General features: G+C 61.0%; 46 protein-coding genes and 1 pseudogene. 27 read left to right on the forward strand and 20 right to left on the reverse strand.

Annotated features, from left to right (window positions below; all coding sequences use genetic code 11):
* Window positions 1–488 precede the first annotated feature (488 nt).
* From lhpI to AC1D1Z_RS14135, 4 genes are all read left to right on the forward strand, one after another.
* The gene (gene lhpI / locus AC1D1Z_RS14120) at window positions 489–1,436 is read left to right on the forward strand and encodes a bifunctional Delta(1)-pyrroline-2-carboxylate/Delta(1)-piperideine-2-carboxylate reductase (RefSeq protein ID WP_028734071.1); all 948 of its coding nucleotides are present in this window, start codon (window positions 489–491) and stop codon (window positions 1,434–1,436) included.
* Window positions 1,433–3,898, forward strand: a complete 2,466-nt coding sequence (hrpB, locus tag AC1D1Z_RS14125; RefSeq protein WP_477850899.1) for an ATP-dependent helicase HrpB — start codon at window positions 1,433–1,435, stop codon at window positions 3,896–3,898. The genes lhpI and hrpB overlap by 4 nt, the downstream gene beginning before the upstream one ends.
* Before the next feature lie 23 nt (window positions 3,899–3,921).
* Window positions 3,922–5,250, forward strand: a complete 1,329-nt coding sequence (locus tag AC1D1Z_RS14130; protein WP_018448440.1) for an ActS/PrrB/RegB family redox-sensitive histidine kinase — start codon at window positions 3,922–3,924, stop codon at window positions 5,248–5,250.
* 67 nt (window positions 5,251–5,317) lie between these two features.
* Window positions 5,318–5,896 (forward strand): ActR/PrrA/RegA family redox response regulator transcription factor, encoded by a 579-nt coding sequence (locus AC1D1Z_RS14135; RefSeq protein WP_025396545.1) that lies wholly within the window; start codon window positions 5,318–5,320, stop codon window positions 5,894–5,896.
* 23 nt (window positions 5,897–5,919) lie between these two features.
* On the opposite strand, the gene AC1D1Z_RS14140 is transcribed toward AC1D1Z_RS14135, so the two are convergent.
* Window positions 5,920–6,414 (reverse strand): MmcB family DNA repair protein, encoded by a 495-nt coding sequence (locus tag AC1D1Z_RS14140; protein WP_131605763.1) that lies wholly within the window; start codon window positions 6,412–6,414, stop codon window positions 5,920–5,922.
* Window positions 6,415–6,593: 179 nt separating this feature from the next.
* Between AC1D1Z_RS14140 and AC1D1Z_RS14145 the strand changes: the two genes are divergently transcribed.
* The gene (locus AC1D1Z_RS14145; protein WP_018244199.1) at window positions 6,594–7,277 is read left to right on the forward strand and encodes a L,D-transpeptidase; all 684 of its coding nucleotides are present in this window, start codon (window positions 6,594–6,596) and stop codon (window positions 7,275–7,277) included.
* A gap of 77 nt (window positions 7,278–7,354) precedes the next feature.
* Here the strand turns inward: AC1D1Z_RS14145 and AC1D1Z_RS14150 are convergent, their stop codons facing one another.
* From AC1D1Z_RS14150 to hslV, 6 genes and pseudogenes are all read right to left on the reverse strand, one after another.
* The gene (locus tag AC1D1Z_RS14150) at window positions 7,355–9,526 is read right to left on the reverse strand and encodes a malate synthase G (protein WP_477850903.1); all 2,172 of its coding nucleotides are present in this window, start codon (window positions 9,524–9,526) and stop codon (window positions 7,355–7,357) included.
* An 85-nt stretch (window positions 9,527–9,611) separates the two neighbouring features.
* On the reverse strand, window positions 9,612–11,024 hold the full coding sequence (locus AC1D1Z_RS14155; RefSeq protein ID WP_112905611.1) for a cytochrome P450: 1,413 nt from the start codon (window positions 11,022–11,024) through the stop codon (window positions 9,612–9,614).
* Window positions 11,025–11,071: 47 nt separating this feature from the next.
* The gene (locus AC1D1Z_RS14160; RefSeq protein WP_131605761.1) at window positions 11,072–12,019 is read right to left on the reverse strand and encodes a DUF1402 family protein; all 948 of its coding nucleotides are present in this window, start codon (window positions 12,017–12,019) and stop codon (window positions 11,072–11,074) included.
* A 189-nt stretch (window positions 12,020–12,208) separates the two neighbouring features.
* Window positions 12,209–13,516, reverse strand: coding sequence for an ATP-dependent protease ATPase subunit HslU (gene hslU, locus AC1D1Z_RS14165; RefSeq protein WP_011649875.1), 1,308 nt, complete (start codon window positions 13,514–13,516; stop codon window positions 12,209–12,211).
* A pseudogene (locus tag AC1D1Z_RS14170) lies at window positions 13,513–13,605 on the reverse strand (GNAT family N-acetyltransferase); the annotation flags it as partial. The pseudogene AC1D1Z_RS14170 and the gene hslU, both read right to left, overlap by 4 nt.
* Before the next feature lie 30 nt (window positions 13,606–13,635).
* Window positions 13,636–14,163, reverse strand: coding sequence for an ATP-dependent protease subunit HslV (gene hslV / locus AC1D1Z_RS14175; protein WP_018244195.1), 528 nt, complete (start codon window positions 14,161–14,163; stop codon window positions 13,636–13,638).
* Between the two features lie 290 nt (window positions 14,164–14,453).
* Between hslV and hisB the strand changes: the two genes are divergently transcribed.
* The 9 genes from hisB (at window position 14,454) to coaA (ending at window position 19,954) form a co-directional block, all read left to right on the forward strand.
* On the forward strand, window positions 14,454–15,062 hold the full coding sequence (gene hisB / locus AC1D1Z_RS14180; protein ID WP_018448434.1) for an imidazoleglycerol-phosphate dehydratase HisB: 609 nt from the start codon (window positions 14,454–14,456) through the stop codon (window positions 15,060–15,062).
* Window positions 15,063–15,084: 22 nt separating this feature from the next.
* On the forward strand, window positions 15,085–15,570 hold the full coding sequence (locus AC1D1Z_RS14185; RefSeq protein ID WP_131605760.1) for a DUF2628 domain-containing protein: 486 nt from the start codon (window positions 15,085–15,087) through the stop codon (window positions 15,568–15,570).
* A gap of 2 nt (window positions 15,571–15,572) precedes the next feature.
* Complete coding sequence (hisH, locus tag AC1D1Z_RS14190) at window positions 15,573–16,223, forward strand: imidazole glycerol phosphate synthase subunit HisH (RefSeq protein ID WP_477850908.1); 651 nt, start codon at window positions 15,573–15,575, stop codon at window positions 16,221–16,223.
* A 120-nt stretch (window positions 16,224–16,343) separates the two neighbouring features.
* The gene (locus AC1D1Z_RS14195) at window positions 16,344–16,526 is read left to right on the forward strand and encodes a hypothetical protein (protein WP_018244192.1); all 183 of its coding nucleotides are present in this window, start codon (window positions 16,344–16,346) and stop codon (window positions 16,524–16,526) included.
* The gene (locus AC1D1Z_RS14200; RefSeq protein ID WP_018244191.1) at window positions 16,523–17,080 is read left to right on the forward strand and encodes a hypothetical protein; all 558 of its coding nucleotides are present in this window, start codon (window positions 16,523–16,525) and stop codon (window positions 17,078–17,080) included. Before AC1D1Z_RS14195 ends, AC1D1Z_RS14200 begins: the two co-directional genes overlap by 4 nt.
* A 6-nt stretch (window positions 17,081–17,086) precedes the next feature.
* On the forward strand, window positions 17,087–17,833 hold the full coding sequence (hisA, locus tag AC1D1Z_RS14205) for a 1-(5-phosphoribosyl)-5-[(5-phosphoribosylamino)methylideneamino]imidazole-4-carboxamide isomerase (RefSeq protein WP_131605759.1): 747 nt from the start codon (window positions 17,087–17,089) through the stop codon (window positions 17,831–17,833).
* Entirely contained in the window at window positions 17,833–18,621 is a 789-nt protein-coding gene (gene hisF, locus AC1D1Z_RS14210; RefSeq protein ID WP_011649867.1) for an imidazole glycerol phosphate synthase subunit HisF, read from the forward strand. Before hisA ends, hisF begins: the two co-directional genes overlap by 1 nt.
* 17 nt (window positions 18,622–18,638) lie before the next feature.
* Window positions 18,639–18,962 carry a phosphoribosyl-ATP diphosphatase gene (locus AC1D1Z_RS14215; RefSeq protein WP_017995608.1) on the forward strand — a complete coding sequence of 108 codons (324 nt, stop codon included), beginning with the start codon at window positions 18,639–18,641 and terminating at the stop codon, window positions 18,960–18,962.
* Window positions 18,959–19,954, forward strand: coding sequence for a type I pantothenate kinase (coaA, locus tag AC1D1Z_RS14220; protein ID WP_018244189.1), 996 nt, complete (start codon window positions 18,959–18,961; stop codon window positions 19,952–19,954). The genes AC1D1Z_RS14215 and coaA overlap by 4 nt, the downstream gene beginning before the upstream one ends.
* Before the next feature lie 13 nt (window positions 19,955–19,967).
* Here coaA and AC1D1Z_RS14225 read toward each other — a convergent pair whose 3' ends face one another.
* The 3 genes from AC1D1Z_RS14225 to AC1D1Z_RS14235 form a co-directional block, all read right to left on the reverse strand.
* A complete protein-coding gene (locus AC1D1Z_RS14225; RefSeq protein WP_130653345.1) occupies window positions 19,968–20,579 on the reverse strand; it encodes an alpha-ketoglutarate-dependent dioxygenase AlkB in 612 nt (203 codons plus the stop codon).
* Between the two features lies 1 nt (window position 20,580).
* Window positions 20,581–21,018 carry an alternative ribosome rescue aminoacyl-tRNA hydrolase ArfB gene (gene arfB / locus AC1D1Z_RS14230; RefSeq protein ID WP_018244187.1) on the reverse strand — a complete coding sequence of 146 codons (438 nt, stop codon included), beginning with the start codon at window positions 21,016–21,018 and terminating at the stop codon, window positions 20,581–20,583.
* A 207-nt stretch (window positions 21,019–21,225) separates the two neighbouring features.
* Window positions 21,226–22,836, reverse strand: a complete 1,611-nt coding sequence (locus tag AC1D1Z_RS14235; RefSeq protein ID WP_018244186.1) for a phosphoenolpyruvate carboxykinase — start codon at window positions 22,834–22,836, stop codon at window positions 21,226–21,228.
* Window positions 22,837–23,176: 340 nt separating this feature from the next.
* Between AC1D1Z_RS14235 and AC1D1Z_RS14240 the strand changes: the two genes are divergently transcribed.
* The 12 genes from AC1D1Z_RS14240 to trxA all read left to right on the forward strand — a co-directional run bounded on the left by AC1D1Z_RS14240 (window position 23,177) and on the right by trxA (window position 40,858).
* Window positions 23,177–23,911 (forward strand): response regulator transcription factor, encoded by a 735-nt coding sequence (locus AC1D1Z_RS14240; RefSeq protein ID WP_003544146.1) that lies wholly within the window; start codon window positions 23,177–23,179, stop codon window positions 23,909–23,911.
* A gap of 131 nt (window positions 23,912–24,042) precedes the next feature.
* Window positions 24,043–25,833, forward strand: coding sequence for a sensor histidine kinase (locus AC1D1Z_RS14245; protein WP_018244185.1), 1,791 nt, complete (start codon window positions 24,043–24,045; stop codon window positions 25,831–25,833).
* Window positions 25,830–26,282, forward strand: coding sequence for an HPr kinase/phosphorylase (locus AC1D1Z_RS14250; protein WP_018448427.1), 453 nt, complete (start codon window positions 25,830–25,832; stop codon window positions 26,280–26,282). The genes AC1D1Z_RS14245 and AC1D1Z_RS14250 overlap by 4 nt, the downstream gene beginning before the upstream one ends.
* Window positions 26,283–26,432: 150 nt before the next feature.
* A complete protein-coding gene (locus AC1D1Z_RS14255; protein WP_003544139.1) occupies window positions 26,433–26,834 on the forward strand; it encodes a PTS sugar transporter subunit IIA in 402 nt (133 codons plus the stop codon).
* Between the two features lie 9 nt (window positions 26,835–26,843).
* The gene (locus tag AC1D1Z_RS14260) at window positions 26,844–27,119 is read left to right on the forward strand and encodes an HPr family phosphocarrier protein (protein ID WP_003544133.1); all 276 of its coding nucleotides are present in this window, start codon (window positions 26,844–26,846) and stop codon (window positions 27,117–27,119) included.
* Between the two features lie 155 nt (window positions 27,120–27,274).
* Complete coding sequence (gene ahcY / locus AC1D1Z_RS14265) at window positions 27,275–28,675, forward strand: adenosylhomocysteinase (protein ID WP_011649859.1); 1,401 nt, start codon at window positions 27,275–27,277, stop codon at window positions 28,673–28,675.
* A gap of 203 nt (window positions 28,676–28,878) precedes the next feature.
* Window positions 28,879–31,464 carry a sensor histidine kinase gene (locus AC1D1Z_RS14270; protein WP_477850917.1) on the forward strand — a complete coding sequence of 862 codons (2,586 nt, stop codon included), beginning with the start codon at window positions 28,879–28,881 and terminating at the stop codon, window positions 31,462–31,464.
* Window positions 31,461–32,978, forward strand: a complete 1,518-nt coding sequence (gene tsaE, locus AC1D1Z_RS14275; RefSeq protein ID WP_130769226.1) for a tRNA (adenosine(37)-N6)-threonylcarbamoyltransferase complex ATPase subunit type 1 TsaE — start codon at window positions 31,461–31,463, stop codon at window positions 32,976–32,978. Before AC1D1Z_RS14270 ends, tsaE begins: the two co-directional genes overlap by 4 nt.
* 13 nt (window positions 32,979–32,991) lie before the next feature.
* Entirely contained in the window at window positions 32,992–33,723 is a 732-nt protein-coding gene (locus tag AC1D1Z_RS14280) for a nucleotidyltransferase family protein (RefSeq protein ID WP_018448424.1), read from the forward strand.
* A gap of 3 nt (window positions 33,724–33,726) precedes the next feature.
* Window positions 33,727–36,918: a double-strand break repair protein AddB gene (addB, locus tag AC1D1Z_RS14285; protein ID WP_477850920.1), complete on the forward strand. Its 3,192-nt coding sequence runs from the start codon at window positions 33,727–33,729 to the stop codon at window positions 36,916–36,918.
* Complete coding sequence (addA, locus tag AC1D1Z_RS14290) at window positions 36,911–40,462, forward strand: double-strand break repair helicase AddA (RefSeq protein WP_477850922.1); 3,552 nt, start codon at window positions 36,911–36,913, stop codon at window positions 40,460–40,462. Before addB ends, addA begins: the two co-directional genes overlap by 8 nt.
* 75 nt (window positions 40,463–40,537) lie before the next feature.
* Window positions 40,538–40,858, forward strand: a complete 321-nt coding sequence (gene trxA / locus AC1D1Z_RS14295) for a thioredoxin (protein WP_008528748.1) — start codon at window positions 40,538–40,540, stop codon at window positions 40,856–40,858.
* 70 nt (window positions 40,859–40,928) lie between these two features.
* On the opposite strand, the gene AC1D1Z_RS14300 is transcribed toward trxA, so the two are convergent.
* From AC1D1Z_RS14300 to AC1D1Z_RS14345, 10 genes are all read right to left on the reverse strand, one after another.
* A complete protein-coding gene (locus tag AC1D1Z_RS14300; RefSeq protein WP_205921836.1) occupies window positions 40,929–42,281 on the reverse strand; it encodes a bifunctional folylpolyglutamate synthase/dihydrofolate synthase in 1,353 nt (450 codons plus the stop codon).
* Window positions 42,282–42,308: 27 nt separating this feature from the next.
* Window positions 42,309–43,214, reverse strand: a complete 906-nt coding sequence (gene accD / locus AC1D1Z_RS14305) for an acetyl-CoA carboxylase, carboxyltransferase subunit beta (RefSeq protein WP_018068910.1) — start codon at window positions 43,212–43,214, stop codon at window positions 42,309–42,311.
* Window positions 43,215–43,358: 144 nt separating this feature from the next.
* A complete protein-coding gene (gene trpA / locus AC1D1Z_RS14310; protein WP_018244177.1) occupies window positions 43,359–44,198 on the reverse strand; it encodes a tryptophan synthase subunit alpha in 840 nt (279 codons plus the stop codon).
* A gap of 3 nt (window positions 44,199–44,201) precedes the next feature.
* Entirely contained in the window at window positions 44,202–45,422 is a 1,221-nt protein-coding gene (trpB, locus tag AC1D1Z_RS14315) for a tryptophan synthase subunit beta (RefSeq protein ID WP_477850926.1), read from the reverse strand.
* A 2-nt stretch (window positions 45,423–45,424) separates the two neighbouring features.
* Window positions 45,425–46,093, reverse strand: a complete 669-nt coding sequence (locus AC1D1Z_RS14320; RefSeq protein ID WP_477850928.1) for a phosphoribosylanthranilate isomerase — start codon at window positions 46,091–46,093, stop codon at window positions 45,425–45,427.
* Window positions 46,094–46,270: 177 nt separating this feature from the next.
* On the reverse strand, window positions 46,271–47,029 hold the full coding sequence (locus AC1D1Z_RS14325) for a M48 family metallopeptidase (RefSeq protein ID WP_131605754.1): 759 nt from the start codon (window positions 47,027–47,029) through the stop codon (window positions 46,271–46,273).
* Between the two features lie 107 nt (window positions 47,030–47,136).
* Window positions 47,137–47,571, reverse strand: coding sequence for a DUF2852 domain-containing protein (locus AC1D1Z_RS14330; RefSeq protein ID WP_017962639.1), 435 nt, complete (start codon window positions 47,569–47,571; stop codon window positions 47,137–47,139).
* 145 nt (window positions 47,572–47,716) lie between these two features.
* Window positions 47,717–48,994 carry a polyhydroxyalkanoate depolymerase gene (locus AC1D1Z_RS14335; RefSeq protein WP_018244173.1) on the reverse strand — a complete coding sequence of 426 codons (1,278 nt, stop codon included), beginning with the start codon at window positions 48,992–48,994 and terminating at the stop codon, window positions 47,717–47,719.
* Between the two features lie 204 nt (window positions 48,995–49,198).
* The gene (locus tag AC1D1Z_RS14340) at window positions 49,199–50,041 is read right to left on the reverse strand and encodes a fumarylacetoacetate hydrolase family protein (RefSeq protein ID WP_018448418.1); all 843 of its coding nucleotides are present in this window, start codon (window positions 50,039–50,041) and stop codon (window positions 49,199–49,201) included.
* A 143-nt stretch (window positions 50,042–50,184) separates the two neighbouring features.
* Window positions 50,185–51,144 (reverse strand): glutathione S-transferase family protein, encoded by a 960-nt coding sequence (locus AC1D1Z_RS14345; RefSeq protein ID WP_131605753.1) that lies wholly within the window; start codon window positions 51,142–51,144, stop codon window positions 50,185–50,187.
* Between the two features lie 275 nt (window positions 51,145–51,419).
* Between AC1D1Z_RS14345 and AC1D1Z_RS14350 the strand changes: the two genes are divergently transcribed.
* Window positions 51,420–51,704, forward strand: a complete 285-nt coding sequence (locus tag AC1D1Z_RS14350; RefSeq protein WP_018448416.1) for a DUF2218 domain-containing protein — start codon at window positions 51,420–51,422, stop codon at window positions 51,702–51,704.
* The last annotated feature ends 8 nt before the right edge of the window (window positions 51,705–51,712 follow it).

Below are 51,712 nucleotides of genomic sequence, written 5' to 3' on the forward strand. Positions count from 1 at the left end.
TTCTCTTTCTTCACAATATTCAATTTCTCTTTCTTCACAATATTCAATTGTCAAATAACAGACAGCCTCAAAAGCCGTCGACAAAACCCGTTCCAAACTCGCGCCCAGAACACAAACCAGCTTACCGCTAATCCGCTTGAGTTTCTTTAGAACGAAAGACTTCGTCGCCAGCAGCGCCGCCGCCCTCGTTCAGTGAGTGGGCTTATAGAACTAACCCTCCCAAACAGTCAACACACCAAACAAAAGTTTTTTGACATTTTTGTAACAGGTTGAAAATGAAGGGCTTTTAGCTCTCATCTCCAAAAACGACCAAATTCACCGCCCGAATGGGTGGCTTTTGAGATTCGTTTTCGCCGAATCCCGAAAAAYGGCTTCGGCGAGGGAGACAAGGCTTATATGGGGCGCTTGGCAGGGAATTCCAGGGTGCTTGCCTATGCCACGCCTCACTCGCTAGTTTGGCGATGAAGAATGATACGGCGGAGTGAAGAATGCTTGTCCTTGATGAAGAACAGACGCGGGCGGCCCTGCCCTGGCCGGAATTGATCGAGGCGATCGCCCGCATGTTCCAGAGCGAATGCGTGATGCCGGTGCGCCATCACCATGAAATGGATGTGCCGGATGAGGAAAGCGCCACACTGCTGCTAATGCCGGCCTGGGTTCCCGGACGCTATGCCGGGGTGAAAACGGTCTCGGTCTTTCCAGGCAATGTGCGGCGGGGCCTGCCGGCGATCTTCGGAACCTATCTTCTTTCCTCCGGCACTACCGGCGAAATGCTTGCTGCAATCGACGGCGGCGAGTTGACCGCGCGGCGGACGGCGGCGGCATCGGCGCTGGCGGCCCGTCATCTCGCCCGCCCCGACGCGGAAGAGTTGCTCGTCTGCGGAACCGGGCGGCTGTCGCTCAACCTGATGCTGGCCCACGGCACGACCCGGCCGATCAAGAGGTACCGGGTCTGGGGCCGCAACGGCCAAGCGGCGAAAAAGATCGCAGCCGAAGCACGGGCGCTCGGGCTGAATGCCGAAGCGGTCGCGGATGCTGAAGCCGCAGCGCGGACAGCGGACATCATTTCCTGCGCCACGCTTTCCAACGAGCCGTTGATATCAGGCGAATGGCTGAAGCCCGGCGCCCATCTCGATCTCGTCGGCGCCTTCAAGCCGAGCATGCGCGAAAGCGACGACGAGGCCATCCGTCGTGCTTCGGTCTATGTCGATACCCGCGCCGGCGCCATCAGCGAGGCAGGCGACATCGTCCAGCCGCTGAAAAGTGGCGTGCTGAAGGAAGGCGACATCAGGGCTGAGCTTGCGGAACTCGTCAGCGGTGTCCATGGCGGACGAAGCCATGACGCGGAGATCACGCTGTTCAAGTCGGTCGGCGCGGCTTTGGAGGATCTCGCCGGCGCCATTCTTGCCTATGAGACAGTGACGGGCCGAAAGTGACAATCAGTGCATCCTTGCCGGAACTTCCGGTTTCACATGTCCTGCCGGCCGTCGCTGCTGCGCTGGAAGAGCAAATGCGCGCCGTTCTTTCCGCCCCGCCCGGCGCCGGCAAGACGACGCTGGTGCCGCTCCACCTGCTTGGTCAGGCCTGGCGCGGCGACGGCAAGATCATCCTGCTGGAGCCACGTCGGCTGGCGGCGCGGGCGGCGGCAGGCCGGATGGCATCGCTGATCGGCGAACAGGTCGGCGAGACGGTCGGCTACCGCATGCGCCTCGACAACAGGATATCGGCAGCGACACGGATCGAGGTGGTGACCGAAGGGGTTTTTGCCCGGATGATCCTCGACGATCCGGAACTGACCGGTGTCTCGGTTGTCATCTTCGACGAGTTCCACGAGCGTTCGCTGGACGCAGACTTCGGACTCGCACTGGCGCTCGACGTCCAGTCGGCGCTGCGCGACGATCTGCGTATCCTCGTGATGTCGGCGACCCTCGACGTCGAACGCGTGGCTGCCCTGCTCGACCACCCACCGGTGATCGAAAGCCTCGGGCGCAGCTTTCCGATCGATGTCCGTTACCAGGATCGGCCGGGCGGCGAGCGCATCGAGGATGCGGTCACGCGGGCAATACTCGATGCGCATGCCAATGAGGCCGGCTCGATCCTTGCCTTCCTGCCCGGCCAGGCGGAAATCACGCGAACCGTAGAACGCCTGCAGGGACGATTCGGAGCCGAGACGCTGATTGCGCCGCTCTACGGCAATCTCAGCCAGAAGGAGCAGGATGCGGCGATCCGGCCGGCATCCCAGGGGACACGCAAGATCGTGCTTGCAACGTCTATCGCCGAAACATCGATCACCATCGACGGCGTCAGGATCGTGATCGACAGCGGCTCGCAGCGTCTGCCGGTGTTCGAGGCGTCGACCGGAATCACGCGGCTGGAGACGGTGCGCGTGTCGCGGGCTTCCGCCGATCAGCGGGCGGGTCGTGCCGGACGAACGGAGCCTGGCATCGCGGTCAGGCTGTGGCACCAGGGACAGACGGCGGCATTGCCGGCCTTCACACCGCCGCAGATCCTTTCCAGCGATCTCTCGGGGCTGGTGCTCGACCTCGCGCATTGGGGCGTCCAAGATCCTGCATCGCTTGCCTTCGTCGATCAGCCGCCGGAAACGACGCTGAGGGAGGCGCGGGTTCTGCTTGGCCAGCTCGGAGCGCTCGACAAGGACGGAGCGCTGACAGCGCGGGGCAAGGTCATGCGCGATCTGGCTTTGCCGCCGCGGCTTGCCGCCATGGTCGTCTCGGCCGGAGAAGCGGGACACGCACGGGATGCGGCGATGATCGCCGTGCTTCTCACCGAGCAGGGGCTTGGCGGAACGAGTATCGATATCGAGGAGCGGCTGCGACGCTTCAAGGCCGAGCGGGGCGAGAGAGCGGAGGCTTCAAGGCGGCTGGCAGGACGGCTGGCAAGCGGTCTCGACAGCGTTGCCTCAACGGCGCCGGCGCTTGCAGGCCAGCTGCTGCTGCATGCGTTCCCAGATCGAATCGCACTTCAGCGCGGCGGGCGCGGCCGATTCGTAATGGCGAACGGGCGTGGAGCGGAGCTACCGGAAACCGAGAGGCTGGCCGGCAGCCAGATGCTGGTGATTGCCGACCTGACCGGACGGGCAGCCCAGGCGCGGATTCTGGCAGCTGCCGAGGTGACACGCGGCGACATTGAAGCAGAGTTGCCCGGCGAAATCAAAACCGGAGACCAGATATTCTTCGACCGACAGAGCCGGCAAGTCAGAGCGCGGCGGGCAACCCGACTCGGCGCGATCGTCTTCGAAGAGACGCCGTTGCCACGACCTTCCGGGGCAGCAGTCACCCAGRCACTGGTGGAGGGAGTGCGCGAGCTGGGGCTCGATCAGCTTGCCTTCTCGAAAGAGGCCGTGCAGCTTCGCGAGCGGATCGGATTCCTTCATCGGACGATCGGCGAGCCCTGGCCCGATGTCAGCGACGGCGCCCTGCTTTCCCGGCTGGACGAGTGGTTCGCACCCTTTCAGACCGAGGCCCGCGGCCTTTCCGAGATTTCCGCAGCCGGCCTTTCGAACGGGCTGATAGCGCTGGTACCGCACGAATTGCAGCGCGACCTTAGCCGGCTTGCGCCAACGCATTTCGAAGCGCCGACCGGCCAAAGGCATCCGATCCAGTATGAGGGTGAGGAGCCGGTGCTGACGATCCGCGTACAGGAGCTGTTTGGACTGAAGCAGCATCCAGCCATTGCCGGTGGCCGCCTGCCGCTGCTGCTCGAGCTCACCTCGCCGGCGCACCGGCCGATCCAGACGACACGCGACCTGCCGGGCTTCTGGGCCGGCTCGTGGAAGGATGTGCGGGCTGATATGCGCGGCCGCTATCCCCGGCATCCCTGGCCGGAGCGGCCGGAGGATGCGTTGCCGACGACACGGGCAAAACCGCGTGGTACATGAGGGCCATTCAAGGAGCCCCCGGCATGATCGACAAGCCTAGCATGATCGACAACACGGAAGGCTATACGCTGGAGGACCGGCACAACAGCCGCAGGCTGCGTCTGCAGACATTGGTGCGGCTGCGCTGGCTTGCCGTCGGCGGACAGGCGCTGACGGTTTTCATCGTTGCCTTCTGGCTGAAATTTCCTCTGCCGCTGATTGCCAGCTCTTCGTTGATCGCCGCCCTTGCCTGGGTGAATTTCTACCTGACGATCCGCTATCCACCGACCCATCGGCTGGAACCTCCAGCCGCCTTTGCGCTGCTCGGCTTCGATCTCTTGCAGCTCTGCGCTCTGCTCTTCATCACCGGTGGCCTTGCCAATCCTTTCGCGGCACTCGTCTGCGTGCCCGTCATCATCTCCTTTGCTTCGCAGCCGATCCGATACAGCACCGCGCTGATCGGCTTTGCGATGGTCTGCATCACGGTGCTTGCCTTTTCGCCCTTTCCCCTGCCCTGGTTCGACGGGGTCGAGATCAACGTGCACAACGTCATGCAGTTCGGTGTCTGGTGCTCGATCGCCTCGACGATGGCATTCGCCGCCTTCTATGCCTATCGGGTCTCGATGGAAGCGAGCCAGCTTGCCGATGCGCTGGCTGCGACCGAACTGGTGCTGCAGCGGGAAAAGCATCTGTCGCAGCTCGACGGCCTGGCGGCTGCGGCCGCCCATGAGCTCGGTACGCCGCTTGCAACGATCAGCGTCGTCGCCAAGGAAATGGAGCGCGAACTCAAGGATGACGATCGTTTCCGCGAGGACGTGATGCTGCTGCGCAGCCAGAGCGAACGCTGCCGTGACATCCTGCGGCGGCTGACGACGCTTTCCTCCGAAGGCGAGGCGCATATGCGCCGCCTGCCGCTTTCGTCGATGATCGAGGAGATCGTCGCCCCGCACCGGGAATTCGGTATCGCTCTCGAGCTCATCGAAAAGAGCCCGCGCAAGGGTGAGCCGGTCACCGACCGCAATGCCGGCATCATGTACGGGCTCGGCAACCTGATCGAAAACGCCGTCGATTATGCGCGGGAGAAAGTGATCGTTACTGTCGAGCACGATCACGACAAAGTGCTGATCGTCATCGAGGACGATGGCAACGGTTATGCGCCTGACATTCTGACGCGGATCGGCGAACCCTATGTGACCAAGCGGCAGAAGGAGGATACGGCGGGCGGCCTCGGGCTTGGACTTTTCATCGCCAAGACGCTGCTGGAGCGCTCCGGCGCATCGCTGGTTTTCGAGAACCGCGATCCGGAAAGTGCGGGCGCGCGTATCCGAATCGAATGGCCGCGCATGCTGATTGACGCAAATTCGACAAAATGACTTTGTCGGCATAAACAGGATATAGCGGTTGACGCAGATCGGGCGCTCAACCGCCGGGACCGAGACGATGACAGAACAGAATCATGACAATTTCGCCGCGTCGGACGAGGATCATATCGGTCCCGACGCCAGCCTGCTGATCGTCGACGACGACGGGCCGTTCCTGCGCCGCCTGGCACGGGCGATGGAGACGCGCGGCTTCCAGGTGGAGACGGCCGAATCAGTGGCGGAGGGCGTTGCGAAATCGAAAGGCAGGCCGCCGAAATATGCGGTGGTCGACCTTCGGCTCGGCGACGGCAATGGGCTCGACGTCATCGAGGCGATCCGTCAGCGGCGCGACGACACCAGGATCATCGTGCTGACCGGCTACGGCAATATCGCAACGGCGGTAACGGCCGTGAAGCTCGGCGCCGTCGATTATCTTGCAAAGCCTGCAGATGCCGACGACGTGTTTTCGGCGCTGACACAGCGGCCGGGCGAAAAGGCTGAGCTTCCCGAAAATCCGATGTCGGCCGACCGCGTGCGCTGGGAACACATCCAGCGGGTCTATGAAATGTGCGAGCGCAATGTTTCCGAAACGGCGCGCCGGCTCAACATGCACCGGCGGACGCTGCAGCGTATCCTTGCCAAACGCGCGCCGAAATAGACGAACACCTCGCGCGCTTATAATCAGACGTCGTCCACAGTGAACGGTTTTCCGCTCGCCCATTCGGCCATCATCAGCCTTTGGGCGGCGGCACGCGAGAAGTTGAGCGTGACGGATTTGCGCGTGGCCGGCGCCATGCGGTGTTCCGGCGCCTCGCGAATCATATGGGCGCCATAACCATCCGACAGGAACAGTCCGCATTCCTCGGGAAAGATCTCCAGCGGCACATCCTTGTGAGTCGCAAAGAATAGACGGTCGCAATGCAGCCTATATTCCGGCCATTTGCGATCCACCCTGAAATCCTCGATCGACGTCTTGATTTCGATGATCCAGACCTCGCCCTTGTCCGAAAGAGTGATCAGATCGGCGCGGCGGCCGCTGGCTAGCGGCAGTTCGGGCAGCACGGCGTGGCGCATTTCATGCAGCAACATCTGCGTTCCGCGCCGTACCATCATGGCCCTGTCCGATTGCCGGCCATCGATTAACGGATTGTTATTGTAAACGCTCAAAATCGTCATGGATAACCATCAGAGGGGCTGGCGTGTTGTTGCAAAAAAACCATGCGCTTCTAATTTGCGCGGCAGACGGATTTGTCGCGCTGCAGTAGCCTTGCAAAGCGCAAGTTAATCGAAAATAAACCATAATCAACGATGGTCGAAAGACCGTTCTCCTTGCCCCAAAACTTCAAGAGTCATCCATGCGCATCTGCAATGCATTCCCTGTATTTGGCCTGCTGGCGACGCTCGCTCTGGCCGGTTGCTCCACGACATCAGACAGCGCATCCGTCGACGACAAGGGCGCAGGCCCAACGGTGCAGACAGCACAGATCTTCAATGACGCCTACGGCGTGACGAAGGATGCCGGATACTCCCTGCCGGCGATCCCGATTGATAGGGTCAAGCCGCAGTTCCGCCGCCAGGTCGTCAGCTACGAGACCACCGAGCGCCCCGGTACGATTATTGTCAACACGCGCGAGCGCTTCCTCTATTACATCCTGGCCAACGGCAAGGCGATGCGCTACGGCATCGGCGTCGGCAAGCAGGGCTTCGCATGGGCCGGCACCGCCTACGTCGCCTGGAAGCAGGAATGGCCGAACTGGCACCCGCCAAAGGAGATGGCCGTCCGCCGGCCTGATCTCGCCAAGTACGTCGAAGACGGCATGGGCCCGGGCCTCACCAATCCTCTCGGCGCACGCGCCATGTATCTCTTCAACGAAGACGGCAAGGACACGCTCTTCCGCCTGCACGGCACGCCGGAATGGGCCTCGATTGGCACCGCCGCTTCCTCGGGCTGCATTCGCCTGATGAACCAGGATGTCATCGACCTGTACAGCCGCGTCCGTCCCGGCAAGGGCACGTCCAAGGTCGTCGTCATCCAGTAAGCTAATTGCCGAATTCGGTATAAAAAAGGCCGCCGGACTGTCGTACCGGCGGCCTTTTCGCATCCTCCCTCACGCCATCAGGCGGCCTGTTTCGCCTTGAGCTCGAGGCGACGGCGGTGAAGCACCGGCTCGGTGTAACCGTTCGGCTGTTCCCTACCCTTCAGGACGAGATCGAGGGCGGCCTGGAAGGCAATCGAATCGTCGAAATTGCCGGCCATCGGCTGATAGGCGATATCCGACGCATTCTGCCCGTCGACGACGGCGGCCATGCGTTTCATGGTCTCGACGATCTGAGCTTCGGTGACGACCTTGTGATGCAACCAGTTCGCCATGTGTTGGGCCGAAATGCGCAGCGTCGCGCGATCTTCCATCAGGCCGACATTGCTGATGTCGGGCACCTTCGAGCAGCCGACACCCTGATCGACCCAGCGCACGACGTAGCCAAGGATGCCTTGGGCATTGTTATCGAGCTCGCGCTGGATTTCCTCCGGCGTCCAGTTCGGCCGCACCGCAACCGGCACGGAGAGAATGTCGGAGAGCTTGGCGCGAGCGCGGTCCTTCAGTCCCTGTTGAACACGGGCGACATTGACCCGGTGATAATGGGTGGCATGCAGGGTTGCGGCCGTCGGCGACGGCACCCAGGCGGTGTTGGCGCCAGCCTTCGGGTGGGCGATCTTCTGTTCGAGCATCGCTGCCATCAGATCGGGCATCGCCCACATACCCTTGCCGATCTGGGCGTGGCCGGAAAGACCGCATTCGAGGCCGATGTCGACGTTCCAGTTCTCATAAGCGGAAATCCAGGCCGCCTGACGCATGTCGCCCTTGCGAATCATCGGACCGGCTTCCATCGAGGTGTGGATCTCGTCACCGGTCCGATCGAGGAAGCCGGTATTGATGAAGACGACGCGCTCGCGGGCAGAGCGGATGCATTCCTTGAGGTTGACGGTCGTGCGGCGTTCCTCATCCATGATGCCCATCTTGATGGCATTGCGCGGCAGGCCAAGCGCATCTTCGACCCGCGAGAAGATTTCGACGGCGAAGGCGACCTCTTCGGGCCCATGCATCTTCGGCTTGACCACATACATGGAGCCGGTGCGGGAATTCTTCGTCCGGCCGGCCGGGCCAATATCATAAAGCGCGATCAAGCCGGTGATCACAGCATCCATGATGCCTTCAGGCACTTCGTTGCCGTAGCGGTCGAGGATCGCCGGATTGGTCATGAGGTGGCCGACATTGCGCACCAGCATCAGCGAGCGGCGATGCACCTCGAAGGAGGTGCCGTCCGGACCGGCATATTGCAGATCCGGGTTGAGCTTGCGGATGAAGCTTGTTCCGCCCTTTGCCACCTCTTCCTGCAGGTCGCCTTTCATCAGACCGAGCCAGTTGCGATAGACGACGACCTTGTCCTCGGCATCGACAGCGGCGATCGAATCCTCGCAGTCCATGATTGTCGTGATTGCCGACTCCAGCCAGACATCGGAAATATCGGCCGGATCGGCTTTTCCGATCGTCGTCGTCGCATCGATGACGATTTCGATGTGAATACCATTGTTCTTCAGAAGAATATGCGTGGGAGCGGCGGCGTCACCACGATAGCCGGCAAAATGTTTGTCGTCCGTCAGCATTGCCTGCTCGCCATCGATCGATCTGACGGCCAACGCTCCATCCTTGACGGCGAAGCTTCCTACATCCTTCCAGCGGCAGTCCTGCAACGGCACTGATGTATCGAGGAAATCGCGCACCCAGGCGATGACCTTCTCGCCGCGTTTCGGATTGTAGATCTTGCCCTTCTCGGCGCCGTCGCTCTCGGGAATCGCGTCCGTGCCGTAGAGCGCATCGTAGAGCGAGCCCCAGCGGGCATTGGCGGCGTTCAGAGCATAGCGGGCGTTCATGACGGGAACGACGAGCTGCGGGCCGGCGATCGAGGCGATCTCCGGATCGACATTTTGGGTCGAAACCTGGAAGTCCGTGCCTTCCGGCAGGAGATAGCCGATTTCGCGGAGGAAGGACTGGTAGTCGTCCATATCCGCCGGGGCGCCATGCCGGCGATACCACTCGTCGATCTTCACCTGCAGGTCGTCGCGTTTTGCCAGCAGCGCACGATTTTTCGGGGCGAGATCGTGGACGATCGCCGAAAAATCGGCAAAGAACTTGTCTGCATCGACCGCCAGACTCTGCAGCACCTCCTTGACGAGGAAATCATGAAGGACGGTTTCGATGGCAAGACCGTTCTTATCAACGCGGCTCATGCGACATTCTCCCTGGCAACGACTTTGAATGCTGCCACTTTGCCCGGCTTTCATTCACAGTCAATTCTGCAATAATTCGAAAGATTTATGCCTTCGTGGAAATTATGCGCGGTGTCACGCGCATCGGCAGGCCATTCTGCGGCTGCGTCGTCAGCTTCTGCACCGGCCAGGGGTTGGTCTGATCGGTGGAATCGAAACGATAGCGATGCATCAGGACGGCAAGGGCGATCACCGCCTCCTGAAGTGCAAATGTTGCACCGATGCAGACACGCGGACCGGCGCCGAAAGGCAGGAACTGGAAACGGCCGATCGAGCCGCGATTTTCCGGCAGGAAGCGTTCGGGCATATAGGCACGTGGCCTGTCCCAATGAAGTTCGTGGCGATGCAACGTCCAGGGCATGATCAGCACCGTGACACCGGCCTCGATCTCGACCCGCTCGCCCTTGGGGCTTGTCCAGGAATCATTCGATATGGCGGCGCGATTGATGGATGGCGCCGGCGGATAGAGGCGCAAAGCCTCCTCAAAGGCGGCGCGCGTCTGCGGCATCATATCCAGCCATTCCACGGGTTCAGCCCCGGTGGCGAGCACCGCGTCGATTTCTTCTTCCATCGCTTCGCGGATATGCGGGCTGTTTGATACGCAATACAGCGTCCAGGCCAATGCCCGGGCTGTGGTCTCATGCCCGGCGCCGATGAAGGTCAGAATATTGTCTTCGATCTCCTCCTTCGTCAGCCCCTCAGGGCCGGCCTGTTCCAGGAGCAGGGTCAGGAAATCCTCGGGCGCGGTGCTGCGATTCGCCTTCATCTTTGCGAGCCGCATATCCATCGTGTTGCGCACGATGGCGCGGAATTTCTCCAGCACTTTCTGACCGCCGATGCGTGTCACACGTGGAACCCAAGACGGAGCGCGCATCAGATCCATCGGATCGACGCGGCCCATGCGATGCAGGAGTTCATTGACATCGTCGGCGAAATGGCCGCTCGAGGTGACGATTTCACCGGAGAACAACGTATCGGCGAGAATCGCGAAGGTCAGCTCGGTCATGTCGGTGCTGATATCGAAAATTGCGCCTGCCTCGTCTGCACTCTCATATTTACGGACATAGTCTTCGGACTGGCGCAGCATCTGCCCGGCGAAGCCTTGGGCGTGGCGAGGCGTGAAGACAGGCGCCACCGCCTTGCGCGATCTTTTCCAGACCGAACCTTCGGCGGTCAGAAGGCCGTCGCGGAGGATCGGACGCAGGACGAGTTGGCGCACATCCGACATGCGGTAATTATTGGCATTGTCGACCAGCACATGTTTGATAAGGCCGGGATCGTTGACGATCAGCGTCCGCTGCCCGAAGAAATTGGTACGGATCCAGGGAAGCGTGTAGGACGGCTCGCCCCAGAGTTCGAGCGGATTGCGCAGGATGATGCGAATGATTTCCAGCCGGCTCGGCGGCACGGTACGCGGCAGCGGTGCTGGCGGAACGAAGGGGTCCGGACGCATGTCCATCGTAAAAGCCTTTCGGGGAAGATCTAAGCTTCCCGGCAAGCTTGAAGCTAGGGCAGGCCCTTAAGTTCGTCCAGCTTGTCGTTGATCAGCCAGCCGTAATAATTCTCTTCCGGCCAGACGGTCGTACCGGCGCCCCGGTTCTTCGCAGCAAGTGCTGCGGCGCGCTGGCGCGAATTGCCGACATTATAAAGCGTCGCCGTCAGGCCGGGATTGCCCGAGATATCCATGCCGGCGATCTCCTTGTAGTCGTCGATCGACCTGCGGATCGAAGCCGCGACGAAGGCGAGCGAGATATCGGGATCCATGATTGCCTTGTAGACGGCGCCGGCATCCTTCTCATTCAGCTTCGGATARCCCGACACGCGGGTCACGAGATCGGAGAGCATCAGTGCCGTCAGCGGATTGACCTGGCCGAGGCCGAAGGTCTGGCCGGCGTAGAAAGGCTGGAAGAAGACCGCGCTGAAGCGGTTGTTGGGGAAACTCTTGCCGCCTACCGTCTTGCCGCGGAAATCGCTTTCCCACACATCTTCGCGGCAGGACCAGAGCGTGTAGGAATCGCTCTTGCCCTTGCATTCGGAAAATTGCGGCCGCGCCACGAATTCGTCGACGCTTTCGCCGTCATAGGCGAAGCGGAAGCTTTCTCCGGCATAGGAGGCCGCCTTGACATAATAGGCCTGCAGCCGGTCATAGGCGTCGACATTATAGGTGTGCTCGCCGACGATCGCGCCGACGACATGGATGGGATTGATGCCGTAGGCGCTGGAGATCTTCCGGATCTTGCCCATCAACTCGCGATCGGTCGCCAGAAGTTCATGAACCTTTTCGTATTTCAGATCGAAGCTGCTCTTGGTGCCCTTGGTGCGCCTGATGGAAGCGCCCGGAATATCGGGCTGCTCAGCGTGACGATTGCCCGCCGGCACCGTCTGCATCGCGAAGGCAGGCGCCGAATTCACCAGGGCAACGGCAATCATAAGGCTTGTCAAAAGGCGTCGCACGATCCGTTATCCCGTCCGTTCCATCGTCCTGTTTGCGATGCGGCTGCCTGGACCAGAATCTTGGCCGAATAAAGCCGGAGCAGAAAACAAGACGGGCCTTCACTAGAAAGTAAAAGGCCCGCTGTCGAGAGTCGAGTTCGTCACAATCCGGCATTCATACCGGGAAAGACATGAACCGGTGCGCCGATATCACAGAATGAAGCGCGACAAATCCGTGTTCTGTGCGAGATCGCCGACATGCTCGCGCACATAGGCGGCATCGATCGTCACGGCCGTCCCGCCCCGATCCGGCGCGTTATAGGAAATATCGTCGAGCACCCGCTCCATGACCGTCTGCAGACGGCGTGCGCCGATGTTTTCGACGGAAGAGTTAAGATGCACGGCGACATCGGCAAGCGCGTCGATCGCGTCGTCGGTGAATTCGAGGCTCAGGCTTTCGGTTTCCATCAGTGCGCGGTACTGACGGATAAGGCTCGCTTCCGTCTCGGTCAGGATTCGACGGAAATCATCCTTGTTCAGCGGACGCAATTCGACACGGATCGGCAGGCGGCCTTGCAGCTCCGGCAAAAGATCCGAGGGCTTGGAGACATGGAAGGCGCCGGAGGCGATGAAGAGGATGTGGTCTGTCTTCACCGGTCCGTACTTGGTCGAAACCGTCGTGCCTTCAACGAGCGGCAAGAGGTCGCGCTGGACGCCTTCGCGCGAAACGCCGGCGCCCATGCCACCGTCGCGGGCGGCGATCTTGTCGATTTCGTCGAGGAAGACGATGCCGTCATTCTCGGTGGAGCGAACGGCTTCGCGCTGGATCACTTCGTTGTCGATCAACTTGTCGGATTCGTCGCGGATCAGGTCGCTGTAGGAGGCCTTGACTGTGGTGCGGACCTTCTTGGTGCGGCCGCCCATCGCCTTGCCGAACATTTCCGACAGGTTCAGCACGCCGATATTGGCGCCCGGCATGCCAGGAATTTCAAAGCCACCCATGCCGGAACCGGCATCGGCCACCTCGATATCGATTTCCTTGTCGTCGAGCTCGCCATCTCTCAGCTTCTTGCGGAAGTTTTCGCGGGTGGCGGGCGAAGCGGTGGTGCCGACCAGCGCATCGAGAACACGCTCCTCGGCGCTCACATGCGCCTTGGCCTGCACCTCGGCCCGCTTCTTCTCGCGCACCAGACCGATGCCGACCTCGACCAGATCGCGGATGATCTGCTCAACATCGCGGCCAACATAGCCGACTTCGGTGAACTTGGTGGCTTCCACCTTGATGAAGGGTGCTCCGGCAAGTTTTGCCAGGCGGCGGGAGATCTCGGTCTTGCCGACACCGGTCGGGCCGATCATCAGGATGTTCTTCGGCATGACTTCATCGCGCAGGCTCGGGTCGAGCTGCTGGCGGCGCCAGCGGTTGCGCAGCGCAATTGCGACGGCGCGTTTGGCATCATGCTGGCCGATGATGTAGCGGTCGAGTTCGGAAACGATCTCGCGGGGGGAAAAGGTCGTCATTGGGTGTTATTCTCCTGGCGGTCCAGGGCCATTAGCAGCGCCCGGCCGTAATTCGTCGTTGTTTCGCCAAGTCCTCGAAGGCCTGTTCGTCTAGGCCAAGCGGCCGGAAGGCATGGGGTTCAGCCTTCAACATCCAAGGATTCCACCACGATATTGTGGTTCGTGTAGACGCAGATGTCGGCTGCGATATCGAGGGCGCGGCGAGCAATCTCTTCGGCCGATTTGTCAGTATCCATAAGCGCACGGGCGGCGGCCAAGGCAAAATTGCCGCCCGAACCGATCGCCGTCGTGCCATGCTCAGGCTCCAGGACGTCGCCGTTGCCGGTGATCGCCAGCGTGATCGACTTGTCGGCGACGAGCATCATGGCTTCGAGATTACGCAGGTATTTGTCGGTGCGCCAGTCCTTGGCGAGCTCGACGGCGGCACGCATCAATTGACCGGGATATTGCTCAAGCTTCTTTTCGAGCCTTTCGAGCAGTGTAAAGGCATCGGCAGTGGCGCCGGCGAAACCGGCGACGACTTCGCCCTTGCCGATACGGCGCACCTTGCGGGCATTGCCCTTCATGACGGTCTGGCCGAGGCTCACCTGGCCGTCGCCCGCCATCACTACCTTGCCGCCTTTTCGAACTGTAATGATTGTTGTCATAAAACACCTGTCCGCCCATGACGCGGGCCGTTACGCTAGAGCATGATGCCGAAAAGTGTGAAGCGGTTTTCGGACGACATCATGCTCTATTTCTTCAATTTAGATCCGGATTCAGATCTTAGGCCGAAGAGCCTGAGATCATCCGGATCTAAGCCGTACACCGGCCTTGTTGAGCCCTATGTAAGTGGGCCGAGGCAGATTGCAAATGGGCCGGCTTTTCTCTTGCCCGGCTTCTGGATATTTCCCGATGCGCCTGATAAGGAACGGCCTTATTCCCGATGGAGGGCCATATGGCCGAGACCGCAGCAAGCCGCACGGGCAGCGTTTCCCGCAGGACCAACGAAACCTCGATTTCCGTTTCCGTCAATCTCGACGGCACCGGCAAATCGACGATTTCGACGGGCGTTGGCTTCTTCGACCATATGCTCGACCAGCTTTCGCGACACTCCCTCATCGACATGGAGATCGATGCCAAGGGCGACCTGCATATCGACGACCACCATACGGTCGAAGATACGGGCATCGCCATCGGCCAGGCGATCTCCAAGGCGCTCGGCGACCGGCGCGGCATCACCCGCTACGCCTCGATCGATCTCGCCATGGACGAGACGATGACCAAGGCTGCTGTCGATCTTTCCGGTCGGCCGTTCCTCGTCTGGAATGTCGCCTTCAGCGCGCCGAAGATCGGCACTTTCGACACCGAACTCGTTCGCGAATTCTTCCATGCGCTCGCCCAGAATGCCGGCATCACCTTGCATATTCTCAACCATTATGGTGCCAACAACCACCATATTGCCGAGACATGCTTCAAGGCCGTTGCCCGCGCATTGCGCACGGCGACAGAGATCGATCCGAGACAGGCGGGCCGTGTTCCCTCGACCAAGGGCACGCTCGTCTGAGCCCTTAGAGGGAGCGGCGACAATGACATCCAGCTATATCTTCCTGACACCGCCCGGCAGCACGAGCGCCACGGCCGACGAGACGCGAACCATCCGCGACGGCTTCACGCTGCTCGGCTTCCTGTTTCCATGGGCTTGGCTGCTGGCGCATCGGCTTTGGCTGCACGCCGCCGCCGCCTTTCTGCTGCAGGGGATTGGTGGTGCGCTGATGGACGAACCGGGCCTCGGGCCGGCGGGAGCGGCAATCCTCCTGGGCGTGAATATGCTGGCCGGTCTCGAGGGCCAGAATTTCCGTGTCCGCAAGCTTGCCGCCAAGGGATGGAACGAAGACGCACTCATTGCAGCCGATACGATCGGCATTGCAGAGCAGATCTATTTCTCGGACAGGGCTGTAATCGCGGATAGCGACGACGCCGCGGCACCGGACTGGCAGAACAGGGCCCGTCCGAACAGCCCGCGCGGCCACGGCACATCGCTTGGTCTCTTTGGTTTTGATGGAGGACGCTGACGATGCGCGTCGCGATTATCGACTATGGCTCCGGTAACCTGCGTTCGGCGACCAAGGCTTTCGAGCGTGCCGCCCGCGAAGCGGGCATCGATGCCCATATCGATCTTACCGACCGGGCGGAGGATGTTGCCGCGGCCGATCGTATCGTGCTTCCCGGTGTCGGCGCCTATGCCGATTGCCGGCGCGGCCTCGATGCCGTGCCTGGGATGGCCGAGGTGTTGATCGAGGCTGTCGAGAAGAAGGCGCGGCCGTTCTTCGGCATTTGCGTCGGCATGCAGCTCATGTCCTCGCGCGGCCTTGAGAAAACCGTGACGCACGGCTTTAACTGGATTCCCGGTGACGTCGTCGAGATGACGCCTGACGATCCCGCGCTGAAGATCCCGCAGATCGGCTGGAACACGCTCGACCTGAAGCGCGAACATCCGCTCTTCGAGGGAATTCCGACAGGGTCGCAGGGGCTACATGCTTATTTCGTGCATTCCTACCATCTTGCTGCCGAAAACGCCGAGGATGTCATTGCGACGGCCGACTATGGCGGTCCGATGACCGCTTTCGTCGGGCGCGACAACATGGTCGGARCACAGTTTCACCCCGAAAAGAGCCAGAAGCTCGGCCTGGCCCTGATCGGCAATTTCCTGCGCTGGAACCCATAGTTCACGCAATTCCGGACGCAAAATCGCTGCGCAGTTTTGCTGGAATTGCTCCAAGGGCTGGCTTTTAATACAGCCGCCTTATTTCCTCTGTATGGAAACGGCGGAACAGGAGCGCACTCGATGCCGGCTTCACGGAAATCAGGCAAGGTGTTCTACACGTTGCGGCCCTCCAGGGAAGGCTTGCCTGCCTTTTCTGATATCAAGCTTCCCGGCGGCACGATCATCCGCCGTGTCGACGAAGCCATCCACAGACAAGCGCTTTCCAATGCAGCCAAGGCGCTGAAAGAAAGGCTGGACCGATGATCCATGAATCGTTCCCCGCAAACGACAGTGCGAGCCGGCGGCAAAATGGGGTCAGCGCCAGCGACATCGCCGAGGCCGTGCTGGAATTTTATATCGAAGGTGAGGACGATCTGATCGGCCTGCTCGCCTACGCACTCTACGAGCGTCAAAAGCGCGATTTCGTTCTCAGCCATCGCAAGCGAAATGCCGGCCGTTCGCCCGATGAGGCCGAACTTGCCGCCGTCAACAGCAATTATCTCTCGACCGACCTGCGCAATACGCTGCGCGACCGCGCCTCGCAGATCCTTTCGAGTTATGCCGAAACCTATGTCGAGGCGATGGAGCCGCAGATCCGGCTCACTGCCGTCAACAACGATGCGCTGCGCCAGGTGCGAAACATCGAGAAATCGATCAAGAGGCGCCTGGGCTTCTGGCGTCAGGTCCGGGCCGGCTTTGCCGTCATCCTGCTGCTTCTTCTGCTTTTCGGCGCGGCTACCATTGCCGCTGTCTTTTTCCGCTCGGATATCGTAGATGCGTGGAATGCGCTGATGGTACCGACCACTCTACGGACGTAAGACGACATGATCCTTTTTCCCGCGATCGACCTGAAAGGCGGCCAATGCGTCCGCCTGAAGCTCGGCGACATGCAGCAGGCGACGGTCTACAACACCGATCCGGCCGCCCAGGCGAGATCCTTCGAAGATCAGGGTTTCGAATGGCTGCATGTGGTCGATCTCGACGGCGCCTTCGCGGGACATTCGGCCAATGGCGATGCCGTCGAAGCGATCCTCAAGGCAACTGAAAATCCGGTGCAGCTCGGCGGCGGCATTCGCACGCTCGATCATATCGAGGCCTGGCTGTCGCGCGGGCTGCGACGCGTCATTCTCGGCACCGTGGCGGTCAGAAATCCGGCGCTGGTCATCGAGGCCTGCCGGAAATTTCCTGGTCATGTCGCCGTTGGCATCGATGCCAAGGGGGGCAAGGTGGCCGTCGAGGGTTGGGCGGAGGCCTCCGAACTCGGTATCATCGAGCTCGCCAGAAAATTCGAGGGGGCCGGCGTCGCCGCGATCATCTACACCGATATCGACCGTGACGGCATCCTGGCCGGCATCAACTGGACCTCGACGCTGGAACTTGCCGGCGCGGTTTCCATTCCCGTCATCGCCTCGGGCGGCCTTGCCTCTCTCGACGATGTCAGGCGCATGCTGGAGCCCGATGCGCGAAAGCTGGAAGGGGCGATTTCCGGCCGTGCGCTTTATGATGGCCGTATCGACCCCAAGGAAGCGCTGGCGCTGATCAAGGCGGCCCGGACCAAGGAGACCGCGTAATGACCCTCAAGGCCCGTGTCATCCCCTGCCTCGACGTCAAGGACGGCCGCGTCGTCAAGGGCGTCAACTTCCTCAACCTCGTTGATGCCGGCGATCCCGTCGAAGCCGCGAAGGCCTATGATGCGGCCGGTGCCGACGAACTCTGTTTCCTCGACATCACCGCTTCCTCGGACAATCGCGAGACGATCTTCGATGTCGTGTCGCGCACGGCCGACCAATGCTTCATGCCGCTGACGGTCGGCGGCGGGGTGCGTACTATCGCCGATATCCGCAAGCTGCTGCTGTGCGGTGCCGACAAGGTCTCGATCAATTCGGCGGCCGTCAGCAATCCCGACTTTGTCACTGAGGCGGCCGACAAGTTCGGCGACCAGTGCATCGTCGTCTCGATCGACGCCAAGCGCCGGCGCACCCAGGCGGTCGGCGGCGACAATCTCAGCGCCTGGGAAATCTATACCCATGGCGGCCGCAACGCGACCGGCATCGATGCCGTCGAATTCGCCCAGAAGATGGTGGCGCGCGGCGCCGGCGAGCTGCTGGTCACCTCGATGGACCGCGACGGCACCAAGGTCGGCTACGATCTGGAACTGACGCGGGCGATCGCCGATGCGGTGCGTGTGCCTGTCATCGCCTCCGGCGGCGTCGGCGATCTCGACGATCTCGTCGCCGGGGTAAAGGAGGGCCATGCCAATGCCGTCCTCGCCGCGTCGATCTTCCACTTCGGCACCTATTCCGTCAGCGAGGCAAAGCACTATATGTCGAAGTGCGGCATCGACATGCGTCTCGACTGAACCTTGAAAGCGGACCTATGAGCGGATTTTCCCTTTCCGATCTCGAGAGCATCGTCGAAGAGCGATCGAAAGCCTCGCCGGAGCAATCCTGGACCGCCAAGCTCGTGGCCGCCGGCCAGCCGAAAGCGGCAAAGAAGCTCGGCGAAGAAGCGATCGAAGCCGTGATGGCGGCGGTGACGGGCGACCGCGACAATCTGACCTATGAGGCTGCGGATGTGCTCTATCACCTATTGGTCGTATTGAAGATTGCTGAAATACCGTTAGAGAATGTCATGGCCGAGCTCGAGCGCAGAACCGCGCAGTCCGGCCTCAAGGAAAAGGCCAGCCGGCAGAGTTCATGAGTATCGCGACTGAGATTATCGGGGTGCCRGAAACGTTGGATCACTTCCAGTCGGAATCCTATTCCCCCTACCACTTCTTCTCTTCCGAACAATGGGCGAAATTCCGCGCCGACACGCCGTTGACGCTGACGAGCGACGAGGTCAAACGGCTGCGTTCGATGGGCGATCCGATCGATCTCGACGAGGTCCGGCGCATCTATCTGTCGCTGTCACGGCTGCTGTCGGCGCATGTCGAATCCTCGCAGATGCTGTTCGAACAGCGCAACCGCTTCCTCAGCCTGTCCGATGTGACGAAGACGCCCTTCGTCATCGGCATCGCCGGCTCGGTCGCTGTGGGAAAATCGACCACCGCCCGCATCCTCAAGGAGCTTCTGGGGCGCTGGCCCTCCAGTCCGAAGGTCGATCTCGTCACCACCGACGGCTTCCTTCATCCGAACGCCGTGCTGCAGCGGGAAAAGCTGATGCAGCGCAAGGGCTTTCCGGAAAGCTACGACACGGCTGCGATCCTGCGCTTCCTCTCGGCCATCAAGGCCGGACAGCCGGATGTGAAGGCGCCCAGCTATTCGCACCTCGTCTACGACGTGCTGCCGGACGAATACAAGATCGTCGACCGGCCCGACATCCTGATCTTCGAGGGCATCAACGTGCTGCAGTCGCGCGACCTGCCTGCCGGCGGCAGAATTGTGCCGATGGTCTCCGACTTCTTCGACTTCTCGATCTATATCGATGCCGCGGAAGACGAGATCCACAACTGGTATGTCACGCGCTTCATGCGGCTGCGCGAGACCGCCTTCCGCGATCCGAATTCCTATTTCCATCGCTATGCCTCGATCAGCGACGCGGAAGCGCTCGAAATCGCCGAGGATCTCTGGGCAAACATCAACCTGAAAAACTTGCGCCAGAACATTCTGCCGACGCGTCCGCGCGCCGATCTCATCCTGAAAAAGGGCAAGGATCACCTGATCGAACAGGTCGCGCTGCGAAAACTATAGCGACGTCTCTATTTCAGGGATTGACGCAGCGCAGCGTCAGATTGATGCGGCCGCCATTCTTCAGCAGCGTCGAAGTCGCCGGATGGATACGGTCGACGCCGTGGAAACAAAGCCTCCCCTCGCCGCCCAGCACCACCAGATCACCGCTTGAAAGTTTGAAAGACAGCGTAGGATCATTGCGGCTGAGGCCGCCGACACGAAAGAGGCAGCTGTTGCCGAGCGAGATCGAGACGACCGGGGCCTTGAGATCCTGTTCGTCCTTGTCCTGATGCAGGCCCATGCGGGCTTCGTCGGAGTAGAAATTGACGAGGCAGGCTTCCGGCAGCTTGTCGCAACCCGAAACGTCATTCCAGATATCGAGCAATTGCTGCGGCATATCAGGCCAGGGCCTGCCGGTTGCCGGATGCGTCGGCTGGTAGCGATAGCCGCGCTCCTTGTCCGTCACCCAACCGAGCGGCCCGCAATTGGTCATGCGCACCGACATCGGCTTACCGGTGCCGGGCATGACGGGCACGTAAAGCGGCGCTTCGGCGACGATGGTGCGGATCACCTCGACCAATGCCTCCTGACGCGCGCGGTCGAGATAGCCGGGGAGATGGCGGATGCCGTTCAAGAGCGCGACCATGTCATTCACTACCGCCGGGGCGGCCGCGCATTTTCTTGACTTCCGAGCGGCCGGATTTTTCTTTCAGGCGGCGTTCGACCGAACCCTTGGTCGGCTTGGTCTTCTTGCGAGGCGGCGGTGGCGGCTTGGCGGCCTCCAGGATCAGCTCCTTTAGCCGGTCGCGCGCATCCTCGCGGTTGCGATCCTGGCTGCGAAACCGGCTCGCCTCGATCATCAGCACGCCGTCCTTCGACAAGCGCCGGCCGGCCAGCTTGATCGCATTGGTTTTGACACGATCATTCAGGGACGGCGAATTCGGGATGTTGAAGAACAGCTGGACCGCGGTCGAGACCTTGTTGACATTCTGCCCGCCGGGGCCGCCCGCCAGAACGAACTGTTCCGTCAGCTCCCATCCCGCGATGGTGATCCTGTCATCGATATAGAGCGCGTCGCTGGCCATGCGGCGTTCTATCTCACATCAATGGCGAATTGAAAATATCGGCCATGATCAAGAAAAACCCGGCAATCCCGCGATGCCGGGTTTCACGTGAGTCAGAGACTGGGGCATTCCGTTCTTTTTGGAAGTACGGAATGCTCTAGCTTTTTGTTTTCACGCAATTCCGGACGCAAAACCGCTGCGCACTTTTGCTGGAATTGCTTGTTCGCCTTATTCGGCGGCAACCTTCACGCCGGGGGCGGCATCGCGAACACCGCCGTCGACATGATTTTCAAACTTGGCGAAGTTCGCAATGAACATCGAGACCAGCTTTTCGGCCTGCGCGTCATAGGCTGCCTTGTCGGCCCAGGTCGAGCGCGGATCGAGAATGCTGCTGTCGACGCCGTCGACGGAGACGGGCACGGCGAAGCCGAAGTTCGTGTCAGCACGGAATTCGGCCTGTCCAAGTTCGCCGGTCAGGGCGGCGGCGAGAAGTGCGCGCGTCGCCTTGATCGGCATACGCTTGCCGGTGCCGTAGGCGCCGCCGGTCCAGCCGGTATTGACGAGCCAGCATTGGACACCATGACGGCTGATCAGCTCCTTGAGCAGATTGCCATATTCGGCCGGATGCCGCGGCATGAAGGGTGCGCCAAAGCAGGTGGAGAAGGTCGCTTCCGGTTCGACGACACCCTTTTCCGTGCCGGCCACCTTGGCGGTGTAGCCGGAGAGGAAGTGATACATCGCCTGGTCAGGCGTCAAGCGGGCGATCGGTGGCATGACGCCAAAGGCATCGGCGGTCAGCATGATGATCGTCTTCGGATGCCCGGCGCGGCCCGTTTCCGAAGCGTTCGGGATGAAGTCCATCGGATAGGCGCAACGGGTGTTTTCGGTCAGCGACCCGTCGTTGAAATCCGGCTCGCGGCTTTCGTTCAGCACGACGTTTTCCAGCACGGTGCCGAAGCGCTGCGTCGTCGCATAGATTTCCGGCTCGGCTTCAGCCGAGAGGCGGATCGTCTTGGCGTAGCAGCCGCCTTCGAAGTTGAAGATGCCGTTTTCGCTCCAGCCGTGTTCGTCATCGCCGATCAGCGTCCGTGCCGGATCGGCCGAAAGCGTCGTCTTGCCGGTGCCGGAAAGGCCGAAGAAGACCGCCGCGTCACCGTCCGGACCGACATTGGCCGAGCAGTGCATCGGCATCACGCCCTTGGCCGGCAGCAGGTAGTTGAGCACGGTGAAGACCGATTTCTTCATTTCGCCGGCATAGGACGTGCCGCCGATCAGGACGAGACCATTGGTGAGATCGCAGGCGATCACCGTTTCCGAACGGCAGCCGTGGCGAGCCGGATCGGCCTTGAAGCTCGGCAGATCGATGATCGTCAGCTTCGGGACGAAGCTGGACAGCGCTGCGGTGTCGGGGCGGATCAGCAGATTGCGAATGAACAGCGAATGCCAGGCGAACTCGGTCACGACGCGGGTCGGCAGGGCATGGCCTTCCTCGGCGCCGCCGACGAGGTCCTGGACGAAAAGCTCCTTGCCCGCGGCATGCGCCAGCATATCGTCGCGCAACAAGGCGAAATGTTCCGGCGAGATCGGCTTGTTGTTGTCCCACCAGATTTCGCCATCGGTATTGATGTCGCGAACGACGAACTTGTCGCGCGGCGAACGGCCCGTGTGCTGGCCGGTGATAGCCCGCAGCGCGCCCTGAGCGGTCAGTTCGGCTTCGCCCCGGCGGATCGCTTCTTCATAGAGCGCGGCGGCGGAAAAGTTGTAACGAACGCTGGCTGCGCCGCCCAATCCCACCGTTGCCAGCTCTATTGCCGGGTTATGAACTCCGAACATTTCCATGGCTAGTTCCCTTCGCTCAGGCTCGTTGCCGTTAAAACTGAGCACGAAAATACGGGCAGAAATTTTAAAACACAAGATGGAAAACTTGAGAAAATGCAGTGATATCAAATAATTAATCGATTTAAATTTATACCCTCAATTTTAAATCGTTTGAAAAGTCTGCGTTTAACTATTTTGATATGCCACCTGAGATTGCTTTGCGAATTTTACGACAATCCTCCCCCTTTATCTTTGCCACAATTTGTTCCACCTTTATCCTCCATAAGCGCATCCGGTCATTGAGACCGCCTGGGGAGAGCAAAATCCGGGAGATTGCGCACTGATGACGGAGACCAACACCATGCCGACAATCGCGCTCGTTGATGACGACCGCAACATCCTCACCTCGGTGTCGATCGCGCTGGAGGCCGAAGGATACAAGGTCGAGACTTATACGGACGGTGCCTCGGCGCTCGACGGCCTTCTGGCACGACCGCCGCAGCTGGCGATCTTCGACATCAAGATGCCGCGCATGGATGGCATGGAACTGCTGCGCCGCCTGCGGCAGAAGTCGGATATTCCCGTCATCTTCCTCACCTCCAAGGACGAGGAGATCGATGAACTCTTCGGTCTGAAGATGGGCGCCGACGATTTCATCACCAAGCCTTTTTCGCAGCGTCTGCTGGTGGAGCGCGTGCGCGCCGTCCTGCGCCGCGCATCAAGCCGTGAAGCCGCCGCCGCCGGCACCAGCCCCACCGGCGCGCCGAAGACCGGCGCGGTGCAGCAGGCCCGCTCGCTGGAGCGCGGTCAGCTGGTCATGGACCAGGAACGCCACACCTGCACCTGGAAGGGCGAGGCGGTGACGCTGACGGTGACCGAATTCCTGATCCTGCATTCGCTGGCGCAGCGCCCCGGCGTCGTCAAAAGCCGCGACGCGCTGATGGACGCGGCCTATGACGAACAGGTCTATGTCGACGACCGAACCATCGACAGCCACATCAAGCGGCTGCGCAAGAAATTCAAGATGGTCGACACCGACTTTGATATGATTGAAACACTTTACGGAGTGGGATACCGCTTCCGCGAAGCAGCCTGAGCCCAAGCGGCGCAGCAGCAGTCAAAATGTTACAGCGTCCTTTGCGCGTCTGAAAAGACGCGCGGCGCTGTAGGAAATATTAAGGGCTGCGGGCCGGTTCATCCGGCCCCGCCCTTCGAAAGGGCCTGTCATTGGCACAGTTGGTGCAGGAAAGGGATCTCGACGATGCGGAGGGCGTAAGCACCCGTCGCGTCCGAGGCCGGCGTTGGTCGCATCCCTTCACCCTGATCCGCCGCATCTTCGGCAATGCGGTCTTTTCGAGCCTGACGCGGCGCATCCTGTTCTTCAATCTTGCCGCACTGCTGGTGCTCGTCGGCGGCATTCTCTACCTCAATCAGTTCCGCGAGGGGCTGATCGACGCCCGCGTCGAGAGCCTGCTGACGCAGGGCGAGATCATTGCCGGCGCCGTTTCGGCCTCCGCTTCGGTCGATACCAACTCGATCACCATCGATCCGCAGAAACTGCTCGAGCTGCAGGCCGGCCAGAGCATCACCCCGGTGCCGAATGACGAGGATCTCGAATTCCCGATCGATCCCGAGAAGGTCGCGCCCGTCCTGCGCCGGCTGATTTCTCCGACGCGCACGCGCGCCCGCATCTTCGATGCCGACGCCAATCTGCTGCTCGATTCGCGCCATCTCTATTCGCGCGGCCAGGTGCTGCGCTTCGACCTGCCGCCTGTTGAAGAGGAGAAACAGACCTGGAGCGAGTGGTTCGCCACCCTGTTCAACAAGGCGCTGCAGCCCGGCAATCTGCCGCTCTATAAGGAAGCGCCGGGCGGCGACGGCTCGATTTATCCCGAGGTGATGAATGCGCTCACCGGCGTGCGCGGCGCGGTCGTGCGCACCACCGAGAAAGGCGAGCTCATCGTTTCCGTCGCCGTGCCGATCCAGCGTTTCCGTGCCGTGCTCGGCGTTTTGCTGCTGTCGACGCAGGCGGGCGACATCGACAATATCGTCCATGCCGAGCGGCTTGCCATCATGCGCGTCTTCGGCGTCGCGACTCTCGTCAACGTGCTGCTTTCGCTGGTGCTTTCATCGACGATCGCCAATCCGCTGCGCCGTCTTTCGGCGGCCGCCATCCGTGTGCGCCGGGGGGCCAAGGCACGCGAGGAGATCCCCGACTTCTCCGCCCGCCAGGACGAAATCGGCAACCTTTCCATCGCGTTGCGCGAGATGACGACGGCGCTCTACGACCGCATCGATGCGATCGAGAGTTTCGCGGCCGATGTCAGCCACGAGCTCAAGAATCCGCTGACCTCGCTGCGCAGCGCTGTGGAAACGCTGCCGCTTGCCCGATCCGACGATTCCAAGAAGCGGCTGATGGACGTCATCCAGCACGATGTCCGCCGCCTCGACCGGCTGATCAGCGATATCTCAGACGCCTCCCGTCTCGATGCCGAACTCGCACGCGTCGATGCCGGCTCCGTCGATATGGAAGTGCTGCTGCGTGACCTCATCGAGGTTTCGCGCCAGGTCAGGAGCAGCAAGAAGCAGGTGGAGATCGAATATGCGATCGAGCGCAAGCCGAACATCAAGACGCGCTTCGTCGTCAATGGCCACGATCTGCGCATCGGCCAGATCATCGCCAACCTGATCGAGAATGCCCGCTCTTTCGTGCCGGAAAAGGGCGGCAAGATTACCGTGCGGCTGGTGCGGACGCGTTCGCGCTGCGTCACCACTATCGAAGACAACGGCCCCGGCATCCAGGCGGAAAATATCGACCGTATCTTCGAGCGCTTCTATACGGACCGGCCGGAATCGGAAGGCTTCGGCCAGAATTCAGGTCTCGGCCTTTCGATCAGCCGGCAAATTGCCGAAGCGCATGGCGGTTCGCTGAGAGCTGAAAACATCACCGATGCCGAAGGCGGGCATGTGCTCGGCGCGCGCTTCATCCTCTCTTTGCCAGTCGGCACCGCGGCATGACCGAGGCAGCTTTCAACATCCATGCGACGGCGATCGTGGTCGGCAAGACGGGATTGCTGTTCAGCGGGCCTTCCGGCTGGGGCAAATCGATGCTGGCCTTCACCTGCATGACGGAGGCGCGCCGCCTCGGACTGTTCACGGCGCTGGTCGCCGACGACCAAGTTCTTCTCTCAGGAGAGGCCGGCGCGGTGATTGCCGCGTGCCCGCCGTCGATCACCGGGCTGATGGAGCTTCGTGGCACCGGTATCGTTCATCAGGAGCATATTCCCAGGGCGGCCATGCATTATGCCGTGCTCCCGGGCAGTGCCACCGGCGAAAACCGGGTGCCTCCCGAGGGCGAAATGGTGAGCCTTGCCGCCGGTTTGTCGCTTCCCGCATTGCGGTTGCTCGCGGGCGTTTCCTCACCCCTTGCGATCCTGATGGCAAAAGTGCCGGATATCGGGCGCTAGGGCCTTCCGGATTGGTCAATCTGCCTTATATAGTCGCATTTTTATCTTGCACTTCGGCTTTTCATAGCCAAGATGTGCCCCCACCGGTGGACGTAATTGCTGCATTGCGATATTGGGTCCACCGTTTGCGTCTATGGGAGCAGTAATATCATGATCGGACTTGTGCTTGTCACTCATGGCAAGCTGGCTGAAGAGTTTCGTCATGCTGTCGAGCACGTCGTCGGTCCTCAGAAATTTATCGAGACGGTCTGTATTGGCCCCGAAGACGACATGGACCAGAGACGGCAGGATATTCTGGAAGCCGTTTCCGGTGCCGATGATGGCCATGGCGTCGTCATCCTGACCGACATGTTCGGCGGCACGCCGTCCAATCTTGCCATATCAGTCATGAGCAGCGGCCATACCGAAGTCATTGCCGGCGTCAACCTGCCGATGTTGATCAAGCTTGCCGGCGTGCGCGGCGAGAACAACATGGAGAAGGCGTTGGTGGAGGCTTCCGAAGCCGGGCGGAAATATATCAATGTCGCAAGCCGTGTGCTCAGCGGAAAATAACGAGCCTTCATGACATCGCTCTCCCGGGAACTCCTCATTATCAACAAGCGCGGTCTTCACGCGCGCGCTTCCGCCAAATTCGTGCAGATGGTCGAGACCTTCGATGCCGCCATTACCGTTTCCAAGGACGGGATGACGGTCGGTGGCACCTCCATCATGGGGCTGATGATGCTTGCGGCAAGCCCCGGCTCGAGCGTCGTCGTCTCGGCGAGCGGCAGCCAGGCCGAGGAAGCGCTGGAGGCGCTGGACCAGCTGATCCAGAATAGGTTCGGCGAAGAAATGTGAGCGCCGGCGAGCTCATATAAACATATAAAGACTTCTTTATATCCTTATTGCCATCCCGGGCGAAGCCTGCTAAACGGCGGACATGCCGTGCGCTTGCACGCGGTCATCTTCGCGCCTGCGCCAATTTTGAGACGTTTTTCAGCCTGGAGGCCTCTATGAGCACTGAAAAAGATTATGTCGTCGCCGATATCGGGCTTGCGGATTTCGGCCGCAAGGAAATTACGATCGCCGAAACGGAAATGCCGGGGCTGATGTCCTGCCGCACCGAATTCGGCCAGACTAAGCCGCTGAAGGGCGCGCGCATCACCGGCTCGCTGCACATGACTATCCAGACGGCCGTGCTCATCGAAACGCTGGTCGCGCTCGGCGCCGAAGTCCGCTGGGCCTCGTGCAACATCTTCTCGACGCAGGATCATGCCGCTGCCGCGATCGCCGCTTCCGGCGTGCCTGTCTTCGCCATCAAGGGCGAGTCGCTTGAGGATTACTGGGTCTATACCGACAAGATCTTCCAGTGGGCCGATGGCGGCCTTTCCAACATGATCCTCGATGACGGCGGCGATGCCACCATGTACATCCTGCTTGGCGCCCGCGCAGAAGCCGGCGAGGACGTGCTGTCTCATCCGCATTCCGAAGAAGAGGAAATCCTCTTCGCACAGATCAAGAAACGCCTTGCCGCTTCCCCGGGTTGGTTCACCAAGCAGCGCGACGCGATCAAGGGCGTCACCGAGGAAACGACGACCGGCGTCAACCGTCTTTACCAGCTCAGCCAGAAGGGCCTGTTGCCCTTCCCGGCGATCAACGTCAACGACTCGGTTACCAAGTCGAAGTTCGACAACAAGTATGGCTGCAAGGAATCGCTGGTCGACGGCATCCGCCGCGGCACCGACGTCATGATGGCCGGCAAGGTTGCCGTCGTTTGCGGATATGGCGACGTCGGCAAGGGTTCTGCCGCTTCGCTCTCCGGTGCCGGCGCCCGCGTCAAGGTGACCGAAGCCGATCCGATCTGCGCATTGCAGGCTGCGATGGACGGTTATGAAGTCGTTCTGCTCGAGGACGTCGTTTCCTCGGCCGATATCTTCATCACCACCACCGGCAACAAGGACGTCATCCGCATCGATCATATGCGGGCGATGAAGGATATGGCCATCGTCGGCAATATCGGTCACTTCGACAACGAAATCGAAGTCGCTGCATTGCGCAATCTCAAGTGGACCAACGTCAAGCCACAGGTCGACCTGATCGAATTCCCCAAGGGCAACCGCATCATCCTTCTTTCCGAAGGCCGTCTGCTCAACCTCGGCAACGCCACCGGCCATCCGTCCTTCGTGATGTCGGCTTCGTTTACCAACCAGACGCTGGCGCAAATCGAGCTCTTCACCAAGCCCGACCAGTATTCCAACCAGGTCTATATCCTGCCGAAGCATCTCGATGAAAAGGTCGCACGCCTGCATCTCGACAAGCTCGGCGTGAAGCTGACTGAGCTTTCTGAGGAGCAGGCTGCCTATATCGGCGTCTCGCCGAAGGGGCCGTTCAAGTCTGACCACTACAGATATTGATCTGATCGTTAATATCCACAAGATGTAGAAGCCGCGGCATTGACAAATGTCGCGGCTTATTTTTTGGACGCTCCCTTCCCGCCGATTCCCTTCCGAAGTATTGTTTTAAGACTTGATTCGTGGCGCCGGACTCTGTCCGACCGCTGCGAAAATGGGATGTCTTGTCGTAATGCGGCACATTGAAGGACGGAGACATACCGCGGATGTCGGAAATGAAAAGCAGCCTGCCCGGTCAGGCGGATGATGGCGCTCGCGCCGATCGCCGCCCGCTCATGGCAGGCCAAGGATATAAATCTGCAACGGCACACGAGGCCGCAAAGCAAGGGCACGGACCATTGGCGCGCTTCCTGAAAAGCTGCGCTGCCGGCACGGCGCTTGCCGCGCTGGCGCGGCCGGCTCTGGCGCAGGCGGAGCAGCAAGCGGCGGCTTCGGCTCACCTCTTCACATCCTCGCAGGTGATCGGTGTTTCCGTCGTCATCGGCGTCATATCGGCAGCACTGCTGTCGACGCTGTGGCTCGTGCGCCAGCGCGGCAACCTGGAAAACGAGAGCCGGGAAATCCGCTCGGCGCTCTCCGATGCCCAGCAGCGTATTTCGCAATACCAGGCTCTGATCGCCGACAAGAACCGGCGGATCGTCATCTGGGACGGCAATGCGCGCCCCGAACTGCTCGGCCAACTTCCACCTGAGACCGGCGCGCCGCAGGACGGCGAATTCCTGGCCTTCGGCCTGTGGCTGAAGTCACGTTCGGCTTCCGAGCTGGAAAAGGCGATCGACCGGCTGCGCGACGAGGCGCAGAGCTTCGACATGGTGGTCGAAACCATCCGCGACGAAATCCTCGAGGCGCAGGGCCGGGTTTCCGGCGGGCGGGCCTTCGTCCGTTTCGTGGCGCTCAACAATCTGCGCGCCGAGCTCGCAGAGCTCAGGATCGAGCGCGACCGGCTGATGACCTCGATCTCGGCCTTCCAGACCATGCTCGACGCGATCGACATGCCGGCCTGGCAGCGTGACCCGGTGGGCCGCCTCACCTGGGTCAACCAGGCTTATGGCGAGGCGGTCGAGGCGCGATCGCCGCAGCAGGCGATCAATGAAGGCCGCGAGATGTTGACGACCGTGGCGCGCGAACGCATTCGCGCGACGACGACGCCGGAATCGCCCTTCCACGACAAGATTTCGACGGTCGTTCACGGCAACCGCACTTTCTTCGACGTCGTCGACGTCAGGGTTCCCGGCGGCTCGGCCGGCATCGCGATTGATGTGTCCGACATAGAGGCAGTGCGCGCCGAGCTGGAACGGACGCTGAAGAGCCATGCCGAAACGCTCGACCATCTCGCCACGCCGGTTGCCATCTTCGACGGCGACCGCCGGCTGCAATTTTACAACCAGGCCTTCGTCGCGCTCTGGGAGCTGGATATCGCCTTCCTCGAAGGCCGACCTGACAATAGCGAGCTGCTCGAGCGGCTGCGGGCGGCCAAGAAGCTGCCGGACCAGCTCAACTGGAAAAGCTGGAAGGAAGCCGCACTTTCCGTTTATCGCGCGCTCGACACGCAATCCGATCTCTGGCACCTGCCGAACGGACAGACGTTGCGCGTCTTTGCAACCGCCCATCCGCAGGGCGGCGCCACTTGGGTGTTCGAAAACCTGACCGAGCAGGTCGATCTCGAAACGCGCTACAACACGCTGGTCAAGGTGCAGGGCGAAACGATCGACCATCTTTCCGAAGGTGTGGCGGTGTTCGGCCCTGATGGACGCATCCGCCTTTCGAACCCGGCCTTCCGCGCGCTCTGGGGAATCACCGAAACCGAAGCCAAGCCCGGCACCCATATCCGTGCGCTGGGCGAGGCCTGCGCGCCGTCCTATGACCGGCCGGATGGATGGAAGACCTTCGCGGAGCTGATCACCAGCTTCGACGACGAACGCCGCTCGGGTCAGGGAACGCTGGAACTCTTCTCCGGCCTCGTGCTCGACTACGCCGTCATTCCGCTGCCCAACGCGCAGACCATGCTGACCTTCGTCAACATGACGGACAGCGTGCGTGCCGAGCGCGCGCTGACCGAGAAGAACGAAGCACTGCGCAAGGCCGACGAGCTGAAGAACGACTTCGTCCAGCACGTTTCCTATGAACTGCGTTCGCCACTGACCAATATCATCGGCTTCACCGATCTCCTGCGCACGCCGGGTGTCGGGCCGCTGAACGAACGGCAGGCCGAATATATCGACCACATCTCGACCTCGTCCTCGGTTCTCTTGACGCTCGTCAACGATATCCTCGACCTTGCGACCGTCGACGCCGGCATCATGCGCCTCAACTATGCGGATATCGATCTCAACGACCTGCTCGACGACGTCTCGATGCAGATCGCCGATCGCCTGCACGAAAGCGGCGTGGCGCTTGAAATCACCGCACCCGCCTATCTCGGCTCGATCATTGCCGATCCGCAGCGGCTGAAGCAGATCCTTCTGAAGCTTCTTTCCAATGCGGCGAATTTCTCGCCCGAAGGCACCTCGATCTCGCTGGAATGCCATCGCGAAGGCACGGATTTCGTCTTCTCCGTCAGCGATCGCGGCCCCGGCATCTCACCTGATATGATCGCGACCGTCTTCGACCGTTTTGCCACGGGGGCTAAAAGCGGTAAACGCGGCGGCGCCGGCCTCGGCCTCTCGATCGTCGACAGCTTCGTCAGTTTGCATCATGGCGACGTGACGATCGACAGCGAGCCGGGCAAGGGCACGACCRTCGTCTGCCGTATCCCCTCGGTCGATGTACCGCATTCCGCCGCCGCCGAATGACGACCAGCCATGCGATCTCGCTTTTCCTGAAAGACGAGGCGGCTACCATCCGCCTCGGCGAAGATCTGGCACTGGCCCTGAAGGCCGGCGATTGCCTTGCCCTTTCCGGCGATCTCGGCGCGGGGAAATCCTCGCTCGCCCGGGCGATCCTGCGCGCCATGGCCGATGATGAAGAGCTCGAGGTCCCGAGCCCGACCTTCACGCTGGTCCAGTCCTACGATCTGCGCATCCCCATTTCGCATTTCGATCTCTACCGGCTCGGCGATCCCGCCGAACTGACCGAACTCGGCTTCGACGAGGCTCTGCAGAACGGCATCTGTCTCGTCGAATGGCCGGAGATGGCGGAGAGCGAACTGCCCGTTCAGCGCATCGCGCTGACGCTGGAACATGAGGGCAACGGCCGGCGGGCGACAATCAGAGCCGCGGGCGCGCAAATTACACGCATCCGCCGTGTCCTGGCGATCCGCGATTTCCTTGACGCTGCAGGTTACCCCGAAGCGAAACGCCGCTTCCTGACCGGCGATGCCTCGCTGCGCGCCTATGAGGCGATCTATCCGAAGGCCGAAAACCAGCGCATCATCCTGATGGACTGGCCGCCTCTTGCCGAAGGCCCGCCGGTTCTCGACGGTAAACCCTATCCCAAAGTCGCGCATCTTGCCGAAAACGCCTATCCCTTCGTGGCGATCGCCGATGCGCTGCGCAAGGACGGCTTTGCGGCGCCCGAAGTCTATAAGGTGGATTATAACAAGGGTATCCTGCTGATCGAAGATCTCGGCAGTGACGGCGTGCTGGACGCCCATGGACAGCCTATTATCGAACGCTATCGCGAAAGCGTTGCCTGCCTGGCCAGACTGCACGCTCTGAAATTTCCGCACGACATCCCAGTTGGAAAGAGGCATGTCCATCATATTCCTGATTTCGACCGTACGGCGATGAAGATGGAGGTGCGGCTGGTGCTCGACTGGCACCTGCCCTGGAAGCGCCAGGGCGCACCCGCAACCGAAGCCGAACGCGCGGATTATCTGGCGATCTGGGATACACTCATCGACGAACTCGCAACGGCCGAGAAGAACCTGCTGCTGCGCGACTTCCACTCGCCGAATATCATCTGGAGACCGCATGCGAAGGGCGTCGAACGGATCGGCCTCATCGACTTCCAGGACGCCATGATCGGCCCCACGGCTTATGATCTCGCCTCGATCGTCCAGGATGCGCGCGTAACGATCGAGCCGGGCCTCTTCCGGCAACTGATGGATGATTATCTGGGGCTTCGCCGCGCACAGGGCGGTTTCGACGAAGCCGGCTTCATGAGGGCCTGGGCAATCATGTCGGCGCAGCGCAATTGCAAGCTTGCCGGTCTCTGGGTGCGCTTGTTGCAGCGCGACGGCAAGCCGGGCTATCTGAAACACATGCCGCGCACGCTTGCCTATCTGAACGTCGCGCTAGAGCATGAAACGCTTGCCCCCTTGCGCGATTGGTGCACAAGGGCTGGAATAGGCCAGAGCGAATCATAAGTTCCGGATCAGAATGACCATCAGACAAGCCATGGTACTGGCCGCGGGTCTCGGAACCCGCATGCGCCCGATCACCGATACGATCCCGAAGCCGCTGGTGAAGATCGACGGCAAGCCGATGATCGACTACGCGCTGGATTCACTGGTGGCGGCCGGCGTCGAACGGGCCGTCGTCAACGTCCACCACTTCGCCGATCAGATGCTCGACCATCTCAGGAACTACCGCGGCCTCGACATCATCATTTCCGACGAGCAGGACGCTCTGATGAATTCCGGCGGCGGGCTGGCGAAGGGCCTGACATTACTTAACCGCAACAATGTCTTCGTCATGAATGCCGATCTCTTCTGGATCGGCGAGCAGCCGGGGCGACCGACCAACCTGCAACGCTTAGCCGGATTCTTCGATAGTGAACGCATGGACATGGCGCTGCTTTGCGTTGGGATCGAGGATACGACAGGTCACAACGGCAAGAATGACTTCAGCCTCGCAACCGATGGCCGGCTGACGCGTTATCGCGACGATCCGTCCAATCCCGTTGTCTATGCCGGAGCGATCGTCATGAACCCGTCGCTGCTCGACGATGCACCGAAGGATGCCTTCAACCTCAATATCTATTTCGACAAGGCGATCGCGCGCGGACGGCTTTTCGGCATGGTGCTCGAAGGCCATTGGCTGACTGTGGGAACGCCGGAGGCAATCGGCGAGGCGGAGGAAACGATCCGCAGGTTGCGGGCGTTTGCCTGAGCCATGGCAGAGCGGCACCAGCCACGCATCCYGACAATCCCGGCGGGCCTCCCCTTCTTGAAAATGCTGGCGACGACGCTTTGCGATGGCCGACTGACGCCGCTTTTCCGGCACGAGGCCGATGATCCGCTGTCGCTCGCCAAGGTGACGATCTACCTGCCGACCCGGCGCGCCGTGCGTGTGCTGCGCTCGGAATTCGTCGACCTGCTCGGCGGCCGCTCAGCCATCCTGCCGGTCATCCGTCCACTCGGCGAAACCGACGACGATAGCGGCTATTTCGACGAGGTGCTGCCGGCAACGATCGATCTCGCCCAGCCGCTGTCGAATACCGCCCGTCTGCTGGAGCTGGCGCGCCTGATCCTTGCCTGGCGAAACAAGCTGCCGGAGATCGTCCGCCACATCCATTCGGACTCGCCGCTCGTTGCGCCGGCAAGTCCGGCGGATGCCATCTGGCTCGCCCGCAACCTTGCGGAGCTGATCGATTCCATCGAGACCGAGGATCTCGACTGGGCGGAACTGTCGAAACTCGACACCGGCGACTATGCCGCCTGGTGGCAGCTGACGGCGGAATTTCTGCAGATCGCCAGCGCATTCTGGCCGGAGCGGCTGTCCGAACTCGGCAAATCCTCGCCGGCACGGCACAGAAACGCCATTCTCCGGGCCGAAGCAAGCCGGCTTTCGGCGACGAAACCCACCGGACCGATCATCATCGCCGGTTCGACAGGGTCCGTTCCCGCCACCGCCGACCTCATCGCCGCCGTCGCCCATCTGCCGGAAGGCGTGATCGTGCTTCCCGGTCTCGATCTCTCCATGCCCGAGAAGCACTGGCAGATGGTCGCGCCGGAACCGGCGCCCGGCCAACATGCCAATCCGGCAAGCCGGAGCCACTCGCAATATGGCCTGTCGTCGCTGCTTAAGCGGCTGAAGCTGACACGGGCCGACGTCATGCTCCTCGATAGGTCGGAGGCTGATCTCGACCGGCGCGCCGAAATCCTGTCGCGGGCACTTGCGCCGGCGGAGGCGACCAGCGACTGGGGAGCATGGAAGAACGACCTGCCGGCAGGCGCGCTGTCTTCGGCCTTCTCCGATGTCTCGCTGATCGAAGCCGCCAATGAGCGCGAGGAAGCAACCGCAATTGCCATCGCACTCCGGCTGGCGTTGGAAAGACCTGGACAGGATGGTGAAAGCCGGGCGGCACTCATCACTCCGGACCGCAATCTCGCGCGGCGGGTGATGGCCGAGCTTTCCCGCTTCGGCATCCTCGCCGATGATTCGGCGGGCACGCCACTTTCGGCCATGCCGCAGGGCACCTTGCTGCAATTGTTGCTGGAGGCAGCGCTGCGGCCGGGTGATCCAGTGGCGATCATCTCGTTGCTCAAACATCCGCTTGCCCGCTTCGGGCTGGAACGCGACGCCTTGATTTCCGCTACCGAGGCGCTCGAGCTGCTGGCGCTGCGCGGCGGCGTGGCAGAGGTTGATATCAGCACGCTGGAACCGCTGCTCACTCACCAACTTGCCGAACAGGCCCTGGATAGGCATGCGCCGCAATGGCGAAAAGCGCTTTCGCCTGAGGCCGCCGACGGCGCATACGGCCTCGCCCGGCGGGTCGCACAAGCGACCGAGCCGCTGGCTTCGGCGCTGATCCGGCACCGGCCGGAAGATCGCGGAAGAACAGTGCGCTTCACATTGTCCGAATGGGCGGAGCGCACCGGCCGTTCGCTTGAGGCGGTCGCGGTCGATCCGCAAGGCAATCTCGCCGATCTCTGGTCTGGTGAAGCAGGAGATGCACTCGCTGCCCTGCTCGGTGAAGTGATCGACACGGACGGCCAGATGGAGGCCGACGGGCCGCAATGGATCGACATCATGGCAGCCCTTGCCGCCGGTCATGCGGTGAAGCCGCGGGCGCTCAGCCATCCCAGGCTCTTCATCTTCGGCACGCTGGAAGCCCGACTGCAGAGCGTCGATACGTTGATACTCGGCGGCCTGAACGAAGGCACCTGGCCGGGGCAGACCGCCAACAATCCCTTCATTCCGCGAATGATGAAGACGGAGATCGGCCTGGAGCCGCCGGAGCGGCGCATCGGCCAGCTGGCGCATGATTTCGAGATGGCAAACGGCACGCGCCATCTGATCTATGCGCGCGCGCTGCGCCAAGGTTCGACGCCGACCGTCGCCTCGCGTTGGCTGCAGCGGCTGCTGGCGCTCGGCGGAGAGGCGTTCGAAGCGGAATTGAAGGGACGCGGCAACCGGTTTCTCCAATGGGCCGGTCTCATTGATCGGGGAGATGGTCAGGCGCCGGCGCTGCGACCTTCGCCGAAACCGCCGCTGGCCCTGCAACCAAAATCCTATTCCTTCAGCGAAGTCGGCCGGCTGCGCCGTGATCCCTATGCCATCTATGCCCGCCGTGTGCTGCGGCTCGACCCCGTCGACCCGTTCAATCGCGATCCAGGGGCGGCCGAACGCGGAACGCTCTACCACAAGATCATCGACCGGTTCATTCGCGAGGCTCACATCGCCGGCACGCCGGATGCGGCAGCGGCCATGGAGCGCATCCTTTCCGAGCTTTTCGACATGGAGCAGCTGCCGCCGCATATCGATGCCGTGTGGCGGCCGCGCTTTCGCGCGGTGGCCGGCGTCTTCCTCGAATGGGAGGCCGGACGGCGACATGGCATCCGGAAAACGCTGACGGAAGTGCGGGGCGGCATGGAGCTGGAGGCGATCAATATCCGGCTCACCGGCGTCGCAGACCGGATCGACGTCACCGGACCGAACGCCGCCGATATCATCGACTACAAGACCGGCTACAATCCCTCGCCGGCACAGGCACGCGTGCTTCTCGATCCGCAGCTTGCGCTCGAAGCGGCCGCCTTGAGCGCCGGCGCCTTCCGCGATGCCGGCAGCCTCGTGCCGCAGGACCTTCTCTATGTGCGTCTGCGTCCAGGTAGCCGCTTCCAGGTCGATACGGTCAACAACGAGAGCTCTGCCCGCAGCGACAAGGCGAAATCGGCGATGAATCTCGCGGCCGAATCGATCGATCAGCTGGTCAAATTCGTGGGGTTGCTGCAATCCAACGAAAGGGGTTTTACCTCCCGGCTGATCCCGGCCCAGCAATTCGATTTCGGCGGCGACTACGATCATCTTGCCCGCGTCTCCGAATGGTCGACGGCCGAAACCGAAGAGGGCGGTGATGAGTGATGTGACCGCCCTTCCCAACGACGACGATCCGGGCGCGTGGATCGGCTGGACGACGATCCAGCAGGCGATTGCCTCTGATCCGCTGCGTTCGGCATGGGTCTCAGCCAATGCCGGTTCCGGCAAGACGCATGTCCTGACACAGCGCGTCATCCGGCTGCTGCTTGCTGGTGCGCGGCCTTCCGCCATTTTATGCCTCACCTATACCAAGGCCGCGGCGTCCGAAATGTCGAACCGCGTCTTCGAACGGCTGGCGGAATGGGTGGTGCTTGACGATGAAGACCTCGGCCGGCGGATCACGCAGATCGAGGGTACGGCTCCCGACGGACTGAAGCTCGCCGAAGCTCGCCGGCTGTTTGCCAAGGCGCTGGAGACACCCGGCGGACTGAAGATCCAGACGATCCATGCCTTTTGCGAGGCGCTGCTGCATCAGTTCCCGCTGGAAGCCAACGTTGCCGGACATTTCTCGGTTCTCGACGATCGCGCGGCGGTGGCACTGCTTTCCGATGCGCGCCGGGCGCTGCTGACGGCAACAGCGCCGGAGGAAGACAGCGCGCTTGCCGAGGCATTCGCCTATGTGCTCAATCTCGGCGACGAATCCGGACTGGAGAACCTGCTCGGCGACATCGTCGCCAACCGCAACGCCATTCGTCGTTTCACGGCGACGGCTGAACAGCAGGGCGGTGTGGAGAAGGTCCTGCGCAAGAGGCTGGGTCTCGCCGCTGGTGACACCGAAAGCCGGATCGCAGCGCAATATTGGCCTTTGCCGGAGCTTTCGGGCGGCACGCTGGAGCTTTATCTCTCGCTTGCCGACCAGAAGGGCGGTGCGAAGGCGCAGGAGGTTGCCTACGGCCTCAGGCTCGCTGGGCGGGAGCGCGATGAGGCAAGGCRCGCTGAGTTTCTCGAGAAAATCTTTCTGACCGTGAAGGGCGAGCCCAAGGCGGACTCGCAATTCTTCGTCAAGGCCATGCTTGCCGAGGCACCGCAGCTGGCGAGCGCCATCGCCATTGCCCGCGCGCATGTCGCAACAAGCCGCGACCGGCTGAAACTGATGCGGATGTACGGCGCCACACATGCAGCACTCGTGCTCGCCGACCGGCTGAATCACGACTATGAGGAGTTGAAGAAGCAGCGCAGCCAGCTCGATTTCGAGGACCTGATCACCCGCACCGCCGACCTGCTAACGAAAAGTGGCGTCGGCCCCTGGATCCACTACAAGCTCGATCGAGGCATCGATCATATCCTCGTCGACGAGGCGCAGGATACCAGCCCGATCCAGTGGAGCGTCATCCAGTCGCTCGCCGAAGATTTCTTCTCCGGCGAAAGCGCCCGGCCGATCGTGCGCACCCTCTTTGCCGTCGGCGACGAAAAGCAGTCGATCTATTCCTTCCAGGGGGCGCGGCCTGAGCGTTTTTCCGAGGAGAGCGACCGGACGCGGCGGCGCGTTTCCGACAGCGGGCAGAGCTTTTCCTCGGTGCGGCTGCCGCTTTCCTTCCGCTCGACTGCCGACGTGCTCGAGGCCGTCGACCACATTTTCAAGGCACCCGACAACGCGCGCGGCCTGAGCGCGCTCGGCGAACCGGTCGTGCATCGTTCCAGCCGCATCGGACATCCCGGCGCTGTCGACCTCTGGGAGATGGTCGCGCCGGAAGCCGTGGTGAAGGAGGAAGACTGGACGGCGCCCTTCGACGCGACGCCGGAAAGCGCGCCGGCCGCAATCCTCGCGCGGCGGATCGCCCATTCGATCGGCACGCTCGTCGGCCGCGAAACGATCGTCGACAAAGGTAAGGAGCGCCTGATCGAGGCCGGCGACATCCTGGTGCTGGTGCGCAAGCGCGACGCCTTCGTCAATGCGTTGACGCGGGCGCTGAAACGCCGCGGCGATATTCCGGTCGCCGGTGCGGACAGGCTGGTGCTGACCAGCCATATCGCCGTGCAGGATCTGCTGGCGCTCGGTCGTTTCCTGCTTCTGCCGGAAGACGACCTGTCGCTCGCCGCCGTGCTCAAGAGCCCGCTTTTCGATCTCTCCGAAGACGACATCTTTGCGATCGCCGCATTGCGCGGCGACAATCAGAGCGTCTGGAGCCATCTCAAAAGCTTCGCCGCCGACGGCACCGAACGTTTCCGTGCTGCCGTCGAGAGGCTGGAGCTGTTTCTCCGGCAATCCAGGAGCCTGTCGGTCCATGATTTCTATGYGCGCGTGCTGGGTAGTTATGGCGGACGGCGGCAATTCCTTGCCCGTCTCGGCACCGAGGTCAGCGATATTCTCGACGAATTCCTGACCTTCACGCTCGACCACGAGAGCTCCGGTCTTCCCGGTCTGCAATCCTTCATCTCGACGCTGGAGCTCGAAGCACCCGTGATGAAACGCGAGCAGGATAAGGGGCGCAACGAGGTGCGGATCATGACGGTGCATGCCTCCAAGGGTCTTGAAGCACCGATCGTTTTCCTCGTCGACGGCGGTTCGAAGGCCTTCACCCATACCCATCTGCCGAAGCTTCGCCTGATCGAGACCGGCCCCGACGAGCCGTCGATGCCCGTCTGGGTTCCTGTCTCCGATCTCGCCAATTCGCTGACCCAGGACGATGCGGCGCGTATCCAGATGCTGGCGGAAGAAGAATATCGCCGGCTGCTCTATGTCGCCATGACGCGCGCGGCCGACCGGCTGGTCGTCTGCGGCTATCGTGGCGTGCGGGTGAACAACGACACCTGGCATATGATGATTTCGACGGCACTGCACGACGACCATCCGCATGTGGAGGCGACCACATTCTCCGGCCCCGATGGTGAATGGCCGGGCATCAAATGGCGCGTGCCGCGGGTAGAACGAAGCTTCGAGCGTACCGATCGCAACGAAGAGCGCGACAGCGAGGAGACCTTGCCGGACGGCCTGTTGCGGCCATTGCCGCCGCAGGCTGAGCTGCCTCGGCCGCTCAGCCCTTCCGGTGCCGGGACGATCGTCGATGAAGACGAGGGCAGTCTGCTCGTCATTTCGCCGCTGTTCGGCGAGAAGGAGCGCAGCGATCGTTCACTGGAGAAGGGCAGGCTGATCCATCGCATGCTGCAGGCGCTTCCCGAAATTCCACTTGGCGAACGGCCTGATGCGGCAAGCCGCTATGCAGAACGAGCGGCGCGATTCTGGCCGGAAGCGGAACGGCGCAAGCTTGTCGATTCGGTTCTGAAACTATTGGACGAGGAGGGTCTGCAGGTCGTCCTCGGTGCGCAGGCCCAGCCAGAGGTCTCGATCATGGGAACATTGACGCTGGAAGACAGGCGCTATGCTGTCTCCGGCCGTATCGATCGGCTTGCCGTCCTTACCGATCGCGTCGTCATTCTCGACTACAAGACCAATCGGGTGCCGCCGACAACAGAAGAGACCATCCCCTTCGCGCACCGGGCGCAGCTGGCGATCTATCGCGAGATCCTGGCGCCGCTCTATCCTGAGAAGCGTATCGATTGCATGCTTGTCTATACCGAGAACGCCTCGCTCTTCACACTGAGCGAAAAGGCGCTCGGTTTGGCGCTTGCAGCGGTCAAGACAAAGTGAAATACCGGACATTGAAAATTCGGCACCGCACCATCACATGTGGTTCAACACCCAATTCGGTTAAAGGAGCAGCCCATGGCTACCGTGAAAGTCGATATCAATAACTTCCAGTCAGAAGTTCTGGAATCCGCAGAACCCGTCGTCGTCGATTTCTGGGCTGAATGGTGCGGCCCGTGCAAGATGATTGCTCCGAGCCTCGAAGAAATCGCCGTCGAGATGGAAGGCAAGGTCAAGGTGGCCAAGCTGAATATCGATGAGAACCCGGAACTCGCTGCACAGTTCGGTGTGCGCTCCATTCCCACGCTTGCGATCTTCAAGGGCGGCGAAGTTGCCGACATCTCGGTTGGCGCAAAGCCGAAGACGGCCCTTTCGAACTGGATTTCGAACGCTGCCTGATTGATATCATCAATTTGCATCACAATGAAAAAAGCCCGGTTCGACCGGGCTTTTTTTCATCTTACCGCCTTCATTTCGGGGGCGTGCCGTTGTCGGCGAGGACATCGCCGACAAGATAGAGAGAGCCGCCGACCAAAATGCGCGGCGGCAAAGCCTCTGGATCGAGAACGGCTTTTATTGCTTCCAGCGCATCGCCGACCGTCAACATCGGTTCGGCAACCAAACCGGCATCATAAGCGGCATTCGACAATATCACGGGGTCGATCATCGCTTCGCTGCCGCGGATCGGCACGCAGAAAACTTTCTCGACCAGGCCGGTAAAGGCCTTGAAATAGCCGACCGGATCCTTGGTGTTGATCATGCCGGTAATCAGGAAAAGCGGCCGAGACTGGCGTTCCTCGAAATTGGCCATGGCTTCGGCGATCACCTCGCCTGCACCGGGATTGTGTCCGCCATCGATCCAGATCTCGGCGCCGGCGGGCGCATGCGACAGCAGCCGGCCCTCGCTCAGACGCTGCAGCCGGCCCGGCCATTCGACCGAACTCATCGCCTTTTCCATCATCGTCTCGGTGACCGTGAAACCCGCCGCCTTGACGGCACGAATGGCGGCGGCGGCATTGGCATATTGATGCCGGCCGGGAAGGCGCGGCAGCGGCAGGTCGGCAAGCCCGAATTCGTCCTGGTAGACGAGCCGGCCATATTCCTCATGCGCCATGAAATCCTGCCCGAAGACCGCGCTCGGGCAATGCAGCCGCTCGGCCGTCGACATCAGCACGTCGAGTGCTGCGTCATATTCCTGATGACCGATGACAACGGGAAATCCCGGCTTCATGATGCCGGCCTTTTCGGCTGCGATCAGCTCGACCCTGTCGCCGAGATAGGGCTGGTGATCCAGCGAAATCGGCATGATGACCGAGACGCCCGGATCGGAAATGACATTCGTGGCGTCGAACCGGCCGCCGAGACCGACTTCGATGATCGCGGCATCGGCCGGATGTTCGGAAAACAGGATGAAGGTGACCGCAGTCAGGATTTCGAAGACGGTAATGTGTTGTCCTGCATTGGCATCGGCCACGCGACGCACGGCCTCGGCAAAAACGGCGTCGTCCACAAGCTGCCCGCGTCCGCCCTTGACGCCAATGCGATAACGCTCGTGCCAATTGACGAGATGCGGCGAGGTGTGGACATGGGCGCTGTAGCCGCCGGCTTCGAGCAGGGCGCGGCAGAAGGCGGTGACAGACCCCTTGCCATTGGTGCCGGCGACATGGATCACCGGCGGCAGCTTCCTGTGCGGATTGCCGAGCACATCGAGAAGGCGAGTGATGCGATCGAGAGACAGATCAAAGCCCTTGGGATGCAATCCCATAAGCTTGTCGATCTCCTGTGCTGCCTCACTCACCGCGGTTTGGCCTCTGGGTATCAATTCGGCACCCCGCCTGCTTGTCGGTTATCAGGCGCTCGCCGCTAGAGCAATCGCGCCGCCATTCATGTCGTTCGCCGCAGAAACCGGCTTCTTCGTCAGGATCTTCAAGAGGCGCGCCAGCGTTTCCGGAATATCGTGACGTTTAACGACCATATCGACCATACCATGCTCCAGCAGATATTCGGAGGTCTGGAAGCCTTCGGGCAGTTTTTCACGCAACGTCTGCTCGATCACGCGCTTGCCGGCAAAGCCGATTTCGGCGCCGGGTTCTGCCAGATGAATATCGCCAAGCATGGCATAGGAGGCCGTGACGCCACCGGTCGTCGGATTGGTCAGCACGACGATATAGGGCTGGCCGGATTCCTTGAGCATGTCGACGGCAACCGTCGTGCGCGGCAACTGCATCAGCGACAGGATGCCTTCCTGCATGCGCGCGCCGCCGGAAGCGGGGAACATCACCAGCGGGCACTTTTCAGACGTCGCACGCTCAAAAGCCTTAACGATCGCCTCGCCGGCGGCCATGCCGAGCGAACCACCGATAAAGTTGAATTCATGCACGACGGCCACGAGTTTCAGTCCCTGCACCTTTCCGACACCGGCGAGGATCGTATCCTCCTGTTCGGTCTTCAGGCGGCTGTCACGCAGGCGATCGCTATATTTCTTCGAATCGCGGAACTTCAGCGGGTCCTGCGCGACCTTCGGCTGCGGCAGCGATTCGAACTCGCCATTGTCGAAGAGATCGGCCAGCCGGGCCTTGGCCGGCATCTTCATGTGATAACCGGACGCTGGAATGACCCATTTGTTGCCTTCCAGGTCCTTGTGGAAGACCATCTCGCCCGTTTCCGGGCACTTGATCCAGAGGTTCTCCGGCACTTCGCGACGGCCCAGCATGGAATTGATCCGCGGGCGAACGTAGTTGGTGATCCAGTTCAACTCGAATACTCCTGATTGACAAAAGCGCGTCGCGATCTTTCAGATTTGCTTGCCACGCTTTTAGGTCTTTGGTTTCCCGCATGTCGTTGCCGCAAAACCGCTGCACACCTTTGCGCGACATGCTTTAGCGCCAATGTGGGCAAACTATTCGGCAGCAACAAGGCGCGCCGAACGTGTTCCTGTGGAAAGGCCACGCACCAGCGTGGCAACGGCCTGAACGGTATCCGCCGTTGCCTTTCCGTCATTCGTCAAGCTGGTCGCGACCTGATTGACGATCGCGGTACCGACGACGACGCCGTCGGCCGAACCGCCAATGACCTTTGCATGTTCCGCCGTCTTGACGCCAAAGCCGACGCAGACGGGCAGGCTGGTATGCTGCTTGATGCGGGCGACAGCGCCCGAAACCAGCGACGGATCAGGCAGCGCCGAACCGGTGATGCCGTTCATCGAGACGTAGTAGACGAAGCCGGAGGTGTTCTTCAGTACCTTCGGCAGGCGCTTCTCATCGGTCGTCGGCGTCGCCAGGCGGATGAAATTGATGCCTTTGCGGATGGCCGGAATGCAAAGTTCGTCATCCATCTCGGGCGGCAGGTCGACGACGATCAGGCCGTCGATGCCGGCGGCGAGCGCGTCATCGAGGAATTTCTCGACGCCATAAATATAGATCGGGTTGTAGTAACCCATCATCACGATCGGCGTCGCATCGTTGGTTTTGCGGAAATCGGCCGCCAGCTGCAGCGTCTTCTTCAGCGTCTGGCCGCCTTTCAAGGCGCGCTGGCCGGCCAGCTGGATCGCCGGGCCGTCGGCCATCGGATCGGAAAAGGGCATGCCGAGCTCGATGATGTCGGAGCCCGCCTCCGGCAGCGCCTTCATGATGCCGAGCGAGGTGTCATAATCAGGATCGCCGCCCATGAAATAGGTCACAAGCGCCGGACGGCCCTCGGCCTTCAGCTCGGCAAAGCGTTTGTCCATGCGTGCGGTCATGTCTTACAGTCCCATTCCGAGAATCTTGCCGACGGTAAAGATATCCTTGTCGCCGCGCCCGGAGAGGTTCATCAGGATGATCTCGTCCTTGTCCATCATCGGTGCGCGTTTGATCACCTCAGCAATGGCATGCGAGGGCTCGAGCGCCGGGATGATGCCTTCGAGGCGGGTCAGCGTCTGGAAAGCCTCGAGCGCTTCGTGATCCATGATCGGCACATAGTCGACGCGGCCGGTATCGTTCAGCCAGGAATGTTCGGGGCCGATGCCGGGATAATCGAGACCGGCCGAGATCGAATGGCCTTCCTTGATCTGACCGTCACCATCCTGCAGCAGATAGGTGCGGTTGCCGTGAAGCACGCCGGGCGAACCGGCGGTGATCGAGGCGCAATTTTCGTCGCCCTGCAGACCCTTGCCGCCGGCTTCGACGCCGACGATCTTCACAGAGGGATCATCCAGGAAAGGATGGAAAATGCCGATGGCGTTCGAGCCGCCGCCGACGGCAGCGATGACGAGATCCGGCAAGCGGCCTTCGGCTGCCAGCATCTGCTCTTTCGCTTCGATACCGATCACCGACTGGAAATCGCGGACCATCTCCGGATAGGGATGCGGACCGGCTGCCGTTCCGATCAGGTAATAGGTATCCTCGACATTGGTGACCCAGTCGCGAAGCGCCTCGTTCATGGCGTCCTTCAGCGTGCCGCTGCCTGCCGTGACCGGTTTGACCTCCGCGCCGAGCAGCTTCATGCGGAAAACGTTCGGCGCCTGACGCTCGACGTCGGTGGCGCCCATATAGACGACGCAGGGAAGGCCAAAGCGGGCGGCAACGGTTGCGGAGGCGACGCCGTGCTGGCCGGCACCGGTTTCGGCGATGATGCGGGTCTTGCCCATGCGCTTGGCGAGCAGGATCTGGCCGATGCAGTTGTTGATCTTGTGCGAGCCGGTATGGTTCAGCTCCTCGCGCTTGAAATAGATCTTCGCGCCGCCGAGTTCGGCCGTCAGCCGCTCGGCGAAATAGAGCGGGCTCGGGCGGCCGATATAATGCGCGCCGAGATGCTTCAATTCGGCCTGGAATGCCGGATCGTTCTTTGCCCTGTTCCACTCGTCCTGCAGATCAAGGATCAGCGGCATCAATGTTTCGGCGACGAAACGACCGCCATAAATGCCGAAACGGCCATCTTCATCGGGGCCGGAACGGAAGGAATTCGGTTTAGGCGTCTCGTTCACTCTCAACTCCCTGAGGCCATCATCGGCGCATTCGCCTTTTCGACCGCGTCAAAAAATTCATCGATCTTCGCGACGCTCTTCACGCCAGGCGCAGTTTCGACTCCCGACGAGACGTCGATACCCGGTGCCTTGGTGATGAAAAGCGCTTCTGCGACATTGTCCTTGTTCAGCCCGCCGGAAAGCATGTAGTCGACGTTGCCGTCAAGCCAGCTGAGAAGGCTCCAATCGAAGGAAATACCGTTGCCGYCAGGCAGTTCCGAACCCTTCGGCGCTTTGGCGTCAAAGAGGAAACGGTCGGCGATGCCGATATAGGCCTCGACGCGCTTCAGGTCGTCTGCCGTGCGGACCGAAAAGGCCTTCATCACGGGCAGACCATAGACCGCCTTTATGGTCAGCACATGTTCGGGGCTCTCGTTGCCGTGAAGCTGTAGCATATCCGGCTTCAACAACGACACGATCTCGTCGAGTTCGTCATTGGTCGGATCGACGACGACGGCGACGATTTTCGCCTTGCCACGCGCAGGTTCGGCAAGCTTTGCCGCCAGGTCCGGCTCGATATAGCGCGGGCTCTTTTCGAAGAAGATAAAACCGATATGGGTCGCGCCGCGTTTCAGCGCGCGATCGACTGCGTCGGGCGTCTTCAAGCCACAGATCTTGATATCCGGTCTCATGGCAGCGAAGTGACACGAAATGCGGAAAGAGTCGAGCCAATTTGCGACGGACACTGAATTTAGCGCGGCTCTCGGCTAGAGCGCCGCGCGTCCAAACGACGCGCTAGGGACGCTCTATCACTTTAAATCTGCGCATAATCCTTTCCGAAAAATCGATTCCGGTTTTCGGGTTGTGCGCTAGTCGAAATCGATGGCATGCAGCTGGCTTCCATGCCGTTTGAGCCAGGACTTCGCCTCCTCCATACCGGGGCAAAGCTTACGGCAGAGGGCCCAGAAGTGCGGACCGTGGTTCATTTCCTTGAGATGGGCGACCTCATGGGCGGCGAGATAATCGATCACCGAAGGTGGCGCCATGACGATACGCCAGGAAAAGCTCAGATTTCCTTCCGACGAGCACGAGCCCCACCGGCTGCGTGTATCCTTCATCGAGATCGAGCGGATCGGCGCCCGGATCGTTGCGGCATGCATCGTCGCCAGTCTTGCGAGATCGGAGCGCGCCTCCTTCTTGAGAAAGGCCGCAATGCGCCGTCCGACATGTTCCGGCATGCCGCTGACGCGCAGCACCGCCCTGCCATCTATGGACACCGCCTCGGTCAGCCCGCGCAAGCTGCCGCTATGCTGAATGCGATGGGAAACGCCGCGAACAAGGATTTCGGCGCCGTCACGCAGGCCGGCATCGGTCGAAAACTTCGCAAGCTTGGTGAGGAGCCAACCCTGGTGACGATCGAGGAAGGCATTAACCTCACGCGCCGCAAGGCCTTTCGGCACCGTCATCTTCAAGGCGCGGCCACCCGGTTCGATGCGCAGCGTGATGCGTGTCGCCCGGTCATGCTGCTTGATCGTCAGCGGCATGAGCCGGCCAGCGACGTCGAGCGTCCGCATTTCGGGCGGAGCCGGCTTTCGCGCCTTCGACCTTGTTTTCAGAAGCGAGAACATGCGTGTTTTCTATACGATTCGCCGGCAGATCTAAATGATCGTCGGAAGGGCGGACATGGAAAAACCGGCATCGCGAGATGCCGGTCATCAATTCATCGTTCAGGTGTTTACGGCGTCTGGTATTCAGCGACCGGGCCGTTATCATCGCGCTTGGCGTTCCTGCGGTCGCGCATGAAACGGTCGAACTCTTCCTGATCCTTGGCGCGGCGGAGCTCACGCAGATAGGAGTCGAATTCCTCGCGCATTTCGTCAAGCTTGCGGCGCTCTTCCTCCATCCGGTCGAGTTCGGCCTTGCGCCAGTCGTCAAAGGCGACGTTGCCGGTCGAGAAGTGCGGGCGGTGACGGCCATGCGGGCGGCGGCAGGAGGCAAAGAAGCCATCGGTCGCCTGGTTGACGTCACGCTTGAAGCCGCGCAGACGGTCGCCGAAGATGATGTAGGCAAGCATGGCAAGACCCAGAGGCCAGAAAACCATGAAGCCGAGAATCATCAGGGCAATGGTAGCCGGAGTCCAATCCGGTCGAAGCAATGCTGACTGGTTCATCGTGCGGGTATCCCTCGCTTTCCGCGCCCGGCAGAATACCGAACGCTGAAATCGATGTGGTTACCACAATAACCGCCTTCAAGACGATTGCCCGCGAAATCGGACAAGGCCTTGAATCCGTTTTGCTAATTCAGCTATCCCTGATTCAGCCCGCCCGGCCGCCCTTGATGACACGCGGGACCGGAGGCTTAATGGCAGAACGCGAATGCTGGCGGACGAAATCGATGATGCGCGGCGCGATCTCGCGGCGGAAACGCGAACCATTGAAAACACCATAATGGCCGACATCCGGCTGAAGATAGTGCATGCGCATATCTTCGGGAATGTTCACGCAGATGGTCTGAGCCGCCTTTGTCTGCCCGACCCCGGAGATATCGTCATTCTCACCTTCGACGGTCAGAAGCGCCACATTGCGAATTGCCGCCGGATCAACGCGTTTGCCGCGATGCATCAGTTCGCCCTTCGGCAGTGAATGCTTGATGAAGACCTCCTCCACCGTCTGCAGATAGAATTCGGCGGTCAGATCCATAACGGCGAGATATTCGTCGTAGAAATCGCGATGTCTTTCCGGCTCGCCGTCGTTCTTCACGAGATGCATGAAGAATTCCTTGTGCGCGACGAGGTGGCGATCGAGATTCATCGACATGAAGCCCGAGAGCTGCAGGAATCCCGGATAGACCGGGCGCATGAAGCCCGGCTGCGGCCAGGGCACGTTCATGATGACATTGTCGGAGAACCACTGCAGCGATCGCTCCTGGGCGAGCTTATTGACTGCCGTCGGGTTGATGCGCGTGTCGATCGGGCCGCCCATCAGCGTCATCGACGCCGGCGAAAGCGGATCCCTGGCTTCTTCCATCACCGCAGCGGCTGCCAGCACCGGAACAGAAGGCTGACAGACGGCGATGACATGGGTGTCGTGACCGAGGAAATGCAGCATCTCGATGACATAGTCGACGTAATCGTCGAAATCGAACGTGCCTTCCGTCATCGGCACCATGCGGGCGTCGATCCAGTCGGTGATGTAGATATCCGCACTCGGCAGCAGCGCCTCGACCGTGCCGCGCAGCAGCGTGGCATAGTGGCCGGACATCGGCGCGACAATCAGGATGCGCGGATCATTGCCGCGCGCGGCGGGAACACTGCGCGCGAAATGCAGGAGATTGCAGAAGGGTCGCGACCAGACGACCTCTTCGCGGACGGACACCGTCCGGTCACCGATCGTCGTCTGCTTCAGTCCGAATTCCGGCTTCCCGTAGCGGCGTGTCGTGCGTTCGAACATTTCGAGGCTTGCCGCCATCGTCCGGCCGAATGGCGTATGGGAGAACGGGTTCAGCGGATTGGCATAGGCAAATCGCATGATATCGGCCGCGGCGCGAAACGGCGCCATGGCGGCATGGTTCAATTCATAAAGCTGATAAAACATGGAAGGCGCCACCTTTCTCTATCGAAAAGATGACGCTGATTGAGAGGCATCGAGTCTTTCCGTAATGCGGGCACGTAACGCAGACTAACAGGTTTCTGTTGCACAGCAACATGGACGAACCAAACCCACACAAGAAATGCCGGAGARTTGACCTCCGGCATCATAATCGAGCTGAAAACTTAAGTTTCTCAGCAAGAAGCGTCGTTAACGATCCGCTACGAAGGTCTGCTTCTGCGTGCCGAGACCTTCGATGCTGAGTTCGACCACGTCTCCCGCCTTGAGATAACGCGGCGGCTTGAGGCCCATGCCGACGCCCGGAGGCGTGCCGGTCGAGATCACGTCACCGGCATGCAGCGACATGAACTGGCTAAGATAGGAGACGAGGAACGCAACCCCGTAAACCATCGTCTTCGATGAGCCGTTCTGCATCTTCTGGCCGTTGACCGTCAGCCACATGCCGAGGTTCTGCGGTTCCGGAATTTCATCCTTGGTCACGAGCCAGGGGCCGATCGGGCCAAAGGTGTCGCAGGATTTGCCCTTGGTCCATTGACCGGAGCGCTCGGTCTGGAAAGCGCGCTCGGAAACGTCATTGGAGACGCAATAACCGGCGACATAATCCAGCGCTTCGGCTTCTGTCACATATTTGGCGGTTTTGCCGATGACGACGCCGAGCTCGACTTCCCAATCGGTCTTTTCCGAACCGCGGGGAATGATGACATTGTCGTTCGGTCCAACGATTGCGGATGTTGCTTTCATGAAGATGATCGGCTCGGGCGGCACGGTCGCACCGGTTTCGGCAGCATGATCCGAATAATTCAAGCCGATGCAGATGAACTTGCCAGTGCCCGCGACGCAGGCGCCAATGCGGCCGGGCGCGATTTCCGGAAGGCTCTTCGGATCGATGGCCGCTATCTTTGCAAGGCCGGCAGGTGTGATCGCTTCGCCGCCGATATCGGCGACATGACCGGAGAGATCGCGGATCTTGCCATCGGCATCGAGAAGTGCGGGTTTTTCACTGCCTGCTTCGCCAACACGCATCAGCTTCATGGAATTCCTCCTCATCGAAAACGGATTTGCAACCACCTATGAACGAATTATTCATCGGTGTCATTACGGCTTTGCCGGGAAGCGGTACGGCTTTTCCGCGATTTGGGTGATTTTCTGCCGAAAACCGCCCGTATCTTTCGGCATCAAGCTCTAAAAATTTCCGCCAGATCAGGGCCGACGGGAACGATCTTCGTCGGATTGAGGCTTTCGATCGAATAGTAGCCGCGCTTGATGTGATCGAGGTTCACCGTTTCGGCGATGCCCGGCCAATCCAGCATGCGGCGGCAGAAGGCGCGCAGCTTGGCATAGTCGGAAAGCCGGCGCAGATTGCATTTGAAGATGCCGTGATAGGCGACGTCGAAGCGCACCAACGTCACGAAAAGCCGGATATCGCTCTCGGTGGGATGATCGGCTAAGAGAAAAGACCGGCCCTCGAACTGCTGCTCGACCCAGTCGAGGCAGGAAAAGACATCGGCAAAGGCTTCTTCGTAGGCGACCTGCGTGGTGGCGAAACCGGCGCGGTAGACGCCGTTGTTGAGATCGGGATAGATGCGGTCGTTGAAAGCATCGATCTCGGTGCGCCTCTCCGCCGGGTAAAGATCGATCGGACTTTTTGCCAGGGCGCCAAAGCCGCCGTTCAGCATGCGCAGGATATCGGCGGATTCATTGTTGACGATGGTGTTTCTCTGCTTGTCCCAGAGAACCGGCACGGTGGCCCGGCCGGTGAAATCCGGCGCCGCCCTGGTATAGATTTCATGCATATAGGTTACGCCGTTGACGTGATCCTCCGTCGCGCCAGGATAATCACCGAAGCGCCAGCCCTGCTTGCCCAGCAGCGGTTCAGCGACCGAGACGGAGATGACATCTTCCAGGCCCTTGAGCTTGCGGCCGATCAGGGTGCGCGAGGCCCAGGGGCAGATATAGGCGACATAGAGATGGTAACGGCCGGCGCTGGCTTCGAAGCCAGCTTCSCCCGTCGGCCCGGCGCTGCCATCCGGGGTTACCCAATTGCGGAAACTCGAGGTCTGACGGACAAAGCCGCCCTTCTCGTCCTTTGCCTGAACGGGCTGCCAGTCTTCCGTCCACTTTCCGTTCACCAGCATGCACAACTCCCCGACCAATTGACTAAAACGGTTCATTATCCTGCTTCGACGCCGGCGTGAGGCCGCTTTTATGAAGACAGTCTGTACACCCAAACTGCGACGATGCTGCGCTTGCCAAGCCGGTGAAGCAGGAAATATGACTGCGCTAAAGCGTGTCGCAATCTTTCAGCTTCGCTCCTCGCGCTTTAGTTTTTTATTTCGCCGCATGTCGTTATCGCAAAACCGCTACACACTCTTGCGCGACATGCTTTAGTCAAGATGACGTGGAGTTCGAAATGCATCTCTCGAAGGCCATCGTGCGGACCGAACATGCAAGCCGCTACCTGCAGCAGCTCTGCAAACACTGGAGCCACAAGTTCAGCGTCGATTTTGATCCTCTGAAGGGGCGGGTGCCGTTCAGCGATACGGCCGAGGTGACGTTTGCGGCCGACGATGCGGCTCTGACCATGACGCTTTCCGTCGCCGATCCCTCGCAACAGGAAAGGATGCAGCACGTCATCGACGATCATCTGAAGCGCTTCGCCTTCCGCGAAGAACTCGACATCGTCTGGACGGACTAAGCCCAGCC

The sequence above is a fragment of the Rhizobium sp. P1_E1 genome (genome assembly GCF_056406015.1).

Excerpts from the sequence above, each read along its gene's own strand:
- trxA (WP_008528748.1), top strand. The coding sequence starts at position 40,538 with ATGGCTACCGTGAAAGTCGATATCAATAACTTCCAGTCAGAAGTTCTG.
- AC1D1Z_RS14195 (WP_018244192.1), top strand. The coding sequence starts at position 16,344 with ATGCCGGCTTCACGGAAATCAGGCAAGGTGTTCTACACGTTGCGGCCC.
- AC1D1Z_RS14185 (WP_131605760.1), top strand. The coding sequence starts at position 15,085 with ATGACATCCAGCTATATCTTCCTGACACCGCCCGGCAGCACGAGCGCC.
- AC1D1Z_RS14145 (WP_018244199.1), top strand. The coding sequence starts at position 6,594 with ATGCGCATCTGCAATGCATTCCCTGTATTTGGCCTGCTGGCGACGCTC.
- arfB (WP_018244187.1), bottom strand. The coding sequence starts at position 21,018 with ATGGCCAGCGACGCGCTCTATATCGATGACAGGATCACCATCGCGGGA.
- ahcY (WP_011649859.1), top strand. The coding sequence starts at position 27,275 with ATGAGCACTGAAAAAGATTATGTCGTCGCCGATATCGGGCTTGCGGAT.
- AC1D1Z_RS14155 (WP_112905611.1), bottom strand. The coding sequence starts at position 11,024 with ATGGACATGCGTCCGGACCCCTTCGTTCCGCCAGCACCGCTGCCGCGT.
- AC1D1Z_RS14225 (WP_130653345.1), bottom strand. The coding sequence starts at position 20,579 with ATGGTCGCGCTCTTGAACGGCATCCGCCATCTCCCCGGCTATCTCGAC.
- hslV (WP_018244195.1), bottom strand. The coding sequence starts at position 14,163 with ATGACAACAATCATTACAGTTCGAAAAGGCGGCAAGGTAGTGATGGCG.
- AC1D1Z_RS14140 (WP_131605763.1), bottom strand. The coding sequence starts at position 6,414 with ATGACGATTTTGAGCGTTTACAATAACAATCCGTTAATCGATGGCCGG.
- AC1D1Z_RS14340 (WP_018448418.1), bottom strand. The coding sequence starts at position 50,041 with ATGAAGCTGATGCGTGTTGGCGAAGCAGGCAGTGAAAAACCCGCACTT.
- hisB (WP_018448434.1), top strand. The coding sequence starts at position 14,454 with ATGGCCGAGACCGCAGCAAGCCGCACGGGCAGCGTTTCCCGCAGGACC.
- AC1D1Z_RS14235 (WP_018244186.1), bottom strand. The coding sequence starts at position 22,836 with ATGGAAATGTTCGGAGTTCATAACCCGGCAATAGAGCTGGCAACGGTG.
- AC1D1Z_RS14330 (WP_017962639.1), bottom strand. The coding sequence starts at position 47,571 with ATGAACCAGTCAGCATTGCTTCGACCGGATTGGACTCCGGCTACCATT.
- hisF (WP_011649867.1), top strand. The coding sequence starts at position 17,833 with ATGACCCTCAAGGCCCGTGTCATCCCCTGCCTCGACGTCAAGGACGGC.
- AC1D1Z_RS14240 (WP_003544146.1), top strand. The coding sequence starts at position 23,177 with ATGCCGACAATCGCGCTCGTTGATGACGACCGCAACATCCTCACCTCG.
- trpA (WP_018244177.1), bottom strand. The coding sequence starts at position 44,198 with ATGACCGCACGCATGGACAAACGCTTTGCCGAGCTGAAGGCCGAGGGC.
- AC1D1Z_RS14150 (WP_477850903.1), bottom strand. The coding sequence starts at position 9,526 with ATGAGCCGCGTTGATAAGAACGGTCTTGCCATCGAAACCGTCCTTCAT.
- AC1D1Z_RS14250 (WP_018448427.1), top strand. The coding sequence starts at position 25,830 with ATGACCGAGGCAGCTTTCAACATCCATGCGACGGCGATCGTGGTCGGC.
- tsaE (WP_130769226.1), top strand. The coding sequence starts at position 31,461 with ATGACGACCAGCCATGCGATCTCGCTTTTCCTGAAAGACGAGGCGGCT.
- AC1D1Z_RS14215 (WP_017995608.1), top strand. The coding sequence starts at position 18,639 with ATGAGCGGATTTTCCCTTTCCGATCTCGAGAGCATCGTCGAAGAGCGA.
- AC1D1Z_RS14260 (WP_003544133.1), top strand. The coding sequence starts at position 26,844 with ATGACATCGCTCTCCCGGGAACTCCTCATTATCAACAAGCGCGGTCTT.
- AC1D1Z_RS14350 (WP_018448416.1), top strand. The coding sequence starts at position 51,420 with ATGCATCTCTCGAAGGCCATCGTGCGGACCGAACATGCAAGCCGCTAC.
- AC1D1Z_RS14255 (WP_003544139.1), top strand. The coding sequence starts at position 26,433 with ATGATCGGACTTGTGCTTGTCACTCATGGCAAGCTGGCTGAAGAGTTT.
- hslU (WP_011649875.1), bottom strand. The coding sequence starts at position 13,516 with ATGACGACCTTTTCCCCCCGCGAGATCGTTTCCGAACTCGACCGCTAC.
- AC1D1Z_RS14280 (WP_018448424.1), top strand. The coding sequence starts at position 32,992 with ATGACCATCAGACAAGCCATGGTACTGGCCGCGGGTCTCGGAACCCGC.
- AC1D1Z_RS14130 (WP_018448440.1), top strand. The coding sequence starts at position 3,922 with ATGATCGACAAGCCTAGCATGATCGACAACACGGAAGGCTATACGCTG.
- AC1D1Z_RS14135 (WP_025396545.1), top strand. The coding sequence starts at position 5,318 with ATGACAGAACAGAATCATGACAATTTCGCCGCGTCGGACGAGGATCAT.
- AC1D1Z_RS14325 (WP_131605754.1), bottom strand. The coding sequence starts at position 47,029 with ATGTTCTCGCTTCTGAAAACAAGGTCGAAGGCGCGAAAGCCGGCTCCG.
- lhpI (WP_028734071.1), top strand. The coding sequence starts at position 489 with ATGCTTGTCCTTGATGAAGAACAGACGCGGGCGGCCCTGCCCTGGCCG.
- hisA (WP_131605759.1), top strand. The coding sequence starts at position 17,087 with ATGATCCTTTTTCCCGCGATCGACCTGAAAGGCGGCCAATGCGTCCGC.
- AC1D1Z_RS14335 (WP_018244173.1), bottom strand. The coding sequence starts at position 48,994 with ATGTTTTATCAGCTTTATGAATTGAACCATGCCGCCATGGCGCCGTTT.
- AC1D1Z_RS14200 (WP_018244191.1), top strand. The coding sequence starts at position 16,523 with ATGATCCATGAATCGTTCCCCGCAAACGACAGTGCGAGCCGGCGGCAA.